Below are 56,286 nucleotides of genomic sequence, written 5' to 3'. Positions count from 1 at the left end.
CCACGCCGAGCTCGATCGCGGTGTAGCAGTTCGCGACGGTCTGCGCTTCCACGCCCTGCGAGGCATCGACCACCAGCAACGCGCCTTCGCAGGCGGACAACGAGCGGCTCACTTCATAGCTGAAGTCGACGTGTCCCGGGGTGTCGATGAGGTTGAGGTTGTAGATCTTGCCGTCACGCGCCTTGTAGCTCAGCGCGGCGGTCTGCGCCTTGATGGTGATGCCGCGCTCCTTCTCGATGTCCATCGAGTCAAGCACCTGCGCTTCCATCTCGCGATCGGACAGGCCTCCGCAGAGTTGGATGATGCGGTCGGCCAGGGTCGATTTACCGTGGTCGATGTGGGCGATGATCGAGAAATTGCGGATATGGTCCATCTGATACTCAGGGGTGCGCCGTTTCAGGCCACGAAGTGCCCGCGTGGGCACGCCGGGCGGCGCAGCAATTATGAACGGCCTGGAACTGGCGCCCTGCTGGGCGCACGCCGATCCCGGCCGCAGGTTGGTGACGCAGACTTTGCGCCAAAGTGCGATTTTACCGTATTTTCAAGGACTTCCGTATTGCGAAATGGACCACGGCGCTAGCCCTGCAGCCAGACCAGGCTTTGCCGGGCGCACTTATGTGCCATCGAACGCCCCATTACCCACCTGTTCGCCCGCCCGCGGCCCCGCATGTGCGGCCAACCACGCTCGCACCCGCTTTTCGTCAAGAAAGTAATGGCACAGCTCCACGTCCGGGCCGGCCGGGGAACCGGCCATCAGCACGGGCACCAACTCGTCGAAACGGGCTATGGCCGCCAGATCGGCATCCACGTCCACCTCGTGCAAGACAAAGGAAAAATCGCGCCGGAGCGACTCCAGCGCGATTTTCATGTCCTCGCACAGATGGCAGTAGCTCCTGCCATACAGTGTGAGATCGGCCATGATGGCGGCGCCGGTCAGCGCGAGGACATCGTGCCCGGCCTCAGGGTCAGCACCTGGGTGGCATCCCCGCGGCGCACGAACACCGCTGCGATCTTGGCTTTGTCGAGTCCCTTGACCAGTTCGTTGAACTGCTTAGGGCTGGTCACGTCGCTGTCACCCAACCGCAGGATGATGTCGCCCTGTCGAATGCCGGCACGCATCGCCGGACCATCCGCCTGCTCGACCTCGACCCCCGACTTGATCTTGAGCTCCTTGAGCTTTGCGTCGGGAATCTCATTGACGATCAATCCAAGCGCATTGGGCTTGGCCGCCGGCGGGGTGTTATCGTCGCGCGGTCCATTGCCGCGGGTTTTCACCTTCGCATCCGCATCCAGCTCGGCCACGGTGATGGACATCTCGCGCGTCGCGCCCTTGCGCCAGAGCTGCAGCGGAACGCGCGTGCCCGGCTTGATGTCGCCAACCATGCGCGGCAGATCCGACGCCTTCTCGATGTCGCGGCCGTTAAACTTGAGAATGATGTCACCAGCCTCGATCCCCGCCTTCTCGGCAGGGCCACCGGGCTCGACGCTGCCGACCAGCGCGCCCCGGGCGCGGCCCAGGCCGAGCGAATCGGCAACTTCCTTGGTCACATCACCGATTGCCACCGCGATGCGTCCGCGCGTGACCTTGCCGGTCGCCTTGAGCTGCTCGGTGACCCGCATGGCTTCGTCAATCGGGATGGCGAAGGAGATACCCATATAGCCGCCGCTGCGGCTGTAGATCTGTGAGTTGATGCCGATCACCTCGCCACGCAGGTTGATCAGCGGACCGCCAGAATTGCCGGGGTTGACCGCCACATCGGTCTGGATGAACGGCAGGTAGTCACCCGTATCGCGCCCCTTGGCGGAGACGATGCCTGCAGTCACGGTGTTATCGAGGCCAAAGGGAGAACCAATGGCCAGCACCCATTCGCCAGCGCGAACCTTGTCCGAATCGCCGAGCGTCAGCTTGGGCAGGCCGGTCGCCTCGACCTTGAGCAAGGCGACATCGGTGCGCTTGTCCGAGCCGATCAGCTTGGCCTTGAATTCACGCTTGTCGGGCAGCGTGACGTAGATGGTTTCCGCATCAGCAACAACGTGGGCATTGGTCATCACATAGCCATCCTGGCTAATGACAAAACCCGATCCCACGCCACGACTCTGCTCCTCGCCTTGCGGCGGCTGGCCACGGCGCGGGGCACCCGGCGGCGTGGGTGCACCTGGCATGGGCACGCCAAAGAAACGGCGGAAGAACTCTGCCATTTCGTCATCTTCCGTCCCCCCCGGCGTGCCGCGCGCGCGCACGCGCTCGGTGGTGCGGATGTTCACGACAGCCGGTCCGGCCTTTTCCACCAGATCGGTGAAGTCGGGCAGGTTATAGGATGGCGCGGCGGCCTGCGCGTGACTCAACTCCGCGACAAAGGGCGCAAAGGCGAGAATGGCAGCCATGAGCACGGTCCGAGCCAAGGCTGGAGATCTTGGTGACATCGTCGACTCCCGGGAAATCAGCGAAAAGAGGAAGAAAGCACAGGCGGCAGGGTTGCCGATCGGTGGCGGCCCACAGGCGGTGTTCACGCCTGCGGCAACGCCGCGATCCGGCCTAGTGGGCTTTCGGTGGTTTGTATTCTACCGCCGAGGCAAACTGCCTCACTGTGGCCGGCGGGACTTCACCCACCACGGTGATCCAGAAATCGGCTACGCGGCGTACCACGACCTGCGTGGCACCCAGCGAGGCGACGCCTTCGCGGCGCACGCGCTGCTCGGAAACCGGCTCGATAAACACCGACAGGCCGGTCAAGCCATCGCTGTAGACGACCTGGAGCACTTCGAAGACATTGCCGCGCGGGTTGGCCTGCGGTGCGCGCAGTTCTCCCAGCGGGCGGCGAACCTCGCGGATCTTCAGGAACCCCTTGACCGGAACCGCGATGCTCCAGCCTTCATCGGCAATATTGGCCGGATGGTTGGTCACCTCATAGTGAGTCCAGGAGCCGGAGTTCTTGATGGCCGTGAGAATGCGCTGCTTTTCCGATGGCACGCCGATATCGACTTGCGAAAAAGCAACCTGTTCCAGCACTTTGCCGCCCTCGCCCAGGGTCTGTGCACGCATCAGCAAGCCAGAATTCTTCTCCGCCCAAAGCCGCACGGCGTAGCGCGCCGCGTCATGCGGCTCGAGCGAAAAGACCTCGCACTCGACGCCAGCCACGCGCTCGCCCGGAAGCTTGCGCATATCGTAGATATCGAGCACATCGTTCTTGTTGGTGGCCAGCAGCGCCGGGAAACGATCCTTGGCCTCCTGCTTCTCCACCACCACCAGCTTGGCCTCGGGAATCAGGCTGTGGACGATGTCGTTCTGGCGCAGCACCTCGCGCGGCTTGCCGTCAAGGGTTTCAAGCCGTTCATACTCGTTGTTGACGAGATCGCTGTAGTGCTGGATACGCGATGCATGCATCACGCTGCCACGCTGATAAATCAGCGTGCCGACATAATTCTCGCGCTGGGCCGCGCGATGGATCTTGTTGAGCCAGGCCGTTGCGTCGCGACGGGCCAGCGTATTGTCCGGCGGCTGCGCAGTTGCCGCAGCCGCAGTCAGACACAAGGCCAGAAAAAAGGACCTGCGAAGGGCCCTAATTCTGTGTGCGCCCGCTACGTTGGCGGGCGACCATCCTTTATGCATGTCCGGCATTATTCCTGCGAATTGTCCTGAGAGAAGTTTGCGCTGTTAGCCACTTGGCGCATGGTCGGCACTACCGCATCGGTGGCAACCGAGACGCGGTGAGCGCGAAGATATTCATCCAGACGGGGATCGCGGATCATCTGCGCGTTATCGGCGGAGACAGTCACGATGCCGCCAGCCTTGGGCGCTGCAGGTTGCTCGACACGCGCCACTACCGCATCCGGTGTGCCGAGGTCGGCGGCGCCGCGCATCTGCGGCACGGCTACCCAGCTGACGGCGGCCACTGCAGCGGCAATCGCGGTGCTCGGCATGACGCGCCGCACCCACGACGGCTTGAACAGCAGGCGATGAGCCGACGACGCCTTGGCGACGGCGGGCACCAGCACATGCGGCTCACTGTCCAGACGAGCGGAAAACCGGGAAAGAAAGTCATCGGTCGAGCCGGCATGCGTCAGTTCTTCCGAACGCAGGGCATCGCCAATCAATTGATAAGAGGCCCAACTCGCCATGCCTGCCTCGCTTTTCGCGAGATCCAACACGGCGTTTACTTCGTGCGGCGCCAGCTCGCCATCCATCAGCACGGAGATTTGCTCCGCTGCTTCCACTTCATGAACCGACTGCTTATGAGCCTGACCCATTTCCCACCCCTAGAAAAACCATTGAACAACCGACAATCCCGTCTACTGCTTTGTCGTTTTTCGATGCAGGAATAGGCTGCAACGCTGGCCGCACGACATTTTATTTACTGCTTACCACTAGGTATCACTACCTACTACCACCGCTTGCCCTCTGCTGTTCCGAGCAGCGGGCGCAATTTATCGGCAATCGCCTCGCGCGCCCGGAAGATGCGTGACCGGACCGTGCCGATCGGGCAACCCATGGCTTCCGCGATCTCCTCATAACTGAGGCCCTCGATCTCGCGAAGGGTGATGGCGGTGCGCAATTCCTCGGGCAGTGCTTCCATCGCGCGGTTGACCGTCTCGGCCACCTGGCGGGTATGGAGCATCGACTCCGGCGTATTGATATCTCTTAGTTGCTCACCGTCCGCAAAAGTTTCAGCCTCTTCGGCATCGATATCACTGGAGGCTTCCGGCCGGCGCCCCTGGGTCGCCAGGTAGTTCTTCGCCGTGTTCACCGCAATCCGGTACAACCAGGTGTAGAACGCCGACTCACCGCGAAATTGCGGCAACGCACGATACGCCTTGATGAAGGCGTCTTGTGCCACATCCTCCACTTCCGCGGAATCCCGCACCAAACGCGAAATGAGCCTGATGATCTTGCGGTGGTATTTCACCACCAACAATTCAAAGGCCCGCTTATCGCCCTGCTGGACGCGTTCAACGAGGAGCTGATCGGCTTCGCGTTCGCTCACGAATATTTCACCTGCAGTGTATCTCTTGGTATCGTCTTCACGACAAACGTTGTATTTTACCTACGTTGCGGACCGCACGGTCAGTGCGTTGCAACGCATATTGTGAAGAATGGTTGAAATAGCCGCACATCAGCCGGCCTCGCCGGCCGCCGGGCCTTCACGGCGCGCAACCCGAATAGTGCGCCTCAGGGCGCGCAAAGCGCTGGCACCGGCAAATGCGCGATTGACCACCAGCACACGTGGTGGCCGTCCGGCCACCGGCTCCAGGGCCAGCACGAGCGCCAGCTCGCCCAGTTCCCAGCTGGATTCCACCCTCGCTATCGCGCGGCTGCCGTCCGGCATATCGACCAGGATGCCAGGCCGGCCGGTACGGTCCCGCCCTGGCGCAAGGCCGCCGTAGGCACAGGCGGCACCGTGCCAGAGCTTGGGCCAATGCCAGGCCAGCCAGCCGCACAACCCGGCCAGGCCGGCTACCAACAGCCACTGCGTGAAATCCCAGCCTTGCGCCGAGCGCCCCAGTTCCTGCACGCCTTGCCAGGCCAGCAACGCGAACGTTGCCAGCTCGCAGGCCAGGAACAGCACCAAGGCCCACCGCAAGGGATGGATCCTGGAACGCAAAGGGGAAGCCACCCGGCGGCCGCCGGGTTCAGGCGCGACGGAAGACAAGCGTGCCGTTGGTGCCGCCGAAGCCGAAGTTGTTTTTCACCGCCACATCGATCTTCAGTTCACGTGCCGTATTGGCCACGTAATCCAGGTCGCACTCGGGATCCTGGTTGAAGATGTTGATGGTCGGCGGCGACACCTGGTGGTGCAGCGCCAGCACGGTGAAGACCGACTCAAGCCCGCCCGCGCCACCCAGCAAGTGGCCAGTCATCGACTTGGTCGAGTTGACCGCCAGCTTGTAGGCATGATCGCCAAAGGCCAGCTTGATCGCTTCGGTCTCGTTCTTGTCACCAAGCGGAGTCGAGGTGCCGTGCGCATTCAGGTAGCCGACTTCATCCGCATTGATGCCAGCATCCCTGAGGGCGTTGGCCATGCAGCGGCGGGGGCCGTCCATATTGGGCGCGGTCATGTGGTAAGCGTCGCCGCTCATGCCGAAGCCGATCAGCTCCGCATAGATCCTGGCGCCACGCGCCTTGGCCGACTCGTACTCCTCGAGCATGACCACACCGGCGCCCTCGCCCAGCACGAAGCCATCGCGATCCTTGTCCCAGGGGCGGGAGGCGGCTGCGGGGTCATCGTTACGGGTCGACAGCGCACGCGCTGCGGCAAAACCGCCAATGCCCAGCGGGGAGACGGTGGATTCAGCGCCACCGGCCAGCATCACGTCGGCGTCCCCCGCCTGGATCAGGCGGGCCGCCAGGCCAATGCTGTGCAGGCCGGTGGTGCAAGCCGTGACCGCGGCCAGGTTGGGACCCTTGAGTCCATGGATGATGGACAGGTGGCCCGAGATCATGTTGATGATCGAGCCAGGCACGAAGAACGGGGAGATCCGGCGCGGACCGCGATTGGTCAGCTCCGCGTGGGTATCCTCGATCATCGGCAGGCCGCCGATGCCCGATCCGACCAGCACGCCAATGCGGTCGGCATTGGCTTCGGTCACTTCGTAGCCGCTATCCTTCAGCGCCTGCGAACCCGCTGCGATGCCATAGTGGATAAAGGTATCCATATGGCGGGCTTCCTTGGCCGGGATGTAGTCCTCGGCGTTGAACCCCTTGACCTCGCCAGCGAAGTGCACGGCAAGCGCGGAATGATCGAATTTGGTGACGGTGGCAATGCCAGACTTGCCGGCAACCAGGTTGGCCCAGCCTTCGGCAACCGTGTTTCCGACCGGAGACACAAGGCCAAGCCCAGTGACGACGACGCGACGACGGCTCACTATGATTTCCTACGGGTACGTGAAGCAAAACCGGATTGGGAATCGATGCCAGCCAACGGCCAGCAACTGGCCGCACCGACACCGGCGCAACGCATCCAATTGTGCTTCTTCGAACAGACGAAAGCCACAGAAAACAACGCAGCGGACCCATGGACCCACGCGCCTGCCTTCTGTGGCTCGGAATTCAGATACGACAGGCTTAAGCCTTGACGTGTGCAGTGGCGTAATCGATTGCCTGTTGCACGGTCGTGATCTTCTCGGCTTCCTCATCAGGAATTTCCATGCCGAATTCATCTTCCAACGCCATCACCAGTTCAACCGTGTCGAGCGAGTCAGCGCCCAGGTCGTTCACAAACGACGATTCGGTCTTGATGTCTGCCTCGGCCACGCCGAGTTGCTCTGCCACGATTTTCTTGACGCGTTGTTCGATATTGTCCATGTAACCCTCCAGGGAAGTTCGACAAAAAGTGGGCGCATTTTAGCAGGTTTGGGCCATAAAAATGCCCCCCGCCATCTATTGCAAGAACTGCGCCCGATCAGTTTTAAAAATAACCACTTCGCACAGCTTCTGCCGGCTTCTCCCTCGAAACCGGCCACTGCACAAGGTGATCAATTCATGTACATGCCACCATTCACATGGAGCGTTGTACCAGTGATGTAGGCCGCCTGCGGACCTGCCAGGAAGGCCACCGCATGCGCGATGTCTTCCGGCTGGCCGAGCCGGCCCAACGGGATCTGCGTCTTCAGTGCAGCATGCTGCTCTTCCGACAGGACCTTGGTCATGTCGGTATCGATAAAGCCCGGCGCCACGCAATTGACGGTGACGTTGCGGCTGCCGATCTCGCGTGCGAGCGCGCGGCTCATGCCTTCCACGCCGGCCTTGGCCGCCGCGTAGTTCATCTGGCCCGGGTTGCCGGTCGAGCCGACCACCGAGGTGATGTTGATGATACGGCCACCGCGGGCCTTCATCATTGGGCGCAGCACGGCGCGCGACAGGCGGAACACCGCCGTCATGTTGGTCTCGATCACCGCGCTCCAGTCCTCGTCCTTCATGCGCATGGCGAGCTGGTCCTGGGTAATGCCGGCGTTGTTCACCAGCACGCCCAGGCTGCCATGCGCCTTGACCAGTTCGTCGATCAGCGCTTCTGACGCCGCCGCATCATTGACGTTGAGCACGGCGCCGCGGCCCTTGCCGCCAGCTGCCGCCAGATATTCGCTGATGGCTGCTGCACCCGCCTCGCTGGTGGCGGTACCCACCACCGTGGCACCCTGGGCGGCCAGTTCCAGTGCGATGGCGCGGCCAATGCCGCGCGATGCGCCGGTTACCAGCGCGACCTGGTTTTCCAGAAATTTTGTCATTGCGTTGGTCCTTGTTTACTTCAGCAGCGCCAGCGTGTCCTGCAGCGAGGCCGGGTCGAAGATCGCTCCGCCCACCAGGCTGCCGTCGATGCGCTTGGTCATGCCGGCCAGCACCTTGCCGGGGCCGCACTCAATCACATGGGTCACGCCTTCGGCAGCGATCTTCTGCACGCACTCGACCCAGCGCACCGGGGCTGCGGCCTGGCGGACCAGCGCGTCCTTGATGGCTTGCGGGTCATTGACGATGGCCACATCGACGTTGTTCACCAGCGGAATCGACGGTGCGGAAAACACCATGCCGGCCATGCGCTCGCGCAGGCGGTCCGATGCGGGCTTGAGCAGCGACGAGTGGAACGGTGCCGACACCGGCAGCGGCAGCGCGCGCTTGGCGCCACGTGCCTTGGCCAATTCGCAGGCCTTCTCCACGGCACCCTTGTTGCCAGCGATCACCACCTGCAACGGAGCGTTGAAGTTCACGGCCTCCACCACGCCGGCGCCGGTCGCCGACGCTTCGGCGCAAGCGGCGCGCACGTCATCGTCGGACAGCCCCAGGATGGCCGCCATGCCACCCTCGCCAACCGGCACGGCTTCCTGCATGGCTTGTGCGCGGAAGCGCACCAGCGGCACCGCATCAGCAAAGGGGATCACTCCGGCTGCCACCAGCGCGGAATATTCACCCAGGCTGTGCCCCGCCACCACGGCCGGAGCCGGACCGCCGGCGTCGAGCCAGGCGCGGTAGATGGCCACCGCGGCGGTCAGCATCACCGGTTGCGTGTTGGTGGTGAGGTTCAGGTCCTCGGCCGGGCCTTCGGCGATCAGTTGGCCCAGGTCCTGCCCAAGCGCGGCGGATGCCTCATCCAGCGTGGCACGAACTACCGCATTGCCGGCAAAGGCGTTGAGCATGCCAACTGCCTGCGAGCCTTGCCCTGGGAATACAAAGGAGAATTTCATCGCAATCGAATCGTAAAGATGAATAGCGCCAGGTCGGCGCAGCGGCATGACACCGCCACGCCGGCCCGAATATTACATGCGCAGCAGTACCGCGCCCCAGGTGAAGCCGCCACCCACGCCTTCCATCAGCACGTGATGCCCTGCGCCGATGCGGCCATCGCGCACCGCCACGTCGAGCGCCAGCGGGATCGAGGCAGCCGAGGTGTTGCCGTGCTCATGCACCGTAGCCACCATGCGCTCGGCGGGCAGGCCAAGCTTCCTGGCCGTGCTTTGCATGATGCGGATATTGGCCTGGTGCGGGATCAGCCAGTCGACCTTTTCCGCCGGGAACTGCGCGCCCGCGAGTGCTTCGCGCGCTACCTTGTCGAGCACGGTGACCGCCAGCTTGAACACCGCCTGGCCATCCATGTGCAAGAAGGGGTTGCCGGTGATATTGCCGCCCGAGACGTTGCCCGGCACGCACAGGATATCCACGTGGCTGCCGTCGGAGTGCATCGCCGACGACAGGATGCCGGGCTCCTCGGAGGCCGACAGCACGACTGCGCCGGCACCGTCGCCGAACAGCACGCAGGTGGTGCGGTCGTTGAAATCCAGGATGCGGGAAAACACTTCCGAGCCAATCACCAGCGCATTGCGGTGTGAACCGCTGCGGATGAATTTCTCGGCGGTGGCCAGCGCATAGACAAAGCCGGAGCACACCGCTTGCAGGTCGAACGCCGCGCAGTTGTTGGTGATACCAAGCTTCTGCTGCACCAGGCAGGCGGTACTGGGGAAGACGAAATCGGGCGTGGAAGTGGCAACGATGATCAGGTCGATGCTCTGGCGATCGATGCCGGCAGCCTCCAGCGCGCGCTCCGCCGCCTTGACGGCGAGGTCACTGCTGGTGACATCCGGCTCGGCCCAATGGCGGGCCGAGATGCCACTGCGCGAAAAGATCCATTCGTCGCTGGTCTCGATGCCCTTCTCAGCCAGTTGCGCCGCGATATCTTGGTTAGTGACGCGCCGCGGAGGCAAATAGCTCCCGGTCCCGATGATTTTTGCGTAGCTTGTCATGTAATGTCGGATCGATCGTCTGGCCACGGGTCGTCGCCCGCGGCATCTACATCAAGACCTCAGGCGGCGTGCGGGCTTGGACTGGAATCCTCGGCGCCTGACTGCGGGCCGGTAGCCGGAGTGCTGTTACCTGACTTGTTGGCGAAGGCCTGAATGGTGCGTTCGATCACACCATTCCTGGCCGCATCATACCCGCGTTTGATAGCCCACTCAAAAGCGTGCGCGTCGGCGGAACCATGACTTTTGACAACCAGCCCGCGCAAGCCGAGCAGGGACGCGCCGTTGTAGCGCGCCGGGTCCAGGCGCCGGGACAATCGCTTGAGTACCGGCAAAGCCAGGACCGCCAGCAGCTTGGTAAACCACGAACGCGTGAATTCTTCCTTGATCATGTTGGCGATCATCTTGGCCAGCCCTTCGCTGCTCTTTAGCGCGACGTTGCCGACAAAGCCATCGCACACCACGATATCGGTGGTGCCCTTGAAGATGTCGTTGCCTTCCACGTTGCCGTAGAAGTTGAGTTCCGAAGCGCGCAGCAGCTCACCCGCGCGCTTGACCACATCGTTGCCCTTGATCACTTCCTCGCCGATGTTAAGCAGGCCGACGCTCGGGCGTTCCTTATGATCCACCACGGCAACCATGGCCTCCGCCATGCGCGCGAACTGCAGCAGGTGCTCGGGCTCGCAGTCGGCATTGGCACCGAGGTCTAGCACCGTGGTACCCCAGCCCTGCTCGTTGGGAATGGTGGTAGCGATAGCCGGCCGCTCGATGCCTTCGAGCGTTTTCAGCACATAGCGCGACACCGCCATCAGGGCGCCGGTATTGCCCGCCGAGATGCATGCGCCAGCCAGTCCCTCCTTCACCTGGGTCACCGCCACGCGCATCGAGGAATCCTTCTTCCTGCGCAGCGCTACTTCAACGGGGTCATCCATGGTGATGACTTCGGACGCGGTCACAATGCGCACGCGCGGATGGTCGAGCGCATGCAGCTTCTTGAGCTGCGGCTCGATGCTGTCCCGCAAGCCGACCAGCACCACTTCGGCGTCGCTATGGCTTGAGAGAAAACTGATCGCCGCTGGTACGGTCACGCAGACACCGTGATCGCCACCCATGCAGTCGATAGCTAGTTTGATCGTCATTGTTTCCTGGTGCAGAAGCGCTGGTCGGCGTGACTTGAAATCCTGGCTCCCGAGCCGGGCAGGCATGACCCTGACCAGCCGGTGGCAACCCGACGGCACTCCCGGAGCGCTCCACGGCGAGATCTGGCGCCGCCCTCGCCGCCGCGCATGGCATCTAGCCATGCACTCAGCTTGAGCCGGCGGCGCAAATCGGCCCGATGGAAGCCTGCGCTACGGTTTGCGCTGCGAGCGCGCAACAAAAAAGCGGCAACGATTTTGCCGCTTTTTTGTTTTTGACCTAACAACGTGCGCGTACGAGACGCAAAGTCACGCCGAACGATCTGTCAGTCGTTCTTGGTCTTGATGACCTTGCGGCCACGATAGTAGCCGTTCGGGCTCACGTGGTGACGCAGGTGGGTTTCGCCCGTGGTCGGCTCCACTGCCAGCGCTGCCGTGGTCAGGTGGTCGTGCGAGCGATGCATGCCGCGCTTGGAGGGCGACTTCTTGTTCTGTTGAACTGCCATGATGACTCCTTCGAGAATTTTTCAATGGTAACACACGCATCCCGCACGAGGCGTAGCCGGGCCCGGCCGGATGCTGATCCTGGTGCCTTCGAACGTTGCCAGATGCCGGCGAACCGGCTTCAGTGCTTCGTTTTCAGGCCGGCCAGCGCCGCAAAGGGCGAAGGCCGTTTTTCTTCTTCCGGCAGAACCTCTGGTTCAGGTTCCGCCTGTCCGTCCACCCCGGTCACGAGACTTTCGTGCACCGTGGGGCAAACGTCATGCTTGGGCGCCACCGGCAAAGCCAACAGCACTTCATCTTCAATCAGCGTCAGCAGGTCAAAGCGCTTGGAGCCAACAATCACATCGAGCTCGTCATCGTCCATGGGCGCCGCATCGGCATCCGCCTCGCTGGCGACCACCTCGAAACACATGTCCGTGGCGATCGGCTGCTCGTAGACCCGCAGGCAGCGCTGGCAATCCAGCCAGACCCGGCCATTCACGGCCAGGTCGACGAACAGGCGCTCCACCGCGGGCTTGCCGGGCTCGCTCGCCTCTTCCTCGACAAAGCCGGAAAGCGCGTAGCTGAACACCTCGTCCGTCGCCGACGCTGGCGCTTGCGCCGCAGTCTCGGCTATGATGCGCGGCAAATCGCGTGCGGCAACTTCGCCGGTGGCGTCGTCGCCAGCGCGGCAGAACGCAAAGAGATCGAGCGCGCGCAGGTCAATCGGCTGGGTCATGTCTTATCGTGCCGTCATGCCGGGAGGCATCCCGGAGGATCGCGGCTTCGACGCATTTTTACGTATACCTGACATATACCTGTATAACGCACCGTCGAAACGTGACTCGGAAGCTACACAACACCGGAAAAAACACGGTATTGCGCCGGACTTGCTTGGCTAAACGCGAGATTATACGTCGATTCTGCTGCCGCGGTCAAAATTTTGGAAGACGGCCATTCGCCGCTTTCCCTTTTCGCTCAATTACTTATGTCGCAAACTTCCCGCCCCACCCTGATCCTGGGTTCCAGCTCACGTTATCGCCGCGAATTGCTGGAGCGCCTGCGCATTCCTTTCGAGGTGGCGATTCCCGACATCGACGAAACGCCACAGCCTGGCGAAAGCCCCGAGGCCACCGCGCTGCGGCTCTCCCACGCCAAGGCACAGGCCATTGCCGAGCGGCATCCGGGCACCCTGGTCATCGGCTCCGACCAGGTCGCCACGCTGGACGGCAGGCAGATCGGCAAACCCGGCTCCCACGAGAAGGCCCTGGCGCAATTGCAGTGGATGCGCGGCCGTACCGTCACTTTTCACTCCGCGTTATGCCTGCTTGACAGTCGTAACGGCGAGGCTCAACTGGCGGATATCCAGACGCGCGCGACTTTCCGCGATCTTTCCGACCAGGAGCTGGACGCCTACCTGCGCATCGAGCGCCCTTATGATGTCGCGGGCAGCGCCAAATCCGAAGGACTGGGCATCGCCCTACTCTCGCATATGGAGTCCGACGATCCCACCGCGCTGGTAGGCCTGCCCCTGATCGCGCTGACCAATATGCTGCGCCAGGCCGGCTACCCTTTCTTCCAGGACTAAGGGCTTCGCCCACCCCGCGCCAAGCCACAGAAGACAAATGAGAACCCAAGCATGAGCGGCACCCTGTACCTGATCCCCAACACCTTGGGCAAACGCGACGAGTTCGACCCGCTCGCGGATGTCATTCCGGCTGGCGTGCAGCAAATCACGGCCAGCCTGGACTACCTGGTGGCGGAAAATGCCAAGACGGCACGCGCCTTCCTGAAGAAACTCAGCGAAACCTGCCCGCTGGGCAAGCCAATCCAGCAGATCGAGATCCGCGAACTCAACGTCAATACGCGCGAAGGCGAACTGGCCACACTGCTGGCACCGATCCGCGAAGGGCGCGACGGCGGCCTGCTGTCGGAAGCCGGCGTGCCGGCGGTGGCCGATCCCGGCGCCAACCTGGTGCGCCTGGCTCACACCAAGGGCGTGCGCGTGCGCCCGCTGGTGGGCCCGAGCTCGATTCTGCTGGCCGTCATGGCGTCCGGCCTCAATGGCCAGAGCTTTGCTTTCAACGGCTACCTGCCGGTGGATGCCGGCGAGCGCGCCAAGCGCCTGCGCGAGCTGGAGCAGCTATCGCGCAAGGCACGCCAGACCCAGGTCTGGATCGAGACGCCGTACCGCAATGGCCCCTTGCTGGAAGCGATGCGCCAGCATTGCGCAGGCACCAGCCTGCTGTCGATCGCGGTAGACCTGACCTTGCCAAGCGAGACGATCGTCACGCTGCCCATCTCCGATTGGCGCCCGGAGCGGCTGGCACTGAACAAGCGCCCGGCCATTTTCTCCTTGCTGGCAGCCTGAGCGACGGTCGGCCAACGAAGAAACAAACGAAAAATGGGGCGTTTTCGCCCCATTTTTTACTCCGTGCCCAGCTCGGCTGGCTTAATGCATGGCCTGCACGCGCGTGCCGAACAGCATGGTCTTCATCGCCGCCGTGCCCATCGCCGCGCCGAAACGCTTGGCTACCCGCTCCGCAATATTCTCCTTGACGGTGTAGTCGACGATGTCCTCTGCCTTGAAGAGATCCCGCGCCACGTAATCCGCGTTACCCAGGCCGTCGGCCAAGCCCAGCTCAACGCTGCGCTCGCCGGACCAGAACAAGCCGGAGAACAGGCCCGGATCGTCCTTCAGGCGATCGCCTCGGCCTTCCTTGACCACGTCGATGAACTGCTGGTGGATCTGCTTGAGCATGGTTTCGGCATATTGCTTCTGCCTAGGCACCTGCGGCGAGAATGGGTCGAGCATGCCCTTGTTGGCGCCAGAGGTATAAAGCCGGCGCTCGACGCCCAGCTTGTCCATGAGCCCGGTGAAGCCAAAGCCGTCCATCAACACGCCGATCGAGCCGACGATGCTAGCCTTGTCGACATAGATCTTGTCGGCCGCCGCCGCCACGTAATAGCCGCCCGAGGCGCAGATCTCCTCCACCACCACGTAGAACGGCTTGGCGGGATAAAGCGTCCGCAGGCGCCGGATCTCGTCGTTGATCATGCCGGCCTGTACCGGCGAGCCACCCGGCGAGTTGATCTTGAGGATGATCCCGGCGGCATTGGTATCGGCAAATGCGGCTTGCAGGGCTGCGTTGATCGATTCGGCGCTGGCCGGCGTCCCCGCAGCGATCTCGCCGTCGAGCGACACCATCGCCGTATGGCGACCGCTCGTGGCAATGGTGCCGTCGCCCTTGAAGTCGAAAACGGCAAAGAAAATCAGCACTAGCAGAGCGAGCCCGGCGAAGCGGAAGAAAATGCGCCAGCGGCGTGCCGCGCGCTGCTCGCGCAGCGTCGCCATCAGCACCCTTTCCAGCACATCCCGCTCCCAGCCTGTCCCCGTGGGGACGGGGCCGACGTCACGACCGGCCATGCGCGCCTGGCGCTGGCCGGCTTCTCTCTGCGAAGCAGCATCTCCGGCGCGCAGCTCTTGCTCCAGCGGGTAATCGGCCTGCGAGGCGGTTTCCAGCCGGTCATCCCCCGCCCCGGGCGCCCCGGCGCTGGCCGAAGCCACCGGTTCCTGCGCCTTGCCGGGTTCGTCCTGCGGCGGTTTTTGCTGTTCAGTCATGCAGTTGGCTCTTGATTATGAATAGATAGGCGGGCCGGGGCGCCGGGCCTGCCGGCTGCCCGCTAGCCCGCGGGTGCTTCGTATGGACTTTCAGGCAGCCAGTACACATTGCCGTCGCGCTCTTCGACGCGCAGCTTGGACAATGAAGCGCCCCGGCAGGGGCCGCCCACGCACAAGCCGCTGTCGGGCGCATAAACCGCGCCATGTGTCGCGCACATCAAGTATAGGCCCGAGGACTCGAAAAACTGTCCCTCCTGCCAATCGAGCTCCATCGGCACATGCGCGCACTGGTTCAGGTAGCCGTGGACAGCCCCCTCGAAGCGCACGACAAACGCGCTCACGGCGCGCCCACCCACTTCGACCACAAAACGCACCCCGGCGCCGCCGTCAGCCAGGTCCTCGGCCGCACACAGGTGACGCGCGCCCCTCATCCCCTGGCCCGTTGCGTCAAGCATGCGCCAGCAGCCAGTCTTTCAGGTCGGCGATGGACGTCGCGCAATGCAGAGGCGCCATCGCGCGCAGGGCGTCCGCGGGATGCGCGCCGTAGCCTACGCCGATGCCCGCCGCGCCGGCATTGGCCGCCATCTGCAGGTCGTGGGTGGTATCGCCGATCATCACCGTGCGCTCCATGTCCTGCCCCAGTTCGCGGGTCAGCTCTTGCAGCATGGCCGGGTGGGGCTTGGAAAAGGTCTCGTCGGCGCAACGCGTGCCGTCGAACAGGCGCACGAGGTCGGTTGCTTCCAGGGCGCGCTGCAGGCCGACGCGGGTCTTGCCCGTCGCCACGCCAAGGAAATAGTGCTCGGCGCGCAGGGCTTCCAGCATCTCGCGCACCCCGTCGAACAGCACCAGTTCGGCGTCGCGGGTCAGGAAGTGGAAACGGTAGCGCTCGGCCAGCCGGGGATAGTCGGCGGGATCGAGCGTGGGCACGGCGTACGACAGCGCGTCCTTGAGTCCCAGCCCGATCACGTGACTGGCGGCGCTGTCGTCGGGCACCGGCAAGCCGAGGTCGCGGCTGGCCAGCTGGATGCATTTGGCGATGGTCGGGGTGGAATCCATCAGGGTTCCATCCCAGTCGAACACGATCAGGTCGAAGCGTTGCCTGGCCATGAATATCCTTGTTAGCGCCTTAGTCGGCGGCGCGCAGGTTACGGGCTTGCTGCAGGAACGCTTCGCACTCCGGCGGCATGGGTGCAACTACAGTGGTGATTTCTCCACTTATCGGATGCGTAAATGTCAGGCTGTGCGCGTGCAGGAACATGCGCTTGAGCCCAGGATTGGCGCCGCTGCGGGCCAGCGCCTTGTTGAGGGCGTAATCGCCGTATTTTTCGTCGCCCAGGATCGGGAAGCCCGAATGCGCCAGATGGACCCGGATCTGGTGGGTCCGCCCTGTCTTCAACTCGGCCTCGAGCAAGGTGTAGCCGGGCATGACCTCGAGCCGGTTGAACACAGTATGCGAGGCAATGCCATCTTCCTGCACCCGCACGCGGCGCTCGCCTTCCGGGGTGGTGTACTTATATAGGGGGAATTTCACGTGCTGCCGGGCATTCTCGAAATGCCCCGCCACACAGGCGAAGTAGCGCTTGTCCAGCGCACTGCCGCGCATCTGCTCATGCAGGTTCACCAGCGCCGTACGCTTCTTCGCAAGCACCAGCAGGCCGGAGGTCTCGCGGTCGAGACGGTGCACAAGCTCCAGGAACCTGGCCTGCGGGCGGGCGCGCCGCAATTGCTCGATCACGCCGAATGCCACGCCAGAGCCGCCATGCACGGCCACGCCGGCAGGCTTGTTGATCACCAGCAGGTATTCATCCTCGAAGACCACCGGAAAGCTGGCCGGCGGCACGAACTTGCCGGCATCGGGTGCCGAAGCCGCCACACGCATAGGCGGAATCCGTACCACATCGCCCAACTGCAGGCGATAGGTGGCGTCGACCCGCCCCTTGTTCACACGCACTTCACCCGACCTCAGGATGCGGTAGACATGGCTCTTGGGCACCCCTTTCGAGAGCTTCAGGAGGAAGTTGTCGATACGCTGGCCATCGGCTTCGTCGCCAATCGTTACGTACGCCACCTGGGGCCCGGCCGCGGCGGGCCGCACCTCTTTTTCAATTTGATGGCGTAACTCATTCATTTTCAATATAATTTCCTCGCTGTTCCGGCCAAAGACCGGCAGCGCAAGTCAGGTGTAGGCGATTCGTCGTATTTTACACTTCGGGTTGCCGCCAACCCTGCCAGCCTCCCGCTTCTTTGCGTACCACGCGAGCCCGGGGCTGGTAAATGGCAGCAAAAACGCAGCACGCACGGTATCGCCCGCGCAGGAAGTCGCCCAAAGGCAACTTCGGCGCTGACGGCGGTCACGTGGGAGTAGTGTTCAGGTAGAACAGAATTTGATAGTGGATGCCCACCCGGCATCCACTCTGGTGAGAGAAGTCCCGCCCGCACCGGGAAACGGTGCCGCCGGCATGCTTCCAACGCCGCCTGACTGGTTATACCGGCGCCCGGTCGCAGAACTCCAAGAAGCAGTAGGTGCGCCCGCCAGGAGATGTCAGGAAGCGAAGCAGCATTGCCGTGACGACAAACTTGCTCTTTGACGCGTCTAGCCCTTCCGCGGCCGGCCGCGGTGCGATGGCGCCTCTTTGCGCCCGCACCGCCGCCATGCCAGCCGGAAACCCGCTGGGTCGCTGCGCAAAGCAGCACACCGGCGTTCTCTCCGACCATGCGGACGGCGCTTTCGACGTCGTTACCTCTCTTTCACCCGTGCCCAGCCGGCCGCGCTCATTTGCGCGACGGCGCTTTCGGCAATTCTCGCGCCCTCACTCGCTCCCTCGCGTGCTCCACGGAACGAACGCCGCGGGCACCGCATGCCGGTGCAATCCGCGGCATTGAGTGAGGTAATGCGATGAAACGCATGCTTTTCAACGCGACGCAGCAAGAGGAACTGCGCGTCGCCATCGTCGATGGTCAGAAGCTGATCGACATCGACATCGAAGCCGCCGGGCGCGAACAGCGCAAGGGCAACATCTACAAGGGTGTCATCACCCGGATCGAGCCCTCGCTGGAAGCCTGCTTCGTCAACTACGGCGAAGAACGCCACGGTTTCCTGCCCTTCAAGGAAGTCGCACGCGCCTTTTTCAAGGAAGGCGTGGACGTGCGCAACGCGCGCATCCAGGACGCGTTGCATGAAGGCCAGGAACTGATCGTCCAGGTAGAAAAGGAAGAGCGCGGCAACAAGGGCGCGGCGCTGACCACCTTTATCTCGCTGGCCGGCCGTTACCTGGTGCTGATGCCCAACAACCCGCGCGGCGGCGGCGTATCGCGCCGCATCGAGGGCGAGGACCGCCAGGAACTGCGCGAGACCATGGGCCAGCTGGCCGTGCCCGAGGGCATGAGCATCATCGCCCGCACCGCGGGCATCGGCCGCTCGGCCGAAGAGCTCCAGTGGGACCTGAACTACCTGCTGCAGCTGTGGAAGGCCATCGACGGCGCCGCCGGCGACAACAAGGCCCCGCTGCTGATCTATCTCGAGTCCAGCCTGGTGATTCGCGCCATCCGCGATTATTTCCAGCCGGATATCGGCGAGATCCTGATCGACACCGACGAAATCTACGAGCAGGCCCGCGCCTTCATGAGCGTGGTCATGCCCGACAACATGAACCGCGTGAAGAAGTACCGGGACGACGTCCCCCTCTTCTCGCGCTTCCAGATCGAGCACCAGATCGAGTCGGCGTACTCGCGCATGGTGATGTTGCCCTCGGGCGGCGCCATCGTGATCGACCACACCGAAGCCCTGGTCTCGGTGGACGTGAACTCGGCCCGCGCCACCAAGGGCGCCGACATCGAGGAAACCGCGCTGCGCACCAACCTCGAAGCCGCCGACGAAATCGCCCGCCAGCTGCGCCTGCGCGACCTGGGCGGCCTGATCGTGATCGACTTCATCGACATGGAAGCCAGCAAGGCCCAGAAGGACGTGGAAACGCGCCTGAAGGATGCACTGCGCCATGACCGTGCCCGTGTGCAGATGGGCAAGATCAGCCGTTTCGGCCTGATGGAGCTGTCGCGCCAGCGCCTGCGCCCGTCGCTGTCGGAAGGCTCGCACATCACTTGCCCGCGCTGCAACGGCACCGGCCATATCCGGGATACCGAATCCTCCGCCCTGCAGGTCCTGCGCATCATCCAGGAAGAAGGGATGAAGGAAAACACCGCCGCCATCCACTGCCAGGTGCCGGTGGAAGTGGCCGCGTTCCTGCTCAACGAGAAGCGCCAGGACATCAACCTGATCGAGATGCGCTTCAAGGTCAACGTGCTGCTGATCCCCAACAAGCACCTGGAGACCCCGCACTACAAGCTGGAGCGCCTGCGTCACGACGACCCGCGCCTGGAAGACAGCATGGCCAGCTACAAGATGGCCGAGGCTGCCGCCAAGGAACTGGAAGCCGACACCAGCTACAGCAGCCGCAAGAAGGAAGATGCCAAGCCGCGCCAGGAAGCTGCCGTCAAGGGCATCACCCCGGAACAGCCGGCGCCCGTCTCCGTGCCGCGCGCAGAGCGCGCCCCGCGCCCGGAAGCCGCGGCGGCAGCCGCACGTCCGGTGCCGGCTACCCAGCCGGTGGTCGGCGGTGGTTTTATCGGCTGGCTGAAGAACCTGTTCGGCGCCAAGCCCGCAGCGCCCGCCGTCGAGCCGGCCAAGCCGGTTGACGCGGAGCAACGCAGCGCTGAGAACCGTCGCGAACGCGGCCAACGTGGCGAACGCGGTGAAGGCCGTGGCCAGCGCGGCGAACGCGGTGGCGAGCGTGGTGAGCGGGGAGGCGAACGTGGTGACCGCCAGGGCCGTGGCCAGCGCGGCGAGCGCGCACCCCAGGAACGTGGCGAGCGCACCGAACGCGCGGACCGCGGCGAACAGCGCGCGGAGCGTGGCGAGCGCGTCGAAGCGCGCGGCGAACGTGGCGAACAACGCGGCGAGCGCAACAGCCGGGCCCCGCGCCAGGCCGCACTGGAAGTCCAGCCGGCCCGCCAGCCCGAAGGCGCACCGGCCGAGCGTACGGAAGGCCGTGGCGAAGGCCGCCGCGACCGCAACCAGGAACGCCGCGAGCGCCAGCGCGACCGCCAGCGTGAACGAGGCGACGCGCCGCGCGAAGGCGAAGCCACCGAAGGCCTGGCTGCCGAAGCCGTAGCCGCGACCGCCGCAGCTGTCGTGGCAGCGCCGGCCGTAGCCGCAGCGGTTGCCTCGCACGATGACGCCGACAACGCACGCACCGACCTGCCGGAAGGCACGGAAGGCACGGAAGGCACCGAGAACGGTGAAGGCGAAGAACGCCGCCGCCGCAATCGCCGTGGCCGCAACCGCTATCGCCGCGAACGCGACGACGGCGCCCAGGCAACCGAAGGCGCGGAAAGCGCTGAAGGCGAGTACACGGCGGAAGTGCGCGAAAGCACCCAGGCCGCCGCCCCGGCTGTGGTCGCCCAAGCGCCTGCGATCGAAGCCGCCGTGCCGGTTGCCGAAGCCGCGCCGAGCGCTCCGGCTTACCAGCCCGCCGAAGCTGCCGTAGTGACGCAACAGCCCGTGGCACTGCCGGCGGAGCCGGTGTTCGTGCAGGCCCCGCCGATCTCGGCGCCGGTCGCTGCGCCAGTCGCTGCGCCGATCATCGAAACAGTTGCCGAGCCGGTGGCTGAAACGGTGGTTGAGACGATCGCAGCAAGCCCGGCCGCCTACCAGCCGGCACCGGCTCCGGTTGTGGCTGAAGCAGTCGTGCAAGCCCCTGCTGTTGTTGTGGCGCCTGCCGTTGAAGTGCCGGTCGCTGCCCCGGTGGCAACGGTAGCCCGGGTAGCCCCGGTGGCGGTCGAAAGCCTGCAGCCGATGCTGGCCTCGGCTGGCCTCGAGTGGGTCAACACCGACACCAGCAAGCTGCGCGCTGCGCAGGAAGCGGCTGCCAGCATCCCGCCGGCACCGCGCGTCGTGCGGGAGCGCAAGCCCCTGCCGCCGCTGCCTGAAGGTCCGATGATCCTGGTCGAAACCGGTGGCGATACCGCTGGGACGCCGCAGAAGTAAGCGGCACCCTCGCGGGTAGCAAGAAAAGGGACGGCGATGCCGTCCCTTTTTCATGCCTGCGGGCTTTGTTTGCGGGCAATGTCCCGGGTGATGCCGGCGGTACCATGCCCGGCTCGGCTAGAATGACAAATAGATGGCACCCGAAAGATGGTGCCCGGAACGGGCGATGCTGCCCCATGCAATCGCGCCAGAACCGCCCGTCACCCGCACTGCCACGCCCCCAGGCCATGACCGAATCCGTCATTCCCATTTTCGACCTGCGCGATCATCGCTACCGCTCGATGACGCCAAGCATTCCGGCCGTGCTCACCGCACCGTCCGGGCTGGTTGCCGACACGCGCGGCCGGCCGCTCCATGATCTGCGTATCTCGGTCACGGATCGCTGCAATTTCCGCTGCGTCTACTGCATGCCCAAGGAAGTGTTCGACAAGGACTACACCTTCCTGCCCCATTCCGAGTTGCTGAGCTTCGAGGAAATCGAGCGCGCGGCTCGCCTCTTCGTTGCGCACGGCGTCGAGAAGATCCGCCTGACCGGCGGCGAGCCGCTGCTGCGCAAGAACATCGAGAAGCTGGTGGAAATGCTGGCGCGTATCGATACGGTGTCCGGCAAACCACTGGACCTCACCCTCACCACCAACGCCTCGCTGCTGGCCCGCAAGGCGCGCGCGCTACGCGATGCAGGCCTGACGCGGGTGAGCGTGAGCCTGGACGCCATCGACGACGCCACCTTCCGCCGCATGAACGATGTCGACTTCGCGGTGCGCGACGTGCTGGACGGCATCGAGACCGCCCAGGCGGCCGGCCTGGCGCCGATCAAGGTCAACATGGTGGTCAAGCGCGGCACCAACGATGGGGAAATCGTGCCGATGGCCGCACATTTCCGCGGCAGCGGCATCATCATGCGCTTTATCGAGTTCATGGACGTGGGCGCAAGCAACCACTGGCAGATGGACGAGGTGCTGCCCTCGGCCGAAGTAGTGCGCCGCATCCACGAGGCCTTCCCGTTGGAAGCCATCCCAGCCAACTACAGCGGCGAGACCGCCGAGCGCTGGCGCTACCGCGACGGCGCCGGCGAGATCGGCGTGATCTCCAGCGTGACCCACGCCTTCTGCGGCGACTGCAGCCGCATCCGCCTGTCAACCGAAGGCCGGCTCTACCTGTGCCTGTTCGCCACCGAAGGCTACGACCTGCGCGCGCTGTTGCGCGGCGAGCACAGCGACCTGGAAATCTCGAACGCCATTGCCGGGGTCTGGCAAGGGCGCACCGATCACTACTCCGAACAGCGCAGCGACCCCGCGGTGCGGCAGGCGCGTGCCGAGAACAAGATCGAGATGTCCTATATTGGCGGCTGACGACAGCCACCCCGCCCAACCCATTACCCTATCCTCCCATCCCCCGATGATTTCTCGCGAAGACATTACCGGCCTGATCCTGGCCGGCGGCAGGGGCAGCCGCATGGGCGGCACCGACAAGGGCCTGCAGCCGTTTCGTGGCGCGCCCATGGCAATGCATACGCTGATGCGCCTGTCCGCGCAGACCGGCGGCATGCTGATCAACGCCAACCGCAACCTGGCCGCGTATGAGTCCTTCGGCGTGCCGGTGGTCACCGATTCGGTGCCGGACTTCGCCGGGCCCCTGGCTGGCATGCTGGCCGGGCTGGAACAGTGCCAGACGGGCTGGATGCTGAGCGCGCCCTGCGACTCGCCTTTCCTGCCATCCGACCTGGCCGCGCGCCTGGCGAGCGCGATCGACGCGCAAGGCGCCGAGATGGCCATTCCCGTCACCATCGACGCGGATGGCCGCCGGCAGGTCCAGCCGGTGTTTTGCCTGATGCCGGTCACGGCGCTCGACGGCCTGGTGGCTTTCCTCAACGGCGGCGGCCGCAAGATCGAAACCTGGGCCGCCTCGCACCGCCTGGCCGAAGTGCTGTTCGAAGACGCCGGCGCCTTCGCCAATATCAATACCCTGGATGAGTTGCGCACGCTCGAGGCGCGCTGACAACCCAAGCCAGGCCGCTGCCCCGGGAACGGTCCATGCCATCACTACAATCCGTCATTTCCTGCCTGTCCGACTACGATCCCGGTGCATTGCCGGTGGCGCAGGCCAACCAGATCATCGGCGAGGTGGTCGAGCCCGTGAGGGGCACCGAGCAGGTCGCCCTGCGCACCGCGCTCGACCGCGTGCTGGCCGAAGACGTCATCTCCATGCTGGACGTGCCTGCGCACGACAACTCCGCCATGGACGGCTATGCGTTCGCCAGCAGCGAGTTGGCCGCGGGCGGCAACGTGACCCTGGCTGTGGTCGGCAGCGCCTTCGCCGGCGCTGCCTGCGAGCAAGCGGTTGCGCGCGGGCAGGCGGCGCGCATCATGACGGGCGCCATCATGCCGTCCGGCTGCGACACCGTGATTCCACAGGAATTCGTCGATGTCGAGGGCGAGCTGATTCGCTTTGATGCCAAGGCGGTACGAGCCGGCGACAACCGCCGCCTGCGGGGCGAAGACCTCGCCATCGGCCAGCCGGCACTGGCCGCCGGGCGCATCCTGCAGCCGGCCGACCTTGGGCTGCTGGCGTCGCTGGGCGTGGCCGAAGTCAAGGTGCGGCGCCGCCTGCGCGTGGCGTTCTTCTCCACCGGGGACGAACTGCGCTCCATTGGCGAGCCGCTCGATGCGGGCTGCGTCTACGACTCAAACCGCTACACGCTGCACGGCATGCTGCGGCGGCTGAACGTGGAACTGATCGACATGGGCGTGGTGCACGATGATCCCGCCGCGCTCGAAGCGGCGTTGCGCAGCGCGTGCGAAAACGCCGACGCGGTCATCACCTCGGGCGGTGTCTCGGTGGGAGAAGCCGACTACACCAAGCAGATCATGGCCCAGCTTGGCGATGTGACCTTCTGGAAAATCGCCATGCGCCCCGGCCGGCCCATGGCCTTCGGCCGCATCGCTTCCCACGGCCGCGAAGCGCTGCTATTCGGCCTGCCGGGCAACCCCGTGGCGGTGATGGTGACGTTCTATCATTTCGTGCGGGCTGCCCTGCACCGCCAGATGGGCGCCAAGGTGGCGCCCCTGCCGCTGATGCGCGTGCGCAGCGCCCAGGCGATCCGCAAGAAACCTGGCCGCACCGAGTACCAGCGCGGCATCCTGGCGCCTGCCCCGGAGGGCGGCTGGCAGGTTAGCATCACCGGGCAGCAGGGCTCGGGCGTGCTGCGCTCGATGAGCGAGGCCAATTGCTTCATCGTGCTCGGGCACGAACAGGGCATGGTCGCCGCCGGCGACGAGGTTGAAGTCATGCTGTTCGACGGGCTGATGTAAGCGCTGGCAGAAAGCCCGCCACGGTACGCCGGCTGCACCTTTGTGTCGTTTTTGCGCAGCAGTTTTGCCGGGGTTTAGCAAGCAGATCGGCGGTTTTCCGTACCCCGCGAGTGCCGGACTATGCGCCGCCTCCCCCATTGGATACACTTGCGCAACATTACTTTGCTTACTGCCCAAGCTGTCATGAATCAGGAGATTGCGTACCTCCACCCGGTCAAAACCGCCCGCGCGCTCGTGCTCGTGTACCTGTGCTTTTCGGTACCCATCGTCTCGCTGGGGCTGTTCGTGGCCTTTATCCGCTATGGCGACCTGCCCGGGATCACTGTCTTCACGGCACTGATTCTCAATGCGCTGATCGGTTTCGGCCTGCTGTGGCTGGCCTGCAAGGCCTACAACTGGGTGGCAGCGCGTTTTGGCGGCATCGAGGTGACAATCCGCGACTTGTCCTGAAACGGCCAGCCGCCGGAATGTAAAAAGCGCATCGAATCGATGCGCTTTTTTTTGCCCAGCGTTCTTTGCCCCTCAACCGCCTGCGGTCTCGTCATCCACCACAGCGGCCAGGCCAAGCAGTTCCTGCGCGTTCTCGCCCGGCAGCGCTTCCACGGTGCGCAGCTTGCGCTCCATCTGGCGCGTACGCACCTCGGCCTGCTCAATGTTGCGGGCAGCGCGTTCCAGCGTATCGCGGGTCTTGGCCAGCACATCGCCGAACTTGCCGAACTCGGTCTTGACCGCGCCCAGCACCTCCCAGACTTCGCTTGAGCGGCGCTCCAGCGCCAGGGTGCGAAACCCCATCTGCAAACTGTTAAGCAACGCGGCCAGCGTGGTCGGCCCGGCTACCGTGACGCGGAAATTGCGTTGCAGCAGGTCGGCCAGCCCCGGGCGCCGCAAGACTTCGGCATACAACCCCTCGGTGGGGAGAAAGAGGATGGCGAAGTCCGTCGTCGCCGGCGGCGACACATATTTCTCGGAGATCGTCTGAGCCTCGCGCTTGATCGCGGCTTCCAGTTCGCGCCCGGCCAGCGCCACGCCATCGACATCGCCGCGCTCCTGCGCGTCGAGCAGGCGCTCGTACTGTTCCTTCGGGAACTTGGCATCAATGGGCAGCCACACCTGCCCGCCGGCAGCGTCCTTGCCCGGCAGGCGAATCGCAAACTCCACGCGCGCACCGGTATTGCGCACCGTCTCCACGTTCTTGGCGTACTGCTCGGCGGTTAGCACCTGCTCTAGCAGCATCTCCAGCTGCACTTCGCCCCATGTCCCGCGCGACTTGACGTTGGTCAGCACCCGCTTGAGGTCGCCCACGCCCTGGGCCAGCGCCTGCATTTCGCCAAGGCCCCGGTGCACCTGCTCGAGCCGGTCCGAGACCAGCTTGAAGGACTCGCCCAGCCGCTGCTCCAGCGTGGCGTGCAGCTTCTCGTCGACGGTGCGGCGCATCTCCTCGAGCTTGGCCGCGTTGTTGACCTCGATCTCCTTGAGCCGTTGCTCAAGCGTGGCGCGCACTTCGCCCAGGCGGCGCTCGTTGCCCTCGGACATCTGCGCCAGTTGCTGCTGCAGCCCGTCGCCAAATCGGCGCAACGCGCTGCCTTGCTCGTCGCGCGCCTGCTGGCCTTGTTGCAGCAGGTTCTGCCGGACCTGCTCGAGCTGCTGGGCGTTGGACTCGGTCAGCTTGGCAAGCTGCTGCGCGAACATGTCGATCTGGTTGTTCTGCAGCGTGGCGATGCTGGTGAGCTGCGAGGACAGAGCCTGCTGGAAACGCATCATCTGCTGGCCGGCTTCGCCACGGCCAACGCGCGCGCTCTCAGTGACCTCGGTGCGCAGCTCACGCTCCAGGCGCTCATTGCCGCGCGCGCCTTCGGCGCGCAGATCGGCGAGCTGGCGCAGCAGCTCCGGGCCGGCGCCGTCCTGTGCAACGCGCGGCCGCAGCAGCAACACCACCAGCAGCAGTACGGCAGCCAGTGCAAGGACCAGGGTCAACAGGGAAATCAAAGTCATGAATAGGTTGGCAGGTATTGGCAGCGAGAGGATCAGCGGCGGCGCGCCATCACTTCGGGATTGATCACGGAAGGCGGTTGCCCTGCCTGCGGTCCCACGCCGAGCGCGGCGATCAGGTTGTCAGCGGCCAGATCCGCCATGGCGCGGCGGGTCTTCTCCGAGGCACTGGCGATATGCGGGGTCAGCACCACGTTGGGCACCGTCAGCAGGTCGGGATGGACCTGTGGCTCTGCCTCGAATACGTCGAGCCCGGCAGCAAAGATGCGCCGTTCGCGCAGCGCCCGGGCCAGCGCAGCGTCGTCGACCACACCGCCGCGCGCCAGGTTGACCAGCGTGGCCGACGGCTTCATCTGCGCCAGCTCGGCGGCGCCGATACTGTGATGGCTCTGCGCGCTATACGGCAGCACCAGCAGCACATGATCGGACTGTGCCAGCAGCTCGGCCTTGCTGACATAGCGCGCGTTTAGCGCGCGCTCGGTGTCCTCGGGCAAACGGCTGCGGTTGTGATAGAGCACCGACATGCCAAACCCCGCAGCGCGGCGTGCCAGGGCCTGGCCGATGCGGCCCATGCCAAGGATGCCAAGCGTGCTGCGGTACAGGTCCATGCCGAGGAACATGTCGTAGCTCCACCGCTCCCACTTGCCAGCGCGCAGCCAATGCTCGGACTCGGTCACACGGCGCGCGGTCGCCATCAGCAAGGCCCAGCCGAAATCGGCCGTGGTCTCGGTCAGCACATCGGGCGTATTGGTGGCCACGATCCCGGCGGCGGTCAACGCCGGCACATCGAGGTTGTTGTACCCCACCGCCATGTTGCAGACCGCGCGCAAGGCCGGCAACCCGGCCACCAGGCCGGCATCGATGCGGTCCGCGGCATTGGCCAGGACACCGGCCTTGCCGGCGAGGCGCGCCTTGAGCGCGGCGCCATCCAGCGCCACGTCCGGCTGGTTGTCGTCGACGTCGAAGTACTGCGCGAGCCGTTCGATCACTTCGGGAAAGACGGCGCGGGTCACGAGAACGGAAGGCTTGGTCATGCTCACACTCACACGCGGAAGAAGATAAAGGTCATCACCAGGAACAGCGGCACCAGCACGCAGATCGACCACAGCATGTAGCCGAAGAAGCTGGGCATGCGCACGCCGCGGCTTTCGGCAATTGCCTTGACCATCAGGTTGGGCGCGTTGCCGATATAGGTATTGGCGCCCATGAACACGGCGCCGGCCGAGATGGCCGCGAGCGTTGAGGCATCGCGCGTCATCAGCGTGGCGGGATCGCCGCCCGCGGTGTTGAAGAACACCAGGTAGGTCGGCGCATTGTCCAGGAAAGACGAAAGAATGCCCGTGGCCCAGAAGTACATGCTGTCGATGGGCTGGCCGCCGCTATCGCTGACCATGCGGATCACGCTGGCGAAGGCGCCGTCGGTACCGGCCTTGAGCATGGCGATCACGGGAATGATGGTGAGGAAGATGCCGGCGAACAGCTTGCCGACTTCCAGGATCGGTTCCCAGTTGAACTCGTTGCCCGTGCGCGCCGTGCCCGGCGTGATTGCCAGGGACACGAGCGCCACCACCACCAGCAACACATCGCGCACCGCCGCCGGCAGGCCGACCATGGTGCCCATCACGTTGAATTCGATGCCGGGCTTCCACAGTCCGCTCATCAGCACCAGGCCCACCACCGCCAGCAGCAGCACGAAATTACGCTTGCCTTCAATGCGGATGCCCGCGGAATCGGGCGTGGGGTCCGCTGCCTGTGGCAACTCTTCTTCCTTGTTCAGGTAGTAGTAGCGATCGACGAAATAGAAAATCACCAGCAGCGCGATGCAGATGAACAGCGTCTCGGGCAGGATGTTGCGCAGGGTCCAGAAAAAATCCACGCCTTTCAGGAAACCCAGGAACAGCGGCGGATCGCCCAGCGGCGTCAGCGCGCCACCCGCATTGGCCGCCAGGAAAATAAAGAACACCACCACGTGCGCCACATGCCTGCGGTTGTCGTTGGCGCGCAGCAGCGGCCGGATCAGCAGCATGGCGGCGCCGGTGGTGCCCATCAGGCTGGCCAGCACCGTGCCGAGTGCAAGCAGGCCGGTATTCAGGCGCGGCGTGCCATGCAGGTTGCCACGCACGCAGATGCCGCCGGCCACGATATAGAGTGCGGCGATCAGCGCGATAAAGGGGATGTACTCCGACAGCAGCGCGTGCACGGCATTGGCGGCGGCGGCATGCATGCCGAAGGCCTGCGCGAACGGTACCAGGAACAGCACTGCCCAGGCTGCGATGATCTTGCCGTAGTGGTGATGCCAGAAGCGCGGCGCGATCAACGGGAACAGCGCGATCGACAGCAAGGTGCCGGCGAAGGGCAACGCCCACATTGGCGACAGCGTGGCGCCATCGAGATCGGCGGCATGAGCCAGGCTCGGCGCCAGCGTGAACAGCAGGGTGAACAACAGCGGGGCCAGCAGGGACAGCAGTGCGGGGGCACGTCGCATCGGGCGGGATCTCCTTGTATCGGATTGCGTCACCCGGGCCTGATGGCGGCCGCGAGCGGAGAAAGCGCACGAGCCCGAATGGCCCGGCAAGCGGGCCGCAGGCGCGCGGCGAGACCCTCAAGTGTAAAGCAATCGCCGCGCGGCGCCGCCGATTCCGGACGCCCTGGACTACCGCGCTCAGTCCTGCTCGACGAGGATCACGTGCACGCGGTAAGGGCCGTGCGCGCCGAGCACGATGGTCTGCTCGATGTCGCCGGTGCGCGAGGGTCCGCTGATGGTATTGGTAGCACGGGGCAGCTCCCCGCGCTCGCTGCGCACCAGCGCGAAGGCGTCCTCCAGGCCATCGACGATGCGCGAGACCGGCACCACCGCGATATGCGTCTCCGGCAGCAGCGCCGCCGAAGCGAAGGTCTGCGGGCCGGACAGCAGCATCAGCGAGCCGGTCTCGGCGATCGCGCAAAAGCAGCCCGTGATGCCGACCATGTCGCCATGGTCGTGATCGGCCTGCGCGTCGCGGATGGGCGGGCGGCACTCCACGATCAAGCCCTGCCCTTGCCAGTCCAGTGCCGCCAGGGTATCCCAGGCCACGGCGCGGCGCGCCAGGCCAAGGCTGTCCAGGTAGCGCGCGGCCGCGGCTGGCACATCGGCCATCGTGGCCACCCGCTCCACCGTGGAGGCCATTTTCTGCGCCTGTTCGTGGAAGGCCTGGATCCGGTCCACCGGCGCCGGCGGACGGGGCCCGGCGGGATGGCGCGCGAGATAGTCGGCCACCGCCGCGCGCTCGCCGTTGCTCACCCCGGGCGCGCGGCCCTGGGCGGCGCGGATGCGGGCAAAGATGCGATCGCGGGCGGAGGTGGTATCCATGAGTCGGTTTCCGGAGGTTGGAGGCTTCGTGACTTAGTGGCTTAGGGATCTGTGGGCTGCAGCAACGGCGCGCCTGCATCGAACTCGAGCGCTACGCCGGCGCCTTGATGCCGAACACCTGCCGCAGGTACGCCAGGTAGGCGGGATCGTCGCACATGGTCTTCTCGGGCGTGTCCGACAGCTTGGCCACTGGCTGGCCATTGCAGCGGGTCATCTTGATGACAATCTGCAGCGGCGTGTAGCCCAGATCGTTGGTCAGGTTGGTGCCCACGCCAAAGGCAAGCCGGCAGCGCCCGCCAAAGCGCTCGTACAGCTCGATCACGCGCGGGATGTCGAGGCTGTCGCTGAAGATCAGCGTCTTGCCCAACGGGTCGACGCGGCTGGCGGCGTAGTGCGCCAGCATGCGTTCGCCCCAGGCGATGGGGTCGCCGGAATCGTGCCGCACGCCGTCGAACAGCTTGCAGAAGTACAGGTCGAAATCGCGCAGGAAGGCGTCGAAGCCATAGGTGTCGGACAAGGCAATGCCGAGATCGCCTCGGTATTCCTTGGCCCAGACTTCCAGCGCGAACACCTGCGAGTCGCGCAGCCGCGGCCCCAGGGCCTGGCAGGCCTGCAGGTATTCATGCGCCATGGTGCCGAGCGGAACCAGGTTATGCGTGCGCGCGAAATGCACATTGCTGGTGCCGGCCAGTTGCGGGCCGAGTACCCGGCGCATGGTCCGCAACACCTCCTCCTGCCAGTCGCGCGAAAAGCGGCGACGCGAGCCGTAGTCGGCGATCACGCAGTCCGCGTGGGCAGGCATCTTCAGCAAGGCCAGTTTGTCTTCCAGGCGCTTGCGCCCCTCGCTCCAGTCAGGTTGCGGCTGGGTGCGGCGGAAATAGACCTCGTTGACGATGGCCAGCAACGGCACCTCGAACAGGATGGTATGCAGCCACGGCCCGCGGATGGTGATCTCGATCTCGCCGCTGCCGGGAGCGGCCGGCGCGATCGTCACGTATTTCTCGTTGAGGTGGAACAGGCCGAGGAAGTCGACGAAATCGCTCTTGATAAAGCGTAGCTCGCGCAGGTATTGCAGCTCGTCCGGCGTAAAGCGGACCTGGCAGAGCTGCGCCACTTCTTCGCGGATCTCGTCCACGTAGGGCGTCAGGTCGACCCCCGCGTTACGGCATTTGAAGCGGTATTCGACCTGTGCCGCCGGGAAGTGATGCAGCACCACCTGCATCATGGTGAACTTGTACAGGTCGGTGTCGAGCAATGAGGTAATGATCATGTCGGGCCAAACGGCAGTGCCGGGTCAGAGCGCCATGCTACCCGAAAGCGCGGCGCTCAAGCTATGGAGCCGCATCGGCCACGCCGGCCTCATGCGCCATCGAGGAAAGGATCAGGCTGGCGGCCCCGCGCGCTGCCGCGCAGGCACCACAGGACCTGCCCGCGATAGCCAGGGCAGCCAACCAGCGTGGCCTGCGCCCGGGGCACTTCGGCGGGCAGCGGTTCGGCGAAGGTTGCCGAACGGGCCGTGATGCGCTCCTGGTAGACCCGCTGCGTGCCGCGACGGAACACCAGCACCTGCACCGGCGCGCCGCGTTCGGGCTGCAGGCTGGCGTCGCATGGCAGGAAGCCGGCCTGGCCGCAGTTGGCCATGCCCTCCCCCGCCGCCTCGACCACCACGCCGAAATCATCCCAGTCGAAGAGTGCCAGCGCACTCAGCGATACCGGCCTGTCGCTCATCATGCGCCAGGCCATCAGGCGGGCCACCACGCTGTCCGGCGGTCCGGCCTTGGCCAGGGTCTGCGCATGCGCGGCAGGCATGGCCAGCGCCGCCAGGCATAGCAACGCGCTCACCGCCTGGCTGAAACGGCAGTTGCGCGGCGACTCCCGGACTGGTCTTGGCATGGAGCACTCCTCACTCGGTTAGGCACGCGGCAATACCGCGCAGGCAAGCTCAGGCAGCATACAACGGCAACGCCGCACCGGCCAGAAAAGCACATCGGCAGGCGTGACGCCAACTGTCTTGGATCAAATGCACATAAAGAAATAAGAAAACTATCTGATCTGGCTATATAGAGCGACTACCCTAGCGTTATGGCTCAGCTACAATATCGGTCTTTGATAGGCCACGGCCTTCGCTCGCGCCGCGTATGGTGAACCCGGTGAACTCTGGGTTGGGTCCGCACCGGCGTGATGAGCAAGGCACAACAGGCCAAATCCATTCCCATCGAAGCCGATCCCGTTTTTCTGGAACCGAAATGACTCACGTTGTCACCGAATCCTGCATCCGTTGCCGCTATACCGACTGCGTTGACGTGTGTCCGGTCGATTGTTTCCGCGAAGGCCCCAACTTCCTCGCCATCGACCCGGATGAGTGTATCGATTGCGCGGTGTGCGTGGCGGAATGCCCGGTCAACGCGATCTACGCCGAGGAAGACGTGCCGGGCGACCAGCAACAGTTCATCGACCTGAACGCCGAACTGGCACGCAACTGGCCCTCCATCACCAAGACCAAGGCCCCGCTGGCCGAAGCCGAGGAATGGAAGGACACGGCCGAGAAGCTGCAGTACCTGCAACGCTGATACCTGCAACGCCAAAAGACAGGTCAGAAAGCCGTCCCCACCCACGCGCTTTCCCGTAATGCCGGGCACGCCTGTGCCCACAACGTATCAGGACGAATATGGACTTGAGCATCCCTAACCCCGTTGCCGACGCCACCAACCACGTTGCCGCCGGCAACGCTGGCGGCGGTCACCCGCTGGAAATCGACGCGCTGATCGTCGGTGCCGGTCCGGTCGGACTCTTCCAGGTCTTCGAACTGGGCCTGCTCGAAATCAAGGCGCACGTGATCGACTCCCTCAAGGTGGTTGGCGGCCAGTGCGTGGAGCTCTATCCGGACAAGCCCATCTACGACATCCCAGCCGTGCCCATCTGCACCGGCCAGGAACTGACGGACAACCTGCTCAAGCAGATCGAGCCGTTCGAGCCGACCTTCCACCTGGGCCAGGAAGTGGCCGTGGTGGAGCGCCGCGAAGATGGCCGCTTCTTCGTCGAAACCTCGCTCGGCACCCGCTTCATCACCAAGACCATCTTCATCGCCGCCGGCGTGGGTTCATTCCAGCCACGCACGGTCAAGGTGGACGGCATCGACAAGTTCGACGGCAAGCAGCTGTTCTACCGCGTCAAGGATCCGAGCCGCTTCCACGGCCGCAACCTGGTCGTGGTCGGTGGTGGCGACTCCGCGCTCGACTGGACGCTGGACCTGGTCGGCAAGGCCGAATCGGTGGTGATGATCCATCGCCGCGACGGCTTCCGCGCCGCGCCGGCATCGGTCGCCAAGATGAAGGACTTGTGCGAGCAGATGGAGATGCAGTTCCTGGTGGGCCAAATCAGCGGCTATGAGGAAAAGGACGGCCTGCTCACGGAGATCAAGGTGACGGGCGCCGACGGCGTGACCCGCCGCCTGCCGCTCGACGACCTGCTGGTGTTCTTCGGCCTGTCGCCCAAGCTGGGCCCGATCGCCGAATGGGGCCTGGACCTGGAGCGCAAGCAGATCAAGGTGGACACGGAGAAGTTCGAGACCAACATCCCGGGCATCTTCGCGGTGGGTGACATCAACACCTACCCCGGCAAGAAGAAGCTGATCCTCTCGGGCTTCCATGAAGCCGCGCTGGCTGCCTTCGGCGCCGCGCCCTACATCTTCCCCGAGAAGAAGATCCACATGCAGTACACGACCACCTCGCCAAAGCTGCACAAGATCCTCGGTGTCGATTCGCCGGTGTTCGACTGAACCTGGCGCGCCTGACTCAGCGCGTGGAAAAAAATCGCCCTTCGGGGCGGTTTTTTTATGGCAAAGACCTGAAAGACCTTCTATAATGCGGCCCTGCCTCGGAACATCGGGGCGGAACCAGAAGTTCCGCAGTACCGGCAGTAAGAAATTACAGCGCAGGTGTTGACGGATAAACGAGAAACTGGTTACAATCCTTTTCTCAGCTGTTCCCTGATAGCTCAGTTGGTAGAGCGACGGACTGTTAATCCGCAGGTCGCTGGTTCGAGCCCAGCTCGGGGAGCCAAAGAATGTGAAGGGCCCGCAAGAAATTGCGGGCCTTTTCCATTTGTACGTCTACCTTCTTCGATGCATCGTGCTTCGGCATCGTAACGCCGCGCCCGGCCGCGGAACCGCTGCGGGTCCAAGCCCCGCAGCCACATCCCGCCCGCCCAGCCCCCCTACTCGATCGCAATGCCGTTCTGCTTGACCAGCCGCGCCCAGCGCGTCAGCTCGGTTTGCAGGAATTGCCCGAAGGCCTGTGGACCGCTGCCGACCGGCACCACACCAAGATCCAGCAACCGGGCATGAACCTTGGGATCGCTGACCGCGGCCTGCACGGCCGACGCCAGCCGCTCCACCACCTGCGGCGGCGTGCCCTTGGGCACGAAGAAACCATTCCACTCCAGCACGTCGAAGCCCGCCAGCCCGCTTTCCACCAACGTCGGCACGTCGGGCAACGCCGGCATGCGCTTGGCGCAAGTCACGGCCAGCGCCCGCAGCTTGCCGGCCTTCACATAGGGCAAGCCCGACGCCGCGTTGGCGAAGTAGGCATCGACCTGTCCGCCCATCACGTCGGTCAGCGCCGGCGCGCCGCCTTTGTACGGCACATGCAGCAGGTCGACCTTGGCCTGGCTCTTGAGCAGTTCTCCAACCATGTGAGCGGGGCTGCCGGGACCGTACGACGCGTAGGTTGTCTTGCCGGGATGCTGACGTGCGTAGCCGAGGAACTCGCCAACCGTCTTGTAGGGGGCGTTGGGCGGCACCACCAGGATATTGGGCGCCGTGACCGCCAGCGAGACCGGCAGGAAATCCTTGGCCGCATCGAACGGCAGCTTGCGCAGCGCCGGATTGACAACGAAAGTGGACGCGTCGTACAGCACCACATAGCCATCGGCCGGCGCCTGCGCGACCGCCGCGGCGCCGATGGTGCCGCTGGCGCCCGGCTTGTTGTCGATCACCACCTGCTGCTTGAGCAGCACGCTCATCTGAGCGGTGATGACGCGCGCCGCGTTGTCCGCGCCGCCGCCCGCCGAATAAGGCACCACGACGCGAATCGGCTTGGAGGGATAGCTATCCACGGCCTGTGCCGCGACCAACGCCGGCAGGCCAAGGAGCGCGGTGGCGAGCCATGCGGCAAGTTGCCTGCGCCTGCCGGCATGCACGGCCGGGGACGATGAGGCAAAACCCGACGGGCAGGCAGACGAAAAAGATGGCCAGAAAGAACGCACAAGCGCTGACACGCCAGCCGGCAAACCCTGCTGCATAGATTATCTCCAAATTATTTTCGTGGCGCGGCAGGACGCCGCGCCGATGCGTGGACACTAGGCTGGCGCCTGCCTTGAAGGTTGCCCGAACAGGCCGCACTCGAGATCGCTCTCGAACTCCTCGATCCAGCCGGCCCCTTCGCTCGCATCATAGGCGCTCTGCGCGTCCATTGCGGGGCGCCGCACGCTGACCTGGCGTTGCGCCGGGTCGCCGTCATCGGGCTGGAAGCCTTCGTCGGAGATCTCGAAGTCCCCCGGCACAAAGCCGAGCCGCGTGCACAGGGCCACGACTTCTCGTTGTTCGTCCTCGGGGAATTGGGAAAACGGATGCTTGGCCATTGCACTCTCCCGTCAAGTCGAAGCGGCGCCGCGTGGCGCGCGGCGCCATTTCCCTGCCCGGCCATTCCATGCGCGCTAGCGCGTGTGCCGGCTGTTGATGACTGCCTCGGCCACGCTCGCCGGGGCTTCCGTGTAGTGCTTGAACTCCATGGTGTAGGTGGCGCGGCCCTGGGTCAGGGACCGCAGCGAGGTCGAGTAGCCGAACATGGTGGCCAGCGGCACTTCTGCGCGCACCGACTTGCCGCCTCCGCCCGCGATGTCCTCCATGCCGTGCACGATGCCCCGGCGCGATGACAGGTCGCCCATCACGTTGCCAGTGAATTCCTCGGGCGTTTCGACCTCCACTGCCATCATCGGCTCGAGCAGGATCGGCTTGGCGCGGCGCATGCCCTCCTTGAACGCCATCGAGCCGGCCATGCGGAAGGCATTCTCGTTGGAGTCGACATCGTGATAGGAGCCGAACACCAGCGTGGCCTTGACGTCCACCACCGGGTAGCCGGCCAGCACGCCCGACGCCAGCGTTTCGCGGATGCCCTTGTCCACGGCGGGAATGAACTCGCGCGGCACCACGCCGCCCTTGATGGCATCGACGAACTCATAGCCCTTGCCCGGCGCCTGCGGCGCCAGATCGAGCACCACGTGGCCGTACTGGCCGCGCCCACCGGACTGCTTGACGAACTTGCCTTCGATGTCCTTCACCCCCTGCTTGATGGTCTCGCGGTAAGCCACCTGCGGCTTGCCGACCGAGGCCTCCACACCAAACTCGCGGCGCATGCGATCGACCAGGATTTCCAGGTGAAGCTCGCCCATGCCAGAGATAATGGTCTGGCCCGACTCCTCGTCGGTATGCACGCGGAACGAAGGGTCTTCCTGCGCCAGGCGATTCAGCGCCAGGCCCATCTTCTCCTGGTCGGCCTTGGTCTTGGGCTCGACCGCCTGCGAGATCACCGGGTCCGGGAAGCTCATGCGTTCGAGGATGATCACATGATCGGGATCGCATAGCGTGTCACCGGTGGTGGCCTCTTTCAGCCCTACCGCCGCAGCAATGTCGCCAGCGCGCACTTCCTTGATTTCGCTGCGCACATTGGCGTGCATCTGCAGGATCCGCCCCAGCCGCTCCTTCTTTTCCTTGACCGGGTTGTAGACCGTGTCGCCGGAGTTCACCACGCCCGAGTAGACGCGGAAGAAGATCAACTGCCCGACGAAGGGGTCGGTCATGATCTTGAAGGCCAGCGCGGAGAACGGCTCGTCGTCATTGGGATGGCGCTCAGCCTCCTTGTCGTCCTCGGTATGGCCGAGAATCGCGGGCACGTCCGCCGGCGACGGCAGGTAGTCGATCACCGCATCGAGCAGCGTCTGCACGCCCTTGTTCTTGAACGCGCTGCCGCACAGCATCGGTACGATCTCGTTGGCAACGGTGCGCTTGCGCAGCGCGGCCCTGATCTCGTCCTCCGTCAGCAGCTCGCCGCCGAGGTACTTGTGCAGCAGCTCATCGCTGGCTTCCGCCGCGGCCTCGACCATCTTCTCGCGCCATTCCTTGGCCAGTTCCAGCAGTTCGGGCGGCACCTCGCGATATTCGAAGTGCAGCCCCTGGCTGGTGTCGTCCCAGACGGTCGCCTTCATCTTGACCAGGTCGATCACCCCCTGGAAGCCTTCCTCGGCGCCGATCGGTATCTGGACCGGCACCGGCGTGCCCTTGAGCCGCTCGGCAATCTGCGAGCGCACCCGGAAGAAGTCCGCGCCGACGCGGTCCATCTTGTTGACAAAGGCGATGCGCGGCACCTTGTATTTGTTGGCCTGGCGCCAGACCGTTTCCGACTGCGGCTGCACGCCGCCCACCGCGTCATAGACCATGCAGGCACCATCGAGCACGCGCATCGAGCGCTCCACCTCGATCGTGAAATCCACGTGCCCGGGGGTGTCGATGATATTGATGCGATGTTCAGGATAATTGCCGGCCATCCCCTTCCAGAACGCCGTGGTGGCGGCCGAGGTGATGGTGATGCCGCGCTCCTGCTCCTGCTCCATCCAATCCATGGTGGCTGCGCCGTCGTGGACTTCGCCGATCTTGTGGTTGACCCCGGTGTAGAAGAGGATGCGTTCGGTGGTGGTGGTCTTGCCAGCGTCGATGTGCGCGCTGATACCGATGTTCCGATAGCGCTCGATGGGGGTTTTGCGGCTCACGGTGATCTCCTGGTAGGCATCACTCAAAAGAGTAACACTTCTACAGGCGCCGCATCGTAAGGTACGCCACGCGCGGCTCGCCGGGCCGGCACGGCCAGTGCCGGCCTACCTCACCCTAGCTCGCGCGCCGGCGGAAAGTAACGCCAGCATCACGTCAACGCTAGTACCAGGCGAGCAAGCGCACCGCGACCAAGGGCCCCTTCATTGCGCGATCTGCCTCTCGCTGAAGCCAGGGTCGGCGTTAATCTGCGCGTCGGTAAATGGCAAGGCAATCCAGCGCTTGCCGGAAAAACGCTCGGTCTGGTCGGCTGCATGCGGCGACGCCGGGTCCGACGACTGCGAATAGGCAAGGAACGCTTCGGCATGCGGCCCCGCAACGCTGAACGACACCACTTGCAGGTAACTGGTGCCATGCACGACCTCGCGCTTGCCATCGGGCAGATCCCGGGTTTCCATCATGTTGTAGACACCCAGCGCATCGGCGCCACCATGGATCGGAACCCTGCGCGTGCCGCGCTGTGCGCCCTGCACCTCGCCCCAGGTGATATCGGGCCGCATGCCAGTGCTATCCACCGCATGCACCGCGTCGGCCAGCGCCCGCCGCAGCTGCCCCGCGACGGCGGCATCGCCCAGCTTCAGGCCGCGCGGCGTGCGGGCCGGGTCGCGCGCATCGAATGGCACGGCCCAGACCGAGGGCTGCGTGCTGATGGCTGCGAAGAATTTCTCGAAGTAGAGATAGCCGATGTTGCTGCCCAGCTCGGCCTTCCGGTCCCATTGCGCCAGGCGTTCGCAAGCGGCGCCCAGCCTGACCGGCACGCCATCGCGCGTCTGCGCTACCGGCGTGGTGCGGCACAGCGCGAGCACGTCGTCCATCACCTGCTCCGCGAAGTACACACGATTGCTGAGGGTCATGTCCTTGAGCTGCGCCTGCGTCATGCGGCGCCCCGGCAGGCCATCGCTGCCAGCGAGCCGGGCTTCCAGCTGCGCGATGCCAATGCGCGTACGCCCGCCTTGCGGATAGCCGGACTGGCTCACCAGTGGCGAGTACCCGGTGATCGGCGCGGCCGGCTGGGTCAGCCAGGCGCTGTCGTTCGCGTTCTGCACGTAGTCGTGGCGCTCGATGGCCGGCAGATGCGCGGCGTCAACGATGCCGCGTTGCGGGGTGTCTGGATAATCGCCCCAATGGCACAACTGCGTGCCGCGCAGCACAAACCTGCCTGCCGCCGTGCCTCGCCCGCATTGGGCAAGCTGAGCCTCGCTGACATTCGGCACCGGCGTTGCCGCCATGAACAATGCCGTGCCGCCGCTGTCCACCGCGATGGTGTTGTTCCACGGATTGCCCAGGACACGCTCGACCGACTCCCTGAGCTGTCGCAGCGAACGCGCACTGTTCATCGCATGCCACTGGGCCAGCATCCGATGATTCTCGATATTGGCATCGCGCAAGGCGTAGGCCTTGGCCGTGGTCCAGCCGTAACCTGGCACGATGTCCGGCAGCGCCAGCACCATGCCGAAATCGCTTAAGTAGAACGTGTGCGACTCTTGCACGATGGTGCCGTCGGCGCGCCGCACGTCGATCGTCACCAGCTGGCGCCGCATCGGCCGGTAGGCGCCGCCCACGCGGTAGCGCGTGGGATCGGCCGGATCGAGCTCCAGCTCGAACAAGGTTTCATGCGCGGAGGACGTCGTGGTGTGGGTCCAGGCAAACTCGCGCGTGAAGCCGATGCCAACCAGCGGGATGCCCGGCAGCGTGGCGCCCATCACATCCATGCGGCCCGGCAGCGTGAGATGCAGCTGCACCATGCGCGTAATGCCCTGCCAGGGAAAGTGGGGATTGCCCAGCAGCATGCCCTGGCCATTCTCGGTAGCATCGCGGCCCAGGGCCACGCCGTTGCTGCCGGTCCGATAGGCGCTCGCGCGCCCTGCCACCGCCGCTTGCGCGAGCGCGACCCGCGCACGGCGCGCCGGCTCGGGCGCTGCATCGGCGCGCGGCGGCTCGGCAGCCACCAACCATGGGGCGAAAGCCACCACGCCGTCCAGCGAGGTGTAGAAGCGCATCAGGCGCAACAGATCGCGCTCGGTGATATCCCGCACCCACGGCGCGTTGCGGCAGGCCTGAGGCAACGCCAGCCGGCCGGCATCCTTCAGGAAGCGGTTGTAGCCCGCCGCATAGCCCTTGAGCAACTGGCGCACTTCGGGCGGCTGCGCGCGCCACGCGTCGTCAAGCGCGCTGGCCTGGTTGAGCTGCGCGTAGAAGAAATCGGAGCCGCGGTTGTCGAAGAGCCGGTCCGGGTCAGCCATTGCGCTGCCGCCCAGGTAGCGCGCGCGCTCGCCCGCCACCGTCAGGAACTGGTCGGCCAGCACGCACACGCTATCCTCCGCCTGCGCATAGCCCACGCCGAAACCCAGGCCCGCTTCATCGTTGGCCATCACATGCGGCACACCGTAGCTCGTGCGGCGAATCTGCGCGCGGTAGCGCTCGCCCTGTGCCTGCCCGCCCTCGTCCCCGCCGCAGGCGGCCAGCACGGCACAGAGCCCGCCGGCCAGCACCATGCCTCGGCCGATGTCGACGCAAGCGGCCACGGCGGAGCGCATGCCCGTCATGACTTGAAATCCCAACTCATCTGCTCGAGGATGCCAACGCCGCGCGACGTGCGCATGCATTCGCTGACATAGTCCGTGATCGACAAGGGCTCGAAATCGATCTCCTCCCGGATGCGCCCGTTATCGAAGACATAGCCAAGCTCGGCAAAGCCCGAGTACAGCCGCAGTGCGCGCTCGATCAGGCGCCGGTTGCTGTTGCGCTCCTTGCGTGCCACGTCACTCGCCAGCGCAGGCAGCTCGCTGGCAGGGCACCTGCGATAAGCTGGCTCGCCATCGCTCGAGACCGCCTCGTCCATGGCGGCAATCACCTGCGCGATGGTGGGCGCGCGCGCGCCGGCCGAGAGATGGTAGGCATCGAAGGCTAGTTCGGGCTTCACCGCGAGCCGCAGCAGCGCCCGCGCGCAGTCGTCCACCGCGATCACGTCGATGCGGGTAAGCGGGCCCGCGGTATAGCGGCGCGACTGATGGATGATACGGAAGAGCCAGAAGATGCTGGCCGAGGGCTGCGTGCCCAGCACGGTATGCCCCACCACGATGGAGGGACGCGCCACCACGAGCGGCAGGTCGGGGAAGCTGTGGCGCAGCAGCACCTCCACCTCCTGCTTGCTGCGCGTGTAAGGCACCAGGTGGCCGAGATCACTGGTGCCGCCATGGCCGGCATCCCGCTCGGCAATCCTCGGCCCGCGCTGCGTGCCGCAAGCCATCGCGGTGCCGACATGAATGAAGCGCTGCAAGGCTGCGCTGCCCGCGAAGTGCGAGGCAAAGCGCAACGTATCTTGCACGTTGATGCGCGTGACCTGCGCATCGGCGGAGAACGAGGCCATCGCGGCGCAGTTGATCACATGGGTGACGCCAGCTAGGCGCGCCTGCGCAGCAGGCGAAAAATCGCTGTCCAGCGCGCCAAGCAATACGTTGTCCTCGGTGAGCCAGTCCACCCGGCTGCGCAACAGGCCGCACTGGATGGCGTTCTCGCGCAGGCGAGCCAGTGCATCTGCGGCATCCACGCCGCGCACCAGGCAGAGCAAGCGCCGGGCCAGGCCGGCGTTGATGGCGGCCACCATCACATTGCCGCCGATAAAGCCGGTGGCGCCGGTCAGCAGCAGGGAGTCGACGCCGGGCAGGCGTGTGTCGCAGGCACGCGCACGGGCGGCGAGATCCTGCGCGGGCAGGCTGGCGTGCCAATCCCACATCATGGCGTTCTCCTCAGAACGTATAGTTGATCGAGCTCATGCCGAAGTACGACTGCTTGCTCTGCACGATCGGGCTTTTCGCTGCATCCCCCAGCAGGCGTGTCGCAGCAACCAGGGTGCGCACCGACCATTCCTTGGAGAGGGTGTAGTTCCACGCGAGCGACAGCGTCGCGGCATCGAATCCGGCCTTTGGGGCGTACGCGCTGAAGGCACTGTTGGCGGCCTGCGCATCGGTCACGCCGAACAGGGTCTGCATGTAGCGGCCCGAGCCGTAATGCACGCTCGAACCGAGCGTCACCATGTGCGCGCCCGACTGGATCACCGGCACGACCAGGTCAATGTGCCCGCTCAGCCCGCGTTCGCGATGCGTCAGCGGCGCGTCCAGCGTCACGCTCAATGTGGTGTCGCCGTACACGCGCGCGCCAAGCTGAAACGCGCCCATCAGCGAGCCGCGAATATCGCCCATGCCCTTCAGGTGATCGGAGCCAGGCAGGTCCGCGCGGTTCTTGTCGGTACGGCCCAGCGCGTAGCCGAGCGAGGCGGTGGCAAACATGCCGTTGCCGAACTTGTAGGTATAGCCAGCGCCTTGCAGCATATCGATGAAGGCACCGTTGCCGAAGTCGGCGCGCAGTATTGGTGCGCCGACAGCCCGGTAGTCGCGGCTTCCCGCATAGCGCGGTGCGGCGCCGGCGGCCAGGCCAACGGAATAGGTTCTTTCCGCATGCGCTGCCGGGCACAGGCTCGCCAGCGCGGCCACGAGAAGCACGCCTTTGCACGCTGCCGGCAACCTTGCCACACCCCCCTGATTTCTTGTTTGCTCTTGCACAGATGCTCCGCCTTGATGTCGAAGCACGCAGATTAGGGATGGCGCGCCGGGCTGTCTGTCCTGAAATCGCGCGAAATCTTGTTCAATTGTGCAAATTTGTCTTGAAGCGTCTCCGGCACCCAAACCAAGTCGTTCGCCGGATAGAATCGGCACTTTTCTGCCCCGGGGAGCCCTGTCATGAGCGATACCATGGCCAAGTACAAGGTATTACTGGTCGAGGACGATGATCGCCTCGCGCAGCTTGTCAGCGAATATCTGGGCAACTACGAATTCGTGGTGGAGGTGGTGCGGCGCGGCGATATCGCGGTGGCCGCCGTCCAGGCCCTGCGGCCGGCACTGGTCATCCTCGACCTGATGCTGCCGCATATGGATGGCATGGAGGTGTGCCGCGGCATTCGCGCTTTCTCGCGTGTGCCCGTGCTGATCCTGACCGCGCGCGTCGATACGTATGACCAGGTGGCGGGGCTGGAGATCGGCGCCGACGACTATGTGGTCAAGCCCATCGAGCCGAGGCTGCTGGTGGCGCGCGCCCGCGCCCTGCTACGGCGAGCCGCCGCAGAGCGGGTTGCCGAGACCGCCACGCCGGCGCAACGGGACCATGAACTGGTATTCGGCGCGCTGGTGATCTCGCCGCCGAACCGGCAGGTGACATGGCGCGGACAGGAGGTGGACCTGAAAACCACCGAGTTCAACCTGCTGCTGATCCTGGCGCGCGCCGCCGGCACCGTGCTGAGCCGCGACGACATCCTCAAGGCATTGCGCGGCATCGAGTTCGATGGCATCGACCGCACCGTCGACTCCGGCATCTCGCGGCTGCGCCGCCGCTTCGAGGATGCCTCGCCCGAGCCGCACAAGATCAAGACCATCTGGGGCCGCGGCTACCTGTTCAGCCCGTCGGCATGGGAGGAATGAATGGTCCGCTCGCTACTCAAGCTCTATCTGCTGGTGATCCTGGCCGCGGCCGGGGCAGTGACCGTCATCAACAACACGTTTATCCCGCTGTTCCATGAGCATTTCACCGAGACCGAACGGGAAAGCCGCAAGGGTTATGCCTTTACGCTCTCCCAATTCCTCGGGCCGCAACGGGGCCCCGAGCGCGAAGCCGCGCTTGCCATCCTGCAAAAGCACTCGCGCGAGATGTTTGACCTGGTCGACGCCGCCAGCCTGACGCATCTCGATGCGCAGCAGCGCAGCGACCTAGCCGCCGGCAAGCTGGTGCTGAGCCAGGACGCCCAGAACTACTACCTGCCGCTGCGCGATGGCCAGATCCTGCACGCGTACAGCGTGGAAGATGACCACACCAACATCTCGGTGCTGGCCTACGGCTTGATCGCCCTTGCCACCTTGCTGTCGATCATCGCCTGGGTGTGGTACCACTGGCGCGACCTGGACAAGCTGCAGCAGGCGGCAAGGGATTTCGGCAACGGCAAGCTGTCGACACGGGCCAACCTGCCCCGGCGCTCCAACATCTCCGCACTCGCCAGGCAATTCAATGAGATGGCCGAACAGATCGAAGCCTCGATCGTGCACCAGCGCGAAATGATGCACGGCATCTCGCACGAGCTGAAGACGCCCATCGCGCGGCTGGAGTTCGGCATCGCGCTGCTGCAGTCGGCCGGCACCGGCGAAGCGGAGCAGGCACGCCAGGTGCTGCGGCTGGAAGACCTGCGCCGCGACGTGCGCGAGCTCGACGAGCTGGTCACCGAGCTGCTGACGCTAGGCCAGCTTGAGCAAGGCGCGGCGCCGATGATGCTGATGCGCGTGTCGGTGAGCGAGCTGATCGATAGTGTCGCGGCCAGCGTGGCCAACGAGGTGGCTGATAACAAACTCACGCTGTCGGCCTATGCCAGCGGCCCTGCGCCCCACCATGTCTGCGATCCGCGGCTGGTGGCGCGGGCGCTGCTCAACCTCTGCCGCAACGCCACCCGCTACGCGCGCAGCGCCATCCACTTGCACGCCGAGACCGACGCGGCAGGCGCCTTGACCCTGACTGTGGAGGACGATGGCCCCGGCATTGCGCCGGAAGAGCGCGCCCGCATTTTCGAGCCCTTCCACAGGCCCGATTCCAGCCGCAACCGTCATACCGGGGGGTTCGGCCTGGGGCTGGCCATTGTGCGGCGCATCGCGCTGCTGCATGGCGGCCAAGTCAGGCTGGACAGCAGCAGCGAGGGCGGCGCGCGCTTTGTGATCAGCTTGCCAGCCATGGACGAGCCCGCCACGCCCGCCACGCCCGGCAAGCCGGCGAGTTGAGGAGCCGCCCCCCATGAAATGGTCGACGATTGTTACCGTACTGCTCGCGTGGATGGGCGCCTGCGCCGCCGCCGGCTGGCTGGCGATGGCGTTTTCCGGCCTGACGGCGCAGTCGTAACGCGGTAGTGACGGAATCTGCCCGCGCAACAAAACAAAAAGCCTGCCGGGACTCCGGGCAGGCTTTTTAGTAGAATACGGTCTGGTTGCGGGGGCAGGACTTGAACCTGCGACCTTCGGGTTATGAGCCCGACGAGCTGCCAACTGCTCCACCCCGCGTCAGAGGGGCGTACTATACGCCACCCTGACGGATTTGCATAGCTTTTCCGGCACGCTTTCTTGACAGCGTTTACGTAAACGTGTAAAAGCAAGTGGGCGCATTCTTTGCGCTCAAAAAAGGATTTTTCCATGGAAACTGGTACCGTCAAGTTCTTCAACGCCCAGAAGGGTTTTGGCTTCATCACCCCGGACGCTGGTGGCAAGGACTTGTTCGTCCACATCTCTCAGGTTCGCGGGGGTGCTCCGCTGCAAGATAACCAGCGAGTGCAATACCAGTCGCAACAGGGCAAGAAGGGTCCTGAAGCGGCCAATGTTTCCCCCGTTTGAACCCGCCGCTTTGCGGCAAAGCTAAAGGACAGAATTGACTAAGATCGTCTTGAAACCAGGTGAGCCCGTTGAAGTTGCAATGCGGCGTTTCCGTCGGGCCATCCTCCAGACCGGCCTGATCGTTGAACTCAAGAGCCGTACCGCTTACGAGAAGCCCACGACCGAGCGCAAGCGCAAGAAGAAAGCCGCGGAATCGCGCCTTCGCAAACGCCTGCGCATGCAGATGTTGCCGAAGAAGATGTACTGATTCGGCACAGCAAGCGGCGAGCGCGCTTCGACGCGTTTCTGCCGCAGGCCGCATAAATCCGCCAGTCATTGCCTGGCGGATTTTTCTTGTTTTAGCGGCGCCGTCGGATGTCCGGCCCTTCGTGGCCTGACAACCGCCGACCGGCCCTGATACCGCCCTGCCCATCGCTCCAATCGGATCGAGCGCGGCCGGCGCTATGCTTGCGTTCGCCCTTTGCGTGCGACATGGCCAGCACTTTTACTCCCCTCTTCGCTTTTTAATGGTTCCAGACGCACGTATGTGCTACTGCCGCGTTGCCTCGCGTTAATGCTACGGCACTTGCCGCTGCGACTGGCAACAAACAGGCCGCACTATGCATGGCGGCCCGCTTGGTCGGCAACGCCCCCCGCGTCAGCTGCGCGCCGCAATCAGCGCGCCCGCACCAATCAACGTGATGCCGCCCGCGCGCTGTACATTGGCCTGGGCGCGCTGGGTAGTGAGGCGCTTGGCCAGCGCACGCGCCAGCAGCGCGTAGACAGCCGCGTTGGCGGTCGCCATCACCACGAAGGTGGGAATCAGCACCACGGCCTGCGGCCAGAAGGCCAGGCGCGCGTCAAGGAACTGCGGCACGAAGGCCACGAAGAACACGATGCTCTTGGGATTCAGCGCGGTGACCAGCCATGCCTTGGCAAAGCGCTGGCGGCTGCTCCCGGACTGTGCCGTGACCGCCATGGCGCCGGCACGCGAGGCGCCGCGCAAGGCCTGGATGCCCAGGTAGACAAGATAAGCCGCACCGGCCCACTTCAATGCCGTGAACAAGGCCGCCGAGGTGGCCAGCACTGCGCCGAGGCCGGCCATCGACAGCGTGAACGCGGTCAGGTCGCCCGCAGCAACGCCAGCCACGGTGGCATAGGCGGAGCGGCCACGATGGGCAAGCGCATCGCCAATCACCAGCAGGATGGTCGGGCCGGGAATGATCAGTACGACGATGCTTGTCAACACAAAGGCCAGCCAGTGCTCGAAGGACATTGCAACTCCAGGTTTCGTTGATTGGGCACCCTGCGGGTGACGCATCAGTATAAGCAACGTGGCTTGCCGGTGACAGTGGCGCCGGCCCTGCCACGTCTCAGCCAGCCGGCATCGGAAAAACCAGGCAGGTGGTAGTGGCGTAAGCGTAGAGCTTGCCCTGCGTGTCGACGATGCGGCCCTCGGCAATCCCGATCTGCGTGGTCAGGCTGATGACCTTGCCCTCCGCGCGAATCGGACCGGTCTTGGCGGTCAGCGGGCGCACGTAGTTCACCTTCAGCTCCAGGGTGGTGTAGCCCTTGCCGGCCGGCAGCATGGTATGGACAGCGCAACCCACGCAGGAATCGAGCAAGGTCGCGGCATAGCCACCGTGCACGCTGCCGATCGGGTTGTAATGCTGGGGGCCAGGTGTGCCCTGGAAGACGAAGCGTCCCGCTTCGAACTCCACCGGGAAGAAGTCCATCAGTTGCGCAATCGGCGCACCCGGCAGCTTGCCGGCCAGCATGTCCTCGAAGAACTGCAGCCCGGCACGTTCGCTCAACTGCGCGAGCGTTGCCACACCCGGTCCTCCCAGCCTGGCGCGCGCCAGTCGTTCCGCCTCCTGCCACTGTGCCAGGGTGTCTTGCGCACTCATCTGCTTTGTCTCCATGATCCGCTCTGATCTGTTTTTGTGTCCCGTGCACGCAGCCACTTTTTCCGGCAGGCGCGCCCCGGCGCGAACCAGCAAGATAACCGCATCCACGAATTCTTGCTGCAGCGCGCCACAGAGCATCCGCGCAGCTGCCTGCATAATGATGGATATTGCGCCCGCGGCGCGCCCAACTCCCGCTCCTGCCTTGACTGCCATTCTTGAACTACGCAATGTAAGCAAGCAATACGGCGACACCGTCGTGGTCGACGATCTCAGCCTGAGCGTGCAGCGCGGCCAGTGCTTCGGCCTGCTGGGCCCGAACGGCGCCGGCAAGACCACCACGCTGCGCTTGCTGCTGGGACTGACCACGCCGGCGTCCGGCACGCTCACGCTGTGCGGCGAGCCGATTCCACAACGTGCGCCGCAGGCCCGCATGCGGGTGGGCGTGGTGCCGCAGTTCGATAACCTCGATCCCGATTTCACCGTGGTGGAGAACCTGCGCATCTTTGGCCGTTACTTCGGCCTGGAGCGCGCCGTGATCGAGGCGCGCGTGCCGGCGCTGCTGGAATTCGCGCGGCTGGAGAGCCGTGCCAAGGCGCAGGTAAGAGACCTGTCGGGCGGCATGCGCCGGCGGCTGACGGTGGCGCGCGCCTTGATCAACGACCCCGACCTGCTGGTGATGGACGAGCCCACCACGGGGCTGGACCCGCAGGCGCGCCACCTGATCTGGGAGCGCCTGAAGTCGCTGTTGGCCAACGGCAAGACCATCCTGCTGACCACGCACTTCATGGAAGAAGCCGAGCGCCTGTGCAACTACCTGTGCGTGATCGACAGCGGCCGCAAGATTGCCGAAGGCAAGCCGCATGAACTGATCGACAGCCAGATCGGCTGCGACGTGGTGGAAGTGTATGGCGACAACCTGGCGCCCCTGCGCGGCGAGCTGCACCCGCTTGCGACGCGCACAGAGATGAGCGGTGAGACGCTGTTTTGCTACGTCAAGGAGCCCGCGCCATTGCTGGCGGCGCTGCACGGCCGCAGTGGCGTGCGTTACCTGCACCGCCCCGCCAACCTGGAAGACGTCTTCCTCAAGCTGACCGGCCGCGAGATGCGGGACTGAGGCCAGACTGACAACGGAATGAACATGAGCGAACAAGACCCCCGCCCCGCCGTCGCGCCGGCCGCCGCCACCGCGGCGCGCCCTGGCGCCGCGCCGCGGCAGCATTACCCGCAGCCGCTGCTGCCGATGAACATGCGCAACTGGACCATGGTCTGGTACCGCAACTTCATGGTGTGGAAAAAGCTGGCGATTCCCTCGATGATCGGCAACCTGGCCGATCCGATGATTTACCTGTTCGGGCTTGGCCTCGGGCTCGGCCTGCTGGTGGGACAGGTCAACGGCGTGTCCTACATCGCCTTTCTCGCGGCTGGCACCACGGCGTCCAGCGTGATGATGTCGGCGAGCTTCGAGTCGATGTATTCCGCCTTCTCGCGCATGCATGTACAGCGCACCTGGGAGGCCATCATGCATGCGCCGCTGACGCTCGGCGACGTGGTGCTGGGCGAGATCATGTGGGCCGCGAGCAAGGCGGTGCTGTCGGGCATGGCCATCATGCTGGTGGCCGGCGTGCTGGGTTATGCGCAGTTGCCGGGCGCGCTGCTGGCGCTGCCCGTGATCGTGCTGGCGGGCATCGCGTTTGCCAGCCTGGCCATGATCGTCACGGCGCTGGCGCCCAGCTACGACTTCTTCATGTTCTACCAGACGCTGGTGATGACGCCGATGCTGCTGCTCTCCGGCGTGTTCTTCCCGCTGGAGCAATTGCCCGCGGGCGCGCAGGCCGCCACGCAGGTGCTGCCGCTGGCGCATGCCGTGGCGTTGATCCGCCCCATCATGCTGGGGCGCCCGGTCGACAACCTGGCGCTGCACCTGATCGTGCTCGGTGCCTACGCAGCCGTGGCGCTGGTCGTGGCGCTGATGCTGCTGCGCCGGCGCTTGCTGCGCTGAGGTTGCGGTAGAGGGAAGGGACTGCCGCGAGCGCCCGCGCCGGACATTGCCCCTGGCGCGGGACGTCTCCTTGGCGCTCAACGTGGGCGGCGGGGCTGGATCCGGTGGTGGCGCTGGCGGGCGAATAGCGGTAGCGAGCGGCCCGGGGGAGAGTATGATGCCGGGCACGGCGCAAGGTGTCCGGTGTACCTGGAAACCTGAGGCCGGCCGCCCACATCACCTCCACCGTCCCGCAAGCGCGAGCAGTGTCCATGCCATTTCCAATGTACGTCCGCGTCGCGCCAGCGAAGAAAGAGCCGCAGGAGAGCCGCGTCATGCGCGCTGCTGCAACGTTGGCCGCTTTGAGCCTGTGCGGCGCAATGGCCGCTTGCAGCGTGGTTGGCGCCACTGTGGCAGTGGGCAGTGCTGCGGTCTCTACCGTGGCCACGGTTGGCTCCGCGGCAGTGAGCGTGGGATCGACCGTGGTCGAGACGACCTACGACGTGACCAAGGCCGGGGTCAAGGCCGTGGCCGGCAGCGGCGACGACGCCGTGCCGGCGCACTGAGTGCGCGGGCGCCTTGGCGCCCTGACGCTTCAGCCCTGCAGGCCGCGCAGCAAGTCCGCCTTCAGGTCTGCTACCGATTCGAGGCCGACAGCCAGGCGGATCAGCCCTTCGCCGATGCCCGCGGCCGCCTTGGCTTGCGGGCTGACGCGTCCATGCGTGGTCGTGTAGGGATGGGTCACGGTGGTGCGCGTATCGCCCAGGTTGCCGGTGATCGAGCACACGCGCGTGTTGTCGATCACGCGCCAGGCATTGGCGCGCTGCTGCTCCGGGGTATCCCCCTTGAGTTCGAACGACACGATGGCGCCGCCGCCGCTTTGCTGGCGCTGGGCCACCTCGTACTGCGGGTGGGACTTCAGCGCCGGGTGATATACGCGCGCGACCGCCGGATGCGACTCCAGGAACTCGGCCAGTGCCAGCGCGCTCTGGCTGTGGCGCTCCATGCGGATCGCCAGCGTTTCCATGCCCTTGAGCAGCACCCAGGCGTTGAATGCCGACAGCGTCGGCCCGGCCGTGCGCACGAAGGGGAACACCTTGCCCATGATGAAATCGTGCGAGCCCAGCACCGCGCCGCCCAGCACGCGGCCCTGCCCGTCGATATGCTTGGTGGCCGAGTGGACCACGATATCGGCGCCGAATTTCATCGGCTGCTGCAACGCCGGCGAACAGAAGCAGTTATCCACCACCAGCAGCGCGCCAGCGTTGTGGGCAATGTCCGCCACCGCGGCGATGTCGGCCACTTCGGTGAGGGGGTTGGACGGCGTTTCCAGGAAGAACAGCTTGGTGTTCGGCTTGACCGCCGCGCGCCAGGCCGCCAGGTCGGTGCCATCGACAAAGGTGGTTTCCACGCCGAATTTGGCGAAGATGTTGGAGAACAGCGTCATGGTGGAGCCGAAGATGGCGCGCGAGCTGACCAGGTGATCGCCCGCTTGCATCGCAGACATCACGATCGACATGATCGCGCTCATCCCGGATGCGGTTGCCATGCACGCCTCGGCGCCTTCCAGCGCCGCCAGGCGGCTCTGGAACATCGCTACCGTGGGGTTGGTGAAGCGCGAGTAGGTGAAGCCCGACTCCGAATTGGCGAAGCGCTCCGCGGCCTCGGCAGCGCTGTTGAAGCAGAAGCTGGAGGTCAGGTACATCGCCTCCGAGTGCTCCATGAACTCGCTGCGCATGGTGCCGGCACGCACGCCAAGCGTATCGATGCCAAGGGAGTCGAGGGGAAGCGGTTCGTTCATGATGGGGAGGCGGTGGTACCCGCGCGGTTATCCGTGTAAGTGGTGGTAGCCTGGCTGCCCCGGCTGCGCGCCGGCGGCAGCAATAAAAAAGCCCGTGCGATCTTTGGCCGGGGGCCGAATCGACGGGCTGCTTGTGTTCGTTGGGATAGGCCCCGCGCTGCGGCGGGAATCCGGCTTGCCAATGTGCCTGTGGTGCGCACAACCGGGAAGCCGGCGTTCCGCTTTAGCTGTTTCGGGCATTTCCCTGTGACGGGCAATTTCCTGTTCCGCGAGCAATGATCAACACCAACGATCAACCTATCGCTCCGGCAGTACCCGCGTCCGCAAGCTGACAATCAAATCGACGCCCGGCAATGTTACGGCCGGGCCTCGCTTCTCGTCAACTCCACGCCGGTCATCACGGCGATTGCGGGCGTGCGCCGTCTTACTCGTTGCCGCCGGAGCGTTGCAAGTGCAGTTGCGAGCGCTCGCTATCGCCAAGGCCACCGGTGCCATCGCGATCGGCCTGGCTGCGCGCGGTTTCCAGGCGCTCCAGGTAGGCTTCGTCGATATCACCTGTGACGTAACGGCCATCGAAACACGAGGCATCGAAGTCGTTCAGCTTGGGGTTGATGTCACGCACGGCCTGCTTCATGGCTTCGACGTCCTGGTAAACCAGCTTGTCGGCGCCGATGATGCGGGCGATTTCTTCATCCGTGCGGCCATAGGCAACCAGCTCGCTGCGGGTGGGCATATCAATGCCGTACACGTTGGGGAACTTCACCGGCGGCGCGGCCGAGGCAAAGATCACCTTGTTGGCGCCGGCTTCGCGCGCCATCTGCACGATCTCGAAAGACGTGGTGCCGCGCACGATGGAATCGTCCACGATCAGCACGTTCTTGCCCTTGAACTCCACGCCCATGGCGTTGAGCTTCTGGCGCACCGACTTCTTGCGCACCGCCTGGCCGGGCATGATGAAGGTGCGGCCGATATAACGGTTCTTGAAGAAGCCCTCGCGGTAGTTCACGCCCAGCTTGTTGGCCACCTGCATCGCGGCCGGACGGCTGGAGTCGGGAATCGGCATCACCACGTCGATGTCACCCGCGGAGACTTCGCGGCGGATCTTCTCGGCCAGGTAGTCGCCCATGCGCAGGCGCGCGTCGTAGACGGGCACGCCATCGATGCACGAATCCGGGCGGGCCAGGTAGACGTACTCGAAGATGCACGGCGTAAGCACGGGATTATCCGCGCACTGCTGGGTGTAGAGCTTGCCGTCGAGGTCGATGAAGATAGCCTCGCCAGGCTCCACATCGCGCTCGAGCTTGTAGCCGATGCCTTCGAGCGCCACCGACTCCGACGCCACCATCCACTCCTTGCCGGTCGGCGTTTCCACGCTGCCCAGGCACAACGGACGGATGCCAAACGGATCGCGCACGGCCAGCATGCCGTAGCCAGCGATCTGCGCGGCGATGGCGTACGAGCCACGCACGCGGCGGTGCATGCCGGCCACGGCCTTGAAGATCGTGGGCGGATCCAGCGCCAGGCCGCTGCTGGCACGCTGCAGCTCGTCGGCCAGCACGTTGAGCAGCACTTCGGTGTCGGAGTGCGTGTTGATGTGGCGGCGGTCGCGGCTGAACAGCTCCTCGTGCAACTGTTTCCAGTTGGTCAGGTTGCCGTTGTGGGCCAGGATCACGCCGTAGGGCGCATTGACGTAGAACGGTTGGGCTTCTTCCTCGCTCGAGGCCGAACCGGCGGTGGGGTAACGCACCTGGCCGATGCCGGCGGCACCCGGCAGGCCGCGCATATTGCGCGTGCGAAACACGTCGCGCACCAGGCCGTTGGCCTTGTGCATGTGGAAGGTGCTGCCGTTTGCGGTAGCGATGCCGGCTGCATCCTGTCCGCGGTGTTGCAACAGCAGCAGGCTGTCGTAAATCAATTGGTTAACGGGCGTGGATGAAACCACACCGACGATACCGCACATGCCAAGCTCCCAGGAAAGGCGTTTGAATCAGGGGGCGGCCCCGCCCTTCAGGGAGGAGCCCGCGTACTACCAGCCGGGCGGGTCTGCCCGGCCTCATGTCATGTCTTGACGTATTTGGCGACTTCGGGAGGCAGCCAGGGCCGCAGCGACTCCATCGCCTGCATCACGTAGGGCCGGGACAGCGCATCGCGCCAGAATGCTTCCTCAGGCAGCTTGGTGAACCCAGCCACGGTCACCACGAACATCACCACCAGCGCGCCGCGCAGCAGCCCGAACACCAGCCCGAGGCCACGGTCGGCGGGCTTGAGCCCGGTGCTCTCCAGCAACTGGCCCAGCACCGTGCCGGCCAGTGCCGCGGCGATCACGGTACCGATGAAGACCACCGCGAAGCCCAGCGCGCTGCGCGCCAGCTGCCCACCGGGCACCGATTCGGGGATCCAGCCTGCCGCGGTGCCGGCGAAGTGGTAGGCCACCAGGAACGCCACCACCCAGCCGATCAGCGATAGCACTTCCCGCACCAGCCCGCGCAGCACGCCGATCAGGCCCGAGGCGATAAGGATGAAAACAACGCTGTAATCGAAAAAAGTCGGCTGCATGCGTAATACGGTGTCCCGGTGCGGCGGCTGGGTAATGAGGATAGTGGGGCTCATGGGGCAACCAGCCCGCGCCGGGCTTTACTGTTCGATCACCTTGGCGGTCAGGCCCGCGGCGCGCACCCGCTTCTCGGCGGCGTCAGCCGCGTCGCGATCCGAAAAAGGACCGGCACGCAGCAGCACACGCTCGCCGTCGGCCAACACCTTCTTCTCGATATAGGCGGGCACCTTGCCTGCCTTGAGCTTGCTCAGCCAGAGCTTGGCCTTCTCCTCCGAGGAGAACGCGCCGATCAGCACCAGGAACTTGCCGCTGCCCGGCTTGGCTGCGGGGGTGGCCGGCTTGTCGGCGATTTTCTCGGCAGGCGCTGCCGCGGTCGCTGCGACGGTAGCCGCAGCGGCCGGCTTGGCCGCTGCCGAATCGGCAACCAGTTCCTCGCCGGCATCGAGCGCCTGGCTATCGAGCTTGGATTGCGGCGCGGGCGGCAACGGATCCGCCTTGCGGGCATCAGGCTTCACCTTGCCCGCGGCGCCCCCCGGGCCACCATCGATCTTGACCGCGATATTGTCGACGACCGGCCTTGGCTGGGTCTCGAAGACGATCGGCAGCACGATGACGGCAGCCGCCATCAGCACCACCGCGCCGATCAGGCGCCGGCGCGCCCGCTGCTTTTGCGGAAACTCGGGGTCGAGCGTGTCGTCCGCGTACTCCTCGGCCAGGCGCCGCGACGACGCGATGCCTGCCCCCGGGTCCGAACGCGAGCGGCGCCCACGCTCCGGTGCCGGGGCGTTGCCCTTGCGGGAAGAAAACAGCGAAAGCAGGCCCATAGATTGGTTCGGTGCGACGGCCGTAAAACCGGCCGTTGAAATTGTCGCTCAGATTGCGCGGCGATTTGCCCCGGTGTTAGCCCCGGAAAACTGCCCGGCGGCCGCGCGACTCAATTTGCCCGGGTGGCGCGATATGCCATCACGCCCGCCACGGTGTAGAACGATCCGAAGACCAGAATTCTATCATCCTCGGTCGCTCTGCCGAGGGCATCCCGGTAAGCCGCCTCCGGGCTGGCAAAGCAGGCTGCCGTGGCATCTGGCCCCGGATGGAAACCGCCCTCTTCCAGCTTCTCCAGCAGGTCCGCCGCGCTGGCCGCGCGCGCCGTCGGCAGGTCGGCCAGGCACCAGTGGTCGACCCTGTCCGCCAGATGCCGCAGCACGCCGGCGATGTCCTTGTCCTCCATCGCGCCGAACACCGCGTAGGTGTAGCGGAAGAAGCCCATGTTGTCGAGGTTCTGGCCAAGCGTGGCAGCCGCATGCGGGTTATGCGCCACATCCAGGATCACCGTCGGGCGCCCCGGCATGACCTGGAAGCGCCCCGGCAACTCCACGAAGGCCAAGCCGTTGCGCACTTCCTGTGCACTCACCGGCAGCCGCGGGCGCATCGCCTGCAGCGCCGCCAGCGCAGCCGAAGCGTTGAGCAACTGGTTGGCGCCGCGCAACGCGGGATAGCCCAGCCCGTTGAGCTTGCGCTCGCGGCTGCTCCAGTCCCACTGCTGACGCTCCTGGCCCTTGGAGGCCTGCTGATGGAAGTCCCGGCCCACCAGCCAGAGATCCGCGCCGATCGCCACGGCATGGTCGATCACCGACTGCGGCGGCACCGGATCCGCCACGATGGCCGGCACGCCCGGACGGAAGATCCCCGCCTTCTCGTAGCCGATCTTCTCGCGCGTATCGCCCAGGTAATTTGTGTGGTCGATATCCACGCTGGTCACGATGGCGCAATCGGTATCGATCACGTTCACCGCATCCAGCCGGCCGCCCAGCCCCACCTCCAGGATCATGGCATCCAAACCCGCCGCGGCGAACGCATGGATGATGGCCAGCGTGGTGAACTCGAAATACGTCAGGCTCACCGGATCCGCAAAGCTCGTGCGCGCCCGCTCCACCGCCTCGAAATGCGGCAACAGCTGCGCGTCGGTGGCGAACTCGCCATTGATGCGCGCACGCTCGTTGAACGCCATCAGGTGCGGCGACGTATGGCAACCCACCTTGTAGCCCGCCTCAAGCAGGATGCGCTCCAGCATGGCGCAGGTGGACCCCTTGCCGTTGGTGCCGCCGACGGTGAACACCACCGCATCGATGCGCAGCCCCAGGGCCTCCTTGACGCGGGTGATGCGCGCCAGGCCCATGTCGATGCCGACCGGGTGGGCGGATTCGAGATGGGTTAGCCATTCGGGGAGGGAGGGGAAGATAGGCATGGTGGGGAGACGGCGTTAATCGGGGGAGTGGCTTATTGGAGCCGGTTTTGGGGTAAGTGGTTCTTTTGCGGGCGGATTGGCTGAGTTTGGATTTGCGTAGGGGTGATGTTGGGGCGTGTTGGGGTAAGTCAAAGGTCTAACGTCAAAGGCAACTTCAACGGCTTAACGTCAAGGGCAACTACAAAAGCAACTGCAGTTTCACCTCCCCTTCGGGGAGGCGACCTACTTTTTTGTCTTGCCAAAAAAGTAGGCAAAAAAGGCGCGCCGGATGGGGCGACAACCCCTCGGGATTTCACGAAAAGAGCGGCCGGGACCCAAACTCGCATCGCCTTAAGGCGATACTCAGACATGGGTCCCTCTTCTCCGCTCTT

54 protein-coding genes and 2 tRNA genes (1 of these 56 only partly in view) are annotated in these 56,286 nt (G+C 64.9%); 17 read left to right on the top strand and 39 right to left on the bottom strand.

Going from position 1 to position 56,286, the window contains the following annotated elements; translation table 11 throughout:
* From lepA to AC1RQC_RS37025, 15 genes are all read right to left on the bottom strand, one after another.
* Positions 1–373: the 5' portion of a translation elongation factor 4 gene (gene lepA / locus AC1RQC_RS37095; protein WP_150983163.1), read on the bottom strand. Its footprint begins 1,421 nt before the window's first position; 373 of the gene's 1,794 nt are visible here — the first part of the coding sequence; its start codon is at positions 371–373; the stop codon falls past the left edge of the window.
* 240 nt (positions 374–613) lie between these two features.
* Positions 614–919: a glutaredoxin family protein gene (locus tag AC1RQC_RS37090; RefSeq protein WP_492886405.1), complete on the bottom strand. Its 306-nt coding sequence runs from the start codon at positions 917–919 to the stop codon at positions 614–616.
* Between the two features lie 14 nt (positions 920–933).
* Complete coding sequence (locus tag AC1RQC_RS37085) at positions 934–2,424, bottom strand: DegQ family serine endoprotease (RefSeq protein WP_492374611.1); 1,491 nt, start codon at positions 2,422–2,424, stop codon at positions 934–936.
* A 112-nt stretch (positions 2,425–2,536) separates the two neighbouring features.
* Positions 2,537–3,610: a MucB/RseB C-terminal domain-containing protein gene (locus tag AC1RQC_RS37080; RefSeq protein WP_492374592.1), complete on the bottom strand. Its 1,074-nt coding sequence runs from the start codon at positions 3,608–3,610 to the stop codon at positions 2,537–2,539.
* 8 nt (positions 3,611–3,618) lie between these two features.
* Positions 3,619–4,248, bottom strand: a complete 630-nt coding sequence (locus tag AC1RQC_RS37075) for a sigma-E factor negative regulatory protein (protein WP_150983159.1) — start codon at positions 4,246–4,248, stop codon at positions 3,619–3,621.
* 134 nt (positions 4,249–4,382) lie between these two features.
* Positions 4,383–4,982, bottom strand: coding sequence for an RNA polymerase sigma factor RpoE (gene rpoE / locus AC1RQC_RS37070; protein WP_006158605.1), 600 nt, complete (start codon positions 4,980–4,982; stop codon positions 4,383–4,385).
* Between the two features lie 129 nt (positions 4,983–5,111).
* A complete protein-coding gene (locus AC1RQC_RS37065) occupies positions 5,112–5,579 on the bottom strand; it encodes a hypothetical protein (protein ID WP_492374593.1) in 468 nt (155 codons plus the stop codon).
* Positions 5,580–5,628: 49 nt separating this feature from the next.
* Entirely contained in the window at positions 5,629–6,861 is a 1,233-nt protein-coding gene (fabF, locus tag AC1RQC_RS37060) for a beta-ketoacyl-ACP synthase II (protein ID WP_492374594.1), read from the bottom strand.
* A 199-nt stretch (positions 6,862–7,060) separates the two neighbouring features.
* Entirely contained in the window at positions 7,061–7,300 is a 240-nt protein-coding gene (gene acpP, locus AC1RQC_RS37055) for an acyl carrier protein (protein WP_009522116.1), read from the bottom strand.
* Between the two features lie 170 nt (positions 7,301–7,470).
* Entirely contained in the window at positions 7,471–8,220 is a 750-nt protein-coding gene (gene fabG, locus AC1RQC_RS37050) for a 3-oxoacyl-ACP reductase FabG (RefSeq protein WP_043347885.1), read from the bottom strand.
* A gap of 15 nt (positions 8,221–8,235) precedes the next feature.
* Positions 8,236–9,171, bottom strand: a complete 936-nt coding sequence (fabD, locus tag AC1RQC_RS37045) for an ACP S-malonyltransferase (protein ID WP_492374595.1) — start codon at positions 9,169–9,171, stop codon at positions 8,236–8,238.
* Positions 9,172–9,243: 72 nt separating this feature from the next.
* Positions 9,244–10,224 carry a beta-ketoacyl-ACP synthase III gene (locus tag AC1RQC_RS37040; RefSeq protein WP_150983156.1) on the bottom strand — a complete coding sequence of 327 codons (981 nt, stop codon included), beginning with the start codon at positions 10,222–10,224 and terminating at the stop codon, positions 9,244–9,246.
* 59 nt (positions 10,225–10,283) lie between these two features.
* Entirely contained in the window at positions 10,284–11,360 is a 1,077-nt protein-coding gene (gene plsX / locus AC1RQC_RS37035) for a phosphate acyltransferase PlsX (RefSeq protein ID WP_492374596.1), read from the bottom strand.
* A gap of 323 nt (positions 11,361–11,683) precedes the next feature.
* Positions 11,684–11,863, bottom strand: a complete 180-nt coding sequence (gene rpmF / locus AC1RQC_RS37030; protein WP_006158597.1) for a 50S ribosomal protein L32 — start codon at positions 11,861–11,863, stop codon at positions 11,684–11,686.
* 119 nt (positions 11,864–11,982) lie between these two features.
* Positions 11,983–12,579: a DUF177 domain-containing protein gene (locus tag AC1RQC_RS37025; RefSeq protein ID WP_492813830.1), complete on the bottom strand. Its 597-nt coding sequence runs from the start codon at positions 12,577–12,579 to the stop codon at positions 11,983–11,985.
* Between the two features lie 249 nt (positions 12,580–12,828).
* Here AC1RQC_RS37025 and AC1RQC_RS37020 point away from each other — a divergent pair, with 249 nt between their 5' ends.
* On the top strand, positions 12,829–13,428 hold the full coding sequence (locus tag AC1RQC_RS37020; RefSeq protein ID WP_492374598.1) for a Maf-like protein: 600 nt from the start codon (positions 12,829–12,831) through the stop codon (positions 13,426–13,428).
* A gap of 51 nt (positions 13,429–13,479) precedes the next feature.
* Positions 13,480–14,211, top strand: coding sequence for an SAM-dependent methyltransferase (locus AC1RQC_RS37015; protein ID WP_492886403.1), 732 nt, complete (start codon positions 13,480–13,482; stop codon positions 14,209–14,211).
* Between the two features lie 81 nt (positions 14,212–14,292).
* Here AC1RQC_RS37015 and AC1RQC_RS37010 read toward each other — a convergent pair whose 3' ends face one another.
* The 4 genes from AC1RQC_RS37010 to AC1RQC_RS36995 all read right to left on the bottom strand — a co-directional run bounded on the left by AC1RQC_RS37010 (position 14,293) and on the right by AC1RQC_RS36995 (position 17,590).
* Complete coding sequence (locus tag AC1RQC_RS37010; protein WP_492886401.1) at positions 14,293–15,462, bottom strand: S49 family peptidase; 1,170 nt, start codon at positions 15,460–15,462, stop codon at positions 14,293–14,295.
* Between the two features lie 62 nt (positions 15,463–15,524).
* Positions 15,525–15,917 (bottom strand): Rieske (2Fe-2S) protein, encoded by a 393-nt coding sequence (locus AC1RQC_RS37005; protein WP_492374601.1) that lies wholly within the window; start codon positions 15,915–15,917, stop codon positions 15,525–15,527.
* Positions 15,910–16,569, bottom strand: a complete 660-nt coding sequence (locus AC1RQC_RS37000; protein WP_492374602.1) for an HAD-IA family hydrolase — start codon at positions 16,567–16,569, stop codon at positions 15,910–15,912. Before AC1RQC_RS37000 ends, AC1RQC_RS37005 begins: the two co-directional genes overlap by 8 nt.
* 19 nt (positions 16,570–16,588) lie before the next feature.
* On the bottom strand, positions 16,589–17,590 hold the full coding sequence (locus AC1RQC_RS36995) for an RluA family pseudouridine synthase (RefSeq protein ID WP_150983149.1): 1,002 nt from the start codon (positions 17,588–17,590) through the stop codon (positions 16,589–16,591).
* Positions 17,591–18,358: 768 nt separating this feature from the next.
* Here AC1RQC_RS36995 and AC1RQC_RS36990 point away from each other — a divergent pair.
* The 5 genes from AC1RQC_RS36990 (at position 18,359) to AC1RQC_RS36970 (ending at position 25,266) form a co-directional block, all read left to right on the top strand.
* The gene (locus AC1RQC_RS36990; protein ID WP_492886399.1) at positions 18,359–21,505 is read left to right on the top strand and encodes an Rne/Rng family ribonuclease; all 3,147 of its coding nucleotides are present in this window, start codon (positions 18,359–18,361) and stop codon (positions 21,503–21,505) included.
* 227 nt (positions 21,506–21,732) lie between these two features.
* Positions 21,733–22,857, top strand: a complete 1,125-nt coding sequence (gene moaA / locus AC1RQC_RS36985) for a GTP 3',8-cyclase MoaA (RefSeq protein ID WP_416049191.1) — start codon at positions 21,733–21,735, stop codon at positions 22,855–22,857.
* Positions 22,858–22,903: 46 nt separating this feature from the next.
* Positions 22,904–23,503: a molybdenum cofactor guanylyltransferase MobA gene (gene mobA / locus AC1RQC_RS36980; protein ID WP_183034275.1), complete on the top strand. Its 600-nt coding sequence runs from the start codon at positions 22,904–22,906 to the stop codon at positions 23,501–23,503.
* Positions 23,504–23,538: 35 nt separating this feature from the next.
* Positions 23,539–24,816: a molybdopterin molybdotransferase MoeA gene (gene moeA, locus AC1RQC_RS36975; protein ID WP_492813817.1), complete on the top strand. Its 1,278-nt coding sequence runs from the start codon at positions 23,539–23,541 to the stop codon at positions 24,814–24,816.
* A 183-nt stretch (positions 24,817–24,999) separates the two neighbouring features.
* Positions 25,000–25,266 (top strand): hypothetical protein, encoded by a 267-nt coding sequence (locus AC1RQC_RS36970; RefSeq protein WP_006158586.1) that lies wholly within the window; start codon positions 25,000–25,002, stop codon positions 25,264–25,266.
* 72 nt (positions 25,267–25,338) lie between these two features.
* On the opposite strand, the gene AC1RQC_RS36965 is transcribed toward AC1RQC_RS36970, so the two are convergent.
* The 6 genes from AC1RQC_RS36965 to AC1RQC_RS36940 all read right to left on the bottom strand — a co-directional run bounded on the left by AC1RQC_RS36965 (position 25,339) and on the right by AC1RQC_RS36940 (position 32,047).
* Positions 25,339–26,808: a DNA recombination protein RmuC gene (locus tag AC1RQC_RS36965; RefSeq protein WP_492374606.1), complete on the bottom strand. Its 1,470-nt coding sequence runs from the start codon at positions 26,806–26,808 to the stop codon at positions 25,339–25,341.
* A 32-nt stretch (positions 26,809–26,840) separates the two neighbouring features.
* A complete protein-coding gene (locus AC1RQC_RS36960) occupies positions 26,841–27,839 on the bottom strand; it encodes a 2-hydroxyacid dehydrogenase (RefSeq protein WP_492374607.1) in 999 nt (332 codons plus the stop codon).
* 8 nt (positions 27,840–27,847) lie between these two features.
* Positions 27,848–29,290 (bottom strand): sodium:proton antiporter, encoded by a 1,443-nt coding sequence (locus AC1RQC_RS36955; RefSeq protein WP_492886397.1) that lies wholly within the window; start codon positions 29,288–29,290, stop codon positions 27,848–27,850.
* Between the two features lie 177 nt (positions 29,291–29,467).
* Entirely contained in the window at positions 29,468–30,154 is a 687-nt protein-coding gene (locus AC1RQC_RS36950; RefSeq protein WP_492374609.1) for a LutC/YkgG family protein, read from the bottom strand.
* A 91-nt stretch (positions 30,155–30,245) separates the two neighbouring features.
* Positions 30,246–31,424 carry a nicotinate phosphoribosyltransferase gene (pncB, locus tag AC1RQC_RS36945; RefSeq protein ID WP_150983141.1) on the bottom strand — a complete coding sequence of 393 codons (1,179 nt, stop codon included), beginning with the start codon at positions 31,422–31,424 and terminating at the stop codon, positions 30,246–30,248.
* Positions 31,425–31,513: 89 nt separating this feature from the next.
* Positions 31,514–32,047 carry a hypothetical protein gene (locus tag AC1RQC_RS36940; RefSeq protein WP_492374610.1) on the bottom strand — a complete coding sequence of 178 codons (534 nt, stop codon included), beginning with the start codon at positions 32,045–32,047 and terminating at the stop codon, positions 31,514–31,516.
* Between the two features lie 353 nt (positions 32,048–32,400).
* Here AC1RQC_RS36940 and fdxA point away from each other — a divergent pair, with 353 nt between their 5' ends.
* The 3 genes from fdxA to AC1RQC_RS36925 all read left to right on the top strand — a co-directional run bounded on the left by fdxA (position 32,401) and on the right by AC1RQC_RS36925 (position 34,215).
* Positions 32,401–32,724: a ferredoxin FdxA gene (gene fdxA / locus AC1RQC_RS36935; RefSeq protein ID WP_043347955.1), complete on the top strand. Its 324-nt coding sequence runs from the start codon at positions 32,401–32,403 to the stop codon at positions 32,722–32,724.
* 98 nt (positions 32,725–32,822) lie between these two features.
* Positions 32,823–33,932, top strand: coding sequence for an NAD(P)/FAD-dependent oxidoreductase (locus tag AC1RQC_RS36930; protein ID WP_150983139.1), 1,110 nt, complete (start codon positions 32,823–32,825; stop codon positions 33,930–33,932).
* A gap of 207 nt (positions 33,933–34,139) precedes the next feature.
* Positions 34,140–34,215 (top strand) — tRNA-Asn (locus AC1RQC_RS36925).
* Positions 34,216–34,369: 154 nt separating this feature from the next.
* Here AC1RQC_RS36925 and AC1RQC_RS36920 read toward each other — a convergent pair.
* From AC1RQC_RS36920 to AC1RQC_RS36895, 6 genes are all read right to left on the bottom strand, one after another.
* A complete protein-coding gene (locus AC1RQC_RS36920) occupies positions 34,370–35,296 on the bottom strand; it encodes a tripartite tricarboxylate transporter substrate binding protein (RefSeq protein ID WP_492387193.1) in 927 nt (308 codons plus the stop codon).
* Positions 35,297–35,512: 216 nt separating this feature from the next.
* Positions 35,513–35,794, bottom strand: coding sequence for a hypothetical protein (locus AC1RQC_RS36915; RefSeq protein WP_492376256.1), 282 nt, complete (start codon positions 35,792–35,794; stop codon positions 35,513–35,515).
* A 75-nt stretch (positions 35,795–35,869) separates the two neighbouring features.
* Positions 35,870–37,978 (bottom strand): elongation factor G, encoded by a 2,109-nt coding sequence (gene fusA / locus AC1RQC_RS36910; RefSeq protein ID WP_416049202.1) that lies wholly within the window; start codon positions 37,976–37,978, stop codon positions 35,870–35,872.
* Between the two features lie 201 nt (positions 37,979–38,179).
* On the bottom strand, positions 38,180–40,597 hold the full coding sequence (locus tag AC1RQC_RS36905; protein WP_492886394.1) for a penicillin acylase family protein: 2,418 nt from the start codon (positions 40,595–40,597) through the stop codon (positions 38,180–38,182).
* Positions 40,579–41,775 (bottom strand): SDR family oxidoreductase, encoded by a 1,197-nt coding sequence (locus tag AC1RQC_RS36900; protein WP_492376258.1) that lies wholly within the window; start codon positions 41,773–41,775, stop codon positions 40,579–40,581. The genes AC1RQC_RS36905 and AC1RQC_RS36900 overlap by 19 nt, the downstream gene beginning before the upstream one ends.
* A gap of 10 nt (positions 41,776–41,785) precedes the next feature.
* Complete coding sequence (locus AC1RQC_RS36895) at positions 41,786–42,538, bottom strand: MipA/OmpV family protein (protein ID WP_492886392.1); 753 nt, start codon at positions 42,536–42,538, stop codon at positions 41,786–41,788.
* Between the two features lie 237 nt (positions 42,539–42,775).
* On the opposite strand from AC1RQC_RS36895, the gene AC1RQC_RS36890 reads away from it, so the two are divergent.
* Positions 42,776–43,510, top strand: a complete 735-nt coding sequence (locus AC1RQC_RS36890) for a response regulator (protein ID WP_150983133.1) — start codon at positions 42,776–42,778, stop codon at positions 43,508–43,510.
* Complete coding sequence (locus tag AC1RQC_RS36885) at positions 43,511–44,848, top strand: ATP-binding protein (protein ID WP_492886390.1); 1,338 nt, start codon at positions 43,511–43,513, stop codon at positions 44,846–44,848.
* A 200-nt stretch (positions 44,849–45,048) separates the two neighbouring features.
* Here AC1RQC_RS36885 and AC1RQC_RS36880 read toward each other — a convergent pair.
* Positions 45,049–45,124: transfer RNA gene (locus AC1RQC_RS36880), tRNA-Met, on the bottom strand.
* Positions 45,125–45,253: 129 nt separating this feature from the next.
* Between AC1RQC_RS36880 and AC1RQC_RS36875 the strand changes: the two genes are divergently transcribed.
* On the top strand, positions 45,254–45,451 hold the full coding sequence (locus AC1RQC_RS36875; protein ID WP_006158572.1) for a cold-shock protein: 198 nt from the start codon (positions 45,254–45,256) through the stop codon (positions 45,449–45,451).
* Positions 45,452–45,485: 34 nt separating this feature from the next.
* Positions 45,486–45,698, top strand: a complete 213-nt coding sequence (rpsU, locus tag AC1RQC_RS36870; RefSeq protein WP_006158571.1) for a 30S ribosomal protein S21 — start codon at positions 45,486–45,488, stop codon at positions 45,696–45,698.
* A gap of 390 nt (positions 45,699–46,088) precedes the next feature.
* Here the strand turns inward: rpsU and AC1RQC_RS36865 are convergent, their stop codons facing one another.
* Both AC1RQC_RS36865 and AC1RQC_RS36860 read right to left on the bottom strand, forming a co-directional pair.
* Entirely contained in the window at positions 46,089–46,706 is a 618-nt protein-coding gene (locus AC1RQC_RS36865) for a LysE family translocator (protein ID WP_174425066.1), read from the bottom strand.
* 97 nt (positions 46,707–46,803) lie between these two features.
* Positions 46,804–47,337, bottom strand: coding sequence for a PaaI family thioesterase (locus AC1RQC_RS36860; protein WP_174425065.1), 534 nt, complete (start codon positions 47,335–47,337; stop codon positions 46,804–46,806).
* A gap of 202 nt (positions 47,338–47,539) precedes the next feature.
* On the opposite strand from AC1RQC_RS36860, the gene nodI reads away from it, so the two are divergent.
* The 3 genes from nodI (at position 47,540) to AC1RQC_RS36845 (ending at position 49,881) form a co-directional block, all read left to right on the top strand.
* Positions 47,540–48,451, top strand: a complete 912-nt coding sequence (gene nodI, locus AC1RQC_RS36855; RefSeq protein ID WP_492376261.1) for a nodulation factor ABC transporter ATP-binding protein NodI — start codon at positions 47,540–47,542, stop codon at positions 48,449–48,451.
* Positions 48,452–48,475: 24 nt separating this feature from the next.
* Complete coding sequence (locus tag AC1RQC_RS36850; protein ID WP_492376262.1) at positions 48,476–49,336, top strand: ABC transporter permease; 861 nt, start codon at positions 48,476–48,478, stop codon at positions 49,334–49,336.
* A 314-nt stretch (positions 49,337–49,650) separates the two neighbouring features.
* A complete protein-coding gene (locus AC1RQC_RS36845; protein WP_174425061.1) occupies positions 49,651–49,881 on the top strand; it encodes a hypothetical protein in 231 nt (76 codons plus the stop codon).
* Between the two features lie 29 nt (positions 49,882–49,910).
* On the opposite strand, the gene AC1RQC_RS36840 is transcribed toward AC1RQC_RS36845, so the two are convergent.
* From AC1RQC_RS36840 to folC, 5 genes are all read right to left on the bottom strand, one after another.
* On the bottom strand, positions 49,911–51,116 hold the full coding sequence (locus tag AC1RQC_RS36840) for an O-succinylhomoserine sulfhydrylase (protein ID WP_492813790.1): 1,206 nt from the start codon (positions 51,114–51,116) through the stop codon (positions 49,911–49,913).
* A gap of 424 nt (positions 51,117–51,540) precedes the next feature.
* Complete coding sequence (purF, locus tag AC1RQC_RS36835; RefSeq protein WP_492376264.1) at positions 51,541–53,076, bottom strand: amidophosphoribosyltransferase; 1,536 nt, start codon at positions 53,074–53,076, stop codon at positions 51,541–51,543.
* Between the two features lie 98 nt (positions 53,077–53,174).
* Entirely contained in the window at positions 53,175–53,672 is a 498-nt protein-coding gene (locus tag AC1RQC_RS36830) for a CvpA family protein (protein WP_183034345.1), read from the bottom strand.
* Between the two features lie 78 nt (positions 53,673–53,750).
* Positions 53,751–54,494 (bottom strand): SPOR domain-containing protein, encoded by a 744-nt coding sequence (locus AC1RQC_RS36825; RefSeq protein WP_150983122.1) that lies wholly within the window; start codon positions 54,492–54,494, stop codon positions 53,751–53,753.
* 110 nt (positions 54,495–54,604) lie between these two features.
* Positions 54,605–55,915 (bottom strand): bifunctional tetrahydrofolate synthase/dihydrofolate synthase, encoded by a 1,311-nt coding sequence (folC, locus tag AC1RQC_RS36820; RefSeq protein ID WP_492376265.1) that lies wholly within the window; start codon positions 55,913–55,915, stop codon positions 54,605–54,607.
* Positions 55,916–56,286 lie beyond the last annotated feature (371 nt).

Source organism: Cupriavidus sp. GW822-FHT03E04 (assembly GCF_058801495.1).
The sequence above is the reverse complement of the archived record's forward strand: the minus strand, read 5'-3'. Positions and strand labels throughout refer to the sequence as shown.

Excerpts from the sequence above, each read along its gene's own strand:
- AC1RQC_RS37090 (WP_492886405.1), bottom strand. The coding sequence starts at position 919 with ATGGCCGATCTCACACTGTATGGCAGGAGCTACTGCCATCTGTGCGAG.
- AC1RQC_RS37085 (WP_492374611.1), bottom strand. The coding sequence starts at position 2,424 with ATGTCACCAAGATCTCCAGCCTTGGCTCGGACCGTGCTCATGGCTGCC.
- AC1RQC_RS37080 (WP_492374592.1), bottom strand. The coding sequence starts at position 3,610 with ATGCATAAAGGATGGTCGCCCGCCAACGTAGCGGGCGCACACAGAATT.
- AC1RQC_RS37075 (WP_150983159.1), bottom strand. The coding sequence starts at position 4,248 with ATGGGTCAGGCTCATAAGCAGTCGGTTCATGAAGTGGAAGCAGCGGAG.
- acpP (WP_009522116.1), bottom strand. The coding sequence starts at position 7,300 with ATGGACAATATCGAACAACGCGTCAAGAAAATCGTGGCAGAGCAACTC.
- fabG (WP_043347885.1), bottom strand. The coding sequence starts at position 8,220 with ATGACAAAATTTCTGGAAAACCAGGTCGCGCTGGTAACCGGCGCATCG.
- fabD (WP_492374595.1), bottom strand. The coding sequence starts at position 9,171 with ATGAAATTCTCCTTTGTATTCCCAGGGCAAGGCTCGCAGGCAGTTGGC.
- AC1RQC_RS37040 (WP_150983156.1), bottom strand. The coding sequence starts at position 10,224 with ATGACAAGCTACGCAAAAATCATCGGGACCGGGAGCTATTTGCCTCCG.
- plsX (WP_492374596.1), bottom strand. The coding sequence starts at position 11,360 with ATGACGATCAAACTAGCTATCGACTGCATGGGTGGCGATCACGGTGTC.
- rpmF (WP_006158597.1), bottom strand. The coding sequence starts at position 11,863 with ATGGCAGTTCAACAGAACAAGAAGTCGCCCTCCAAGCGCGGCATGCAT.
- AC1RQC_RS37025 (WP_492813830.1), bottom strand. The coding sequence starts at position 12,579 with ATGACCCAGCCGATTGACCTGCGCGCGCTCGATCTCTTTGCGTTCTGC.
- AC1RQC_RS37020 (WP_492374598.1), top strand. The coding sequence starts at position 12,829 with ATGTCGCAAACTTCCCGCCCCACCCTGATCCTGGGTTCCAGCTCACGT.
- AC1RQC_RS37015 (WP_492886403.1), top strand. The coding sequence starts at position 13,480 with ATGAGCGGCACCCTGTACCTGATCCCCAACACCTTGGGCAAACGCGAC.
- AC1RQC_RS37010 (WP_492886401.1), bottom strand. The coding sequence starts at position 15,462 with ATGACTGAACAGCAAAAACCGCCGCAGGACGAACCCGGCAAGGCGCAG.
- AC1RQC_RS37005 (WP_492374601.1), bottom strand. The coding sequence starts at position 15,917 with ATGCTTGACGCAACGGGCCAGGGGATGAGGGGCGCGCGTCACCTGTGT.
- AC1RQC_RS37000 (WP_492374602.1), bottom strand. The coding sequence starts at position 16,569 with ATGGCCAGGCAACGCTTCGACCTGATCGTGTTCGACTGGGATGGAACC.
- AC1RQC_RS36995 (WP_150983149.1), bottom strand. The coding sequence starts at position 17,590 with ATGAATGAGTTACGCCATCAAATTGAAAAAGAGGTGCGGCCCGCCGCG.
- AC1RQC_RS36990 (WP_492886399.1), top strand. The coding sequence starts at position 18,359 with ATGAAACGCATGCTTTTCAACGCGACGCAGCAAGAGGAACTGCGCGTC.
- moaA (WP_416049191.1), top strand. The coding sequence starts at position 21,733 with ATGACCGAATCCGTCATTCCCATTTTCGACCTGCGCGATCATCGCTAC.
- mobA (WP_183034275.1), top strand. The coding sequence starts at position 22,904 with ATGATTTCTCGCGAAGACATTACCGGCCTGATCCTGGCCGGCGGCAGG.
- moeA (WP_492813817.1), top strand. The coding sequence starts at position 23,539 with ATGCCATCACTACAATCCGTCATTTCCTGCCTGTCCGACTACGATCCC.
- AC1RQC_RS36970 (WP_006158586.1), top strand. The coding sequence starts at position 25,000 with ATGAATCAGGAGATTGCGTACCTCCACCCGGTCAAAACCGCCCGCGCG.
- AC1RQC_RS36965 (WP_492374606.1), bottom strand. The coding sequence starts at position 26,808 with ATGACTTTGATTTCCCTGTTGACCCTGGTCCTTGCACTGGCTGCCGTA.
- AC1RQC_RS36960 (WP_492374607.1), bottom strand. The coding sequence starts at position 27,839 with ATGACCAAGCCTTCCGTTCTCGTGACCCGCGCCGTCTTTCCCGAAGTG.
- AC1RQC_RS36955 (WP_492886397.1), bottom strand. The coding sequence starts at position 29,290 with ATGCGACGTGCCCCCGCACTGCTGTCCCTGCTGGCCCCGCTGTTGTTC.
- AC1RQC_RS36950 (WP_492374609.1), bottom strand. The coding sequence starts at position 30,154 with ATGGATACCACCTCCGCCCGCGATCGCATCTTTGCCCGCATCCGCGCC.
- pncB (WP_150983141.1), bottom strand. The coding sequence starts at position 31,424 with ATGATCATTACCTCATTGCTCGACACCGACCTGTACAAGTTCACCATG.
- AC1RQC_RS36940 (WP_492374610.1), bottom strand. The coding sequence starts at position 32,047 with ATGCCAAGACCAGTCCGGGAGTCGCCGCGCAACTGCCGTTTCAGCCAG.
- fdxA (WP_043347955.1), top strand. The coding sequence starts at position 32,401 with ATGACTCACGTTGTCACCGAATCCTGCATCCGTTGCCGCTATACCGAC.
- AC1RQC_RS36930 (WP_150983139.1), top strand. The coding sequence starts at position 32,823 with ATGGACTTGAGCATCCCTAACCCCGTTGCCGACGCCACCAACCACGTT.
- AC1RQC_RS36915 (WP_492376256.1), bottom strand. The coding sequence starts at position 35,794 with ATGGCCAAGCATCCGTTTTCCCAATTCCCCGAGGACGAACAACGAGAA.
- AC1RQC_RS36900 (WP_492376258.1), bottom strand. The coding sequence starts at position 41,775 with ATGATGTGGGATTGGCACGCCAGCCTGCCCGCGCAGGATCTCGCCGCC.
- AC1RQC_RS36890 (WP_150983133.1), top strand. The coding sequence starts at position 42,776 with ATGAGCGATACCATGGCCAAGTACAAGGTATTACTGGTCGAGGACGAT.
- AC1RQC_RS36885 (WP_492886390.1), top strand. The coding sequence starts at position 43,511 with ATGGTCCGCTCGCTACTCAAGCTCTATCTGCTGGTGATCCTGGCCGCG.
- AC1RQC_RS36875 (WP_006158572.1), top strand. The coding sequence starts at position 45,254 with ATGGAAACTGGTACCGTCAAGTTCTTCAACGCCCAGAAGGGTTTTGGC.
- AC1RQC_RS36865 (WP_174425066.1), bottom strand. The coding sequence starts at position 46,706 with ATGTCCTTCGAGCACTGGCTGGCCTTTGTGTTGACAAGCATCGTCGTA.
- AC1RQC_RS36860 (WP_174425065.1), bottom strand. The coding sequence starts at position 47,337 with ATGAGTGCGCAAGACACCCTGGCACAGTGGCAGGAGGCGGAACGACTG.
- AC1RQC_RS36850 (WP_492376262.1), top strand. The coding sequence starts at position 48,476 with ATGAGCGAACAAGACCCCCGCCCCGCCGTCGCGCCGGCCGCCGCCACC.
- AC1RQC_RS36845 (WP_174425061.1), top strand. The coding sequence starts at position 49,651 with ATGCGCGCTGCTGCAACGTTGGCCGCTTTGAGCCTGTGCGGCGCAATG.
- AC1RQC_RS36840 (WP_492813790.1), bottom strand. The coding sequence starts at position 51,116 with ATGAACGAACCGCTTCCCCTCGACTCCCTTGGCATCGATACGCTTGGC.
- purF (WP_492376264.1), bottom strand. The coding sequence starts at position 53,076 with ATGTGCGGTATCGTCGGTGTGGTTTCATCCACGCCCGTTAACCAATTG.
- AC1RQC_RS36830 (WP_183034345.1), bottom strand. The coding sequence starts at position 53,672 with ATGCAGCCGACTTTTTTCGATTACAGCGTTGTTTTCATCCTTATCGCC.
- AC1RQC_RS36825 (WP_150983122.1), bottom strand. The coding sequence starts at position 54,494 with ATGGGCCTGCTTTCGCTGTTTTCTTCCCGCAAGGGCAACGCCCCGGCA.
- folC (WP_492376265.1), bottom strand. The coding sequence starts at position 55,915 with ATGCCTATCTTCCCCTCCCTCCCCGAATGGCTAACCCATCTCGAATCC.